The sequence below is a fragment of the Microbacterium sp. Leaf203 genome (assembly GCF_001421275.1).
Classification (GTDB): domain Bacteria; phylum Actinomycetota; class Actinomycetes; order Actinomycetales; family Microbacteriaceae; genus Microbacterium; species Microbacterium testaceum_A.
Map to the genome: position 1 here is coordinate 56,127 of NZ_LMKF01000001.1, position 52,149 is coordinate 108,275.

Sequence of the window (52,149 nt, forward strand, 5' to 3'; positions counted from 1 at the left end):
ACATGTGCCCTGCGCGCTCGCGGTCTCCGCGTCGAATTCCCCGGCGTCGTCGCGCTCGACGACGTCGACCTCGACATCCCCGACGCGGCCCTCACCGTGATCGTCGGCCCCAACGGCGCGGGGAAGTCGACGCTGCTCGAGGCGCTCGCCGGCGCCCGCCCGCCGGCATCCGGCTCACTCGAGGTCGATGGCCGATCGCGCGCCTTCGTGCCGCAGCGTGCCTCCGTCGCGGAACACCTCCCCCTCACCGTCCGCGACGTCGTCACCGTCGGAGCCTGGGGCCGCCTCGGCGCGTTTCGGCGCCTCACGCGCGCACACCGGGAGTCCGTGGATCACGCAATGCGAAGACTCGACGTGGCACCCCTCGCGCGGCATCCGTTCTCGTCCCTCTCGGGCGGGCAACGGCAGCGTGCGCTCCTCGCGCAGGGACTCGCCCGTGCAGCGGACATTCTTCTCCTCGACGAACCGACCACGGGTCTCGACGCGGCGAGCGCGGAGCTCAATCGCGCCGCGATCAGCAGCGAGATCTCACGCGGGGCAGCCGTGGTGTGCGTCAGTCACGACGAGCGGTTGATCGACGAGGCGGACCACGTGATCCGCATCGAGGCCGGTCGCCTCAGGCCCGCGAGCGAACGCGTTCGGTGATCCGGCGCAGCAGCGCCGCGGCGGCCTCCGCCACCTCGCGCGACTCCAGGCCCACCGCCGCCTCGACCTCGGTCGGGAACCGGCGCAGCGCGCTCCAGGGCTCGGCGTCGAGGTCGACCTCGAGGTAGATGTGGTTGACGCGGCGATCCGCGGCGTCGAGTTCGCGGCGCAGCAGCCCACGACCGATGAGCCGGTCGACGAGGGTCGTGACCCCTGCGGGGGTCACACCGAGGCGCGAGCGCAGATGCGAGGGTCGAATGCCGGGCTCGTCGCAAATGCAGCACAGAGCGGCCGCTTCGAGCTCGCTGACGCCGAGATCGGATCGCGCCTTCGCTGCCATCTCGTCACGCGCTCCGACGTACTCGTCCAGCGCCAGGGTCAACGCAGAGGACTGTGTCATTTCCGCCACCTCCTCCTCGCGGCCCGGCCGGCCACATCTCCACCATAGTGAACATCTCAAATATTTTGCGAAATTAATTAATTTCGTGAAATACGTGCTACCTTAGTGATCAGCCCGTCGACCCCAAGCGAAGGAGATCGCCATGGCCACGTTGTTCTACGGATCCGACACGGACCCCATTGTTCTGCCCGATCGCCTGATGGGGTACATCAAAGTCATCACCTCGACCAAACTGCGGCGTGGAGAATCCTTCACGCTGACCTGGACGGGAACCGCCGACGAGGCCGGCCGTTCCACCATCTGGCTGCAGCCGTCCATTCCCCTGCGGTTCGTCTTCGACGCAGTCGAGCCCGAGCAGCTCGCGGGCGACTACCTGCGCTCGCTCGCCGATCAGGCGAACGCCGCGTCGGGCCTGGTCATCGACGCCCGCACGTGGGAGGCCGCCGAAGGGGCGAGCCACGCCGCCGCGGCCCGCCCGGCCCGCACCGCCGGTCGCCCCGTCCGCGCCGCCTGATACCACCTTCCGCACGATCGATCCAGCCCCGCTCCGCACCCGTCATACTGTTCGGGCGCGTCACATTCGCGCGAATGGATCGGAGAGGCCCGTGCCGGTACGAACGCTGCTCGACAAGTCGCTGCTCGAAGCATGGCTCACCGAATTCCGTGAGCTCGGCTACCTCACCGGCAGCGACATCCGCGTCCTCGATCAAGAGGATGACGCCGACCCCGACACCGGGCTCATCGTCGTCGACCTCAGCGAGGCCAAAACCATCACCTACCTCCAGCCCATCACGGGCGGCGACGGCAGCTGGAAGGCGACGATGGAGGCGCGCGACGCCACCATCGAGCTCGGCGCGGTCGCCCTGGTCAACCTCGGCAACGAGGTCAACGTGCTCGGCGCGCTCGTCGCCTTCCTCGAGACGAAGTCGAAGGCGCTCCTGGCGAAGAGCTGACTCCGGCCCGCGCCGGGAACGAGAAAAGGGCACCCGATCCGGGTGCCCTTTCTTCGTGGTGGCGAGTGAGGGATTCGAACCCCCGAATGCAATGCAGTCTGATTTACAGTCAGATCCCTTTGGCCGCTTGGGTAACTCGCCAGGTGCGCACCCGTCCGGCTTGTTCAGTCGACCGGAGGCGCGATAGACCACTCTACTATCCCCCGGGGGATGCTCGAAACCATCGACGCCCTCACTCGGGCGTACGCAGCAGAGCACCCTCGTGGCGACAGGTCGCGGCAGCGACATCCATGGCGCGCGAGAGCACGGCATCCCACTCCTCCGCGTCCGCGGGGAGTCGGTCTCGGACGAGCGCGGCGGTGGTGGCGAGCACGGCGTCGCCGCCGCCCATCGTGTCGACGATGCGCCCGGGAAGATCGGAGATCCCTCGCGAGACGGTCGTCTCCCCCGCGTCGATCGCTGCCCCGCCGGCGCCGTAGGTCGCGAGCACGGCCCCCACGCCGAGGCCCCCGAGCTTCGTGCGGAGCTCGTCGAGCGGCGTCCCGTAGAGCAGCTGCGCGTCGTCCTCACCGACCTTCACGAGCAGGGCGCCGGACGCCGCTTTCTCGAACCCGCGCACGAACTCGGCCCGATCGCGGAGCATTCCGCTGCGCGGGTTCGGGTCGATCGCGAGCGGGGTCGAGGCGGATGCCGTGGCCTCGATGAGCATGTCGGTCTGCTGAGCGTCGTCGAAGGGGAAGCAGCTGACCACGACCATGGGGGCGTCGGCGATCGCCGCACGCTCGGCGTCACCGTAGGCGACGCGACGGTTCTGGGCGGCCTCGTTGAAGACATAGACGGGCTCACCCTGCGGCGAGCGCGTGCTCACGGCGCGCGACGACCCGTGCTCCGCGGGGCTGGCGAGCAGGTCGACGTCGTGCTCGTCGAGGAAGGCGCGGATCTGCTCCCCCGCGTCGTCGTCTCCGACCATGGCGATGAGGGATGCCGGCACCCCCAGCCGAGAGAGACCCACGGCCACATTCAGTCCCGCTCCTCCGACGAACTCGCGGACACCGGCCTCGTCGCGGATCTCGTCGATCAGCGCGTCGCCGATGACGACGACCCGACCGGTCACCGCGACACCTCGGCGGCGTCGAGCACGCGGGAGACGAAGTCTTCGGTGCGGCGCTTGGTGCCGTCGATCTTGCGGTCGACGCTCGCGCGGATCTCGCTCGGAGCGAGCGGGGCGGCCAGGCGCACCGTCTCGTGACACGACATGTCGGCGCAGATGTAAGTGCCCACGGTGTCGCCGTGCTCGCCCGCGGTGCCCGCTTTGCGGGCGGTGAACAACGACACCTGATCGCCCGGCTGCATCGTGTGGCAGAGGTTGCACATCGCCGACCGCGCGCGGGACTGCCCCTCGGCCGCGCGCAGCACGATCGCGGTGGGCTCGCCGTCCCGCTCGGTGACGATGTAGCCGCGGCCGCGGGTGCGCGGGTCACGCCACGCCAAGAAGTCGAGGTGGTCCCAGTCGGTCAGCAGGAAATCGTGCGGGAGCTCGACCACTCGCAGCTCCTCGGGGGCGGCGTTCACGAACGCCGCCCGCACCTCTTCATCGGTGAGTGCTCGCATGGCATCCGAGTCTACGAGCGCGCCGCTCCTGCGGGGCCGCCCGCGATCCTCGGGCGCTCCGGCGCATCCCCCGGTAGATTTGAACCATGGCTGATTCTTCGTTCGACATCGTCTCCAAGATCGACCGGCAGGAAGCCGACAACGCGCTCAACCAGGCGCACAAAGAGGTAGAGCAGCGCTACGACTTCAAGGGCACCGACGCGTCCATCGCTTGGAGCGGCGATTCGATCGTCATCAAGGCGAACTCCGAGGAGCGCGCCAACGCCGTGCTCGACGTCTTCCAGACCAAGTTGATCAAGCGCGGTATCTCGCTGAAGAGCCTCGAGACGGGCGAGCCCGTGCAGAGCGGCAAGGAGTACCGCATCACCTCCACCCTCAAAGAGGGCATCTCGCAGGAGAACGCCAAGAAGGTGAACAAGATCATCCGCGACGAGGGCCCCAAGGGCGTCAAGTCGCAGATCCAGGGCGACGAACTGCGCGTGCAGTCGAAGTCGCGCGACGACCTGCAGGAAGTGCAGCGCCTGCTCAAGGCGGCCGACCTCGACGTCGACCTGCAGTTCACGAACTACCGCTGACCCTCGGGTGGTCGTCTCTCCGCCTCAACGCTCCCCCATCTGCTTGCGCCATATGCTGTGGGGGGCCGGATTGTCGCTTGCGGGGGCAATGTTCGGTGCGGTGGGCCTCTGGGTCGGAGCGCAGTTCGCGTCCCAGCCGCAGATCGAAGGGTTGCCCGCGGTCAGCGCGTGGATGGTCGGGGTGATGTGCGCGGCGGCGGGAATAGTCGGTGCGGCTCTGACTCTGGGCTACTCCTCCCGTGTCACGGCTACACGACACCGTCGAGCACTCGCGCGGGCCGCGGCCGGTGTAGCACTTGGGGCGTCCGTCGCGGTTGTGCTCACCTACATCATCGCGCCTTTCCTCTGAGGGGCAGCCTGCGAGAGACTGCTCCCATGGCCGTCCGAGTCGATCTGAACATCTCGCTCGATTGCGTGGCGATGCCCGCCGACCCCACGCCCGAGAATCCCATGGGCGAGGACTGGGGCCGGCTCGTCGCCGACTACATGGCGACGAAGACCTTCCGCGAGCGCGTCTTCCGCGACACCTCCGGAGCGGGCACGACCGGCGTGGACGACCGGTACGCGGCCGCGTACTTCGAGGGCATCGGCGCCGAGGTGATGGGCGCGGCGATGTTCGGCCTGCACTCTTTTCCCGACGATCCGGACTGGCGCGGCTGGTGGGGTGACGAACCACCGTTCGAGGTGCCGGTGATCGTGCTCACGCACCGCGAGCGCGAACCCCTCTCCTTCGCGAACGGCACCCGGTTCGAGTTCTCGTCGGAGAGCATCGCGGATGCCGTGGCCCGGGCCACCGATCTCGCGAACGGCGCCGACGTGAGGGTCGGCGGTGGTCTGTCGACGGTGCGGTCCGCGCTGGCTGCGGGTCTCGTCGACCGTCTGCACGTCGCCGTCCGCCCCGTGATCCTCGGCCGCGGCGGCCGCCTCTGGGACGACCTGCGCAACCTCGACGAGGACTACACCGTCACCTCGGAGGTCGCCGAGTCCGGTGTCGTGCACGTCACCTTCGCGCGGTGAGCGCGGAGAGCCCGATGGAGCAGCCCCTCAGCCCCCTCACGTGCCCCACGTGCGACGATCCCCTGCGGTTCGAGATCCTCGACGACGAGCGGTTCCTCGTCGCGTGGTCGTGCGTGAACTGCGGGCTGATCCGCACGACCGAGCCGGTGTGAGCAGACCCCTCAGTTGATGATCTCGGCGTTCTCGTCGCGCATCTCGGTGAGGCGGTGCCGCCACCAAGCGAGGGTCTCCGGCGTCAGCCGGGTCCAGTCGTCGCGCTCGGCGATGATGCGCAGCGGAGCCGCGGAGCGGAACGAGCGCGTCGGGTTGCCGGGGAACTTCTTGTCGGTCACGTTCGGGTCGTCTTCGAACGGTCCCGTCGGCTCGACCTCGTAGACGCGCGGCGGGGCCTCGCCCGGAATGATCTCCGCGGCGAGACCCGCGCCGTCGAGGCGCGAGGTGAACTAGATGTGGTTCATCGTCACCCCGGGCCGGTAGTTCGACCGGAACCCGGGCATCAGCAGATCGCCCACCCGCAGGTCAGCCTTCGTGCCGTGGAAGAACGGTCCGTCGTCGAGCGGTTCAGCCATGCAGACGAGTGTGTCAGCCCTCGATGCCGTTGATCATCTGGGTGATCTCGCGCTCGGTCTCGCGACCGAGGTTGCGCTCCTCCATCAGCGAGGGCATGTCGCTGTCGTCATCGACGGAAGGGTTCTCGAACGGCTGCTTCTGATCCTTTTCCATGCATCGATGCTCACACGCGACGACGGTGGCCGCGAGGGGCTTGCGCGTCAGCGATCGCCCCGCAGCGCGGCATCCGTCCACTCGACGCAGTCGATCTCTCCGCGGAACACCGCCTCTTCGCGCTGGCGCAGCTCGACGCGGCGGATCTTGCCCGAGATCGTCTTGGGCAGCTCGAAGAACTCGACGCGGCGCACCCGCTGGAACGGGGCGAGCCGCTCGCGCGCGAAGCGCAGGATGTCGAGCGCGACCTCCTCGCCCGCCTCGTGTCCGCCGGCGAGCACGATGTAGGCCTTCGGCACCGCGAGGCGCAGCTCGTCGGGCGCGGGCACGACCGCGGCCTCCATGACCGCCGGATGCTCGATCAGCACGCTCTCGAGCTCGAACGGGCTGATCTTGTAGTCCGAGGCCTTGAAGACGTCGTCGGTACGGCCGATATAGGTGATGCTGCCCGTCTCATCGCGCCGCGCCACATCGCCGGTGTGGAAGAGCCCGTCGGCGAACGCCTCGGCGTTGCGCTCGGGGTCGCCCACGTACCCCGTCGTGAGGTTGACGGGCCGCTCGGTGAGGTCGATGCAGATCTCGCCCTCGTCGGCGCGCTCGCCCGTCACCGGGTCGACGAGCACGACCGGGCACCCGGGCAGGGGCCGCCCCATCGAGCCCGGAACGAGGTCGGCGCCCGGGGTGTTGGCGACGACCGCGGTCATCTCGGTCTGCCCGTACCCGTCGCGGATGTCGAGGCCCCACGCGCGCTGCACCGAGGCGATGACCTCGGGATTGAGCGGCTCACCCGCCGACACGACCTCGCGCAGCGACCCGCGGCGCCCGGTCAGATCGGCCTGGATGAGCATGCGCCACACCGTCGGCGGCGCGCAGAAGGTCGTCACGCGGTCGTTCTCGAGCTCGGTGAGCAGGCGCTCCGCCGAGAAGCGCGAATAGTTCAGGGCGAGCACTGTCGCCCCGGCGATCCACGGCGCGAAGAACAGGCTCCACGCGTGCTTGGCCCACCCGGGCGAGCTGATCGCGAGGTGCACGTCGCCGGGCTGCAGCCCCAGCCAGTACATCGTGCTGAGGTGACCGACCGGGTACGACGAGTGCGTGTGCTCGACGAGCTTGGGCTTCGAGGTCGTCCCCGAGGTGAAGTACAGCAGCAGGCGCTCGTCGGCAGTGGTCCCCGGATGCCGAGCGGGCTCCGCCTCGACGGCGAAGGCGTCCGAGTAGGTCGCCCACCCCGTGTGCTCGCCACCGACGACGATGCGACCGAGACCCTCGGGCAGGTCGTCGAACTTGGCGGCATCCGCCGCTCCGACGACGACGTGGCGGATCTCGGCGCGCTCGATGCGGTCGGCGAGGTCGACCGAGCCGAGCGCCGTGGTTGTCGGGGCGATGACGCCGCCGAGCTTCATGATGCCGAGCATGGCTTCCCACAGCTCCACCTGGTTGTCGAGCATGAGCAGCACAGTCTCGCCGCGGCGGACGCCCCGCGTCTCGAGCCACGCGGCGACCTGGTCGGAGCGCCGCGCGAGCTCGTCGAACGTGCGCTCGTGGTGCGTTCCGTCATCGTCGACGACGATCAGCGCCGTGCCGTCGTTGCCGCGGGCCATCGGATCGAACCAGTCGATCGCCCAGTTGAACGCCCCCTCGAAGCTCGGCCAGACGAAGTCCGCGGCGGCGGCGGGATCGGTGCGGACGGCGAGAAGGTGGTCACGGGCGGCGCGGTAGCGCTCGGTCGCGGCGGTGGGTGTCATGGAGCTCCTTCGAACGCGTTCTACGCTAGACCTCTCGCCCAGGCCGCGAGTGCGTCGAAAGCCCGAGCCCTGGCATCCGGGGCGGATAAGAACACGTCGTGCAGCGCCCCATCGATCCGGGCGATGGTGACGGTTCTCGCGATGCGGGTCGCCGAACGGGCGATGTCGTCGACCACGAGCACCGAGTCGGTCTCGCGCATCGCGTCGTTCCAGGTGAGTGCCGGCGTGGACCTCGCCGACAGCAGCACGAGCGCCGGGCAGCCCACGTCGACTCCGGATGCCACCCGCGCGTGCCCCGCGATGATCGCCGCGAGCCAGCCGGGGTGGGTGGGAAAACCCTGCGGCGGTCGCCAGCCCTCGGGGCTGTCGGGCAGAGTGCCCAGATCGCGTTGCGCCCGCGTGTAGAAGCCGAGGTCGACCACCGGATGCGTGCCGAGGGGGTCGAAGCGGGCGCGCGCGTTGACGATCGGCGCCAGGGCCTGACGTCCGAGCGGGCCGAGCTGCAGTTCGAGCCACGGGCTGTTCAGCACGAGGGCGTCGGCGACGCCGGGATGCCGCGCGGCCCAGAGCGTGAGGGTGAGTCCCCCCGTGCTGTGGCCGAGCAGAAGCAGGCATCGGTTCTCTCGTTTCGTGGCCATGGCGTCGAGGGCCGCCCCGATGTCGGCGTCGTAGACGTCGAGGGCTGCGATGTATCCCGGAGCCTGCCCGGGCCGCAGACTCCGGCCGTACTTGCGCAGGTCGAGGGCGTAGAAGCGCGCCCCGCGGTCGGTGAAGAAGCGCGCGAGGTCGGTCTGGAAGAAGTAGTCCGACCAGCCGTGCACGTAGAGGACGTCGGTGTCGCGCAGGTCGCCGAAGAGGCGCGCGCCGGGGTGCGGTCGGGACCGGACCAGCGTCGCGACGACCTCGCCCTCGGCATCCTCGCCAAGAGGCAGCGTCTGCTGCTCGAAACCGTCGCCGAGGACGTCCGGTCGCCACTCCCCCATCGCCCCAGCCTACGACGGGCGTTTTCGCGAAGAGCCGCCCGCGTCGCGATGACGGGGCGGCTCTTCAGCGGGGAGGGCTACTCGCCGCGCGAGATCTTGATCATCTCGTCGCGGGGCACGACCTTGATGCGCGCGCGCTCGTGCGGAGCGCCGAGCGCGACCTCGTGCTCGTCGAGGCGGTGCCAGCCGTCGAGGTCGGTCCAGCGCACGCCACGCTCCTCGAGCAGAGCCGGGATGGCCTCTTCCTCGGGGTGCTCGGGCCGCCACCACTCCGCCTGGTCATTGATGACGTGGCGCACCGTCTCCATGGCATCCGACTTGGTGTGTCCGATGAGGCCGACGGGACCGCGCTTGATCCAGCCGGTGGCGTAGACGCCGGGCAGTCGGGAGTTCGAGTCGGCCGAGAGCACCTGACCCTCGTGGTTGGGGATGACGCCGTGCTGCTCGTCGAAGGGGACGTCCTTCAGGGGCGAGCCGAAGTAGCCGACCGCGCGGTACAGCGCCTGGATGGGGACCTCGCGGATCTCGCCCGTGCCGACGACTCCGCCCTCGGCGTCGGGCTTCGTGCGCTCGTAGCGGAAGGCGGCCACCCGGCCCTCGTCGTCGGTGACGACCTCGACGGGCTTCGCCCAGAAGTGGAGGTGCAGGCGGCGCGACGCCTCGCCCCCGGCGTTGTTCACGCCCGGGCGGGTGCGCCACTGCTGCAGCACGCGGTCGATGACCTTGACCTGCTTGTTGGTCTCGATGGCGGTCTTCGAGGCCTCGTCGTAGTCGAAGTCCTCGTCGTAGACGACCATGTCGACGTCGCGCAGCTCGCCGAGCTCGCGGAGCTCCAGCGGGGTGAACTTCACCTGGGCGGGACCACGACGACCGAAAACGTGGACGTCGGTGACCGGAGAGGCCTTGAGCCCCTGGTACACGTTGTCGGGCACCTCGGTGGGCAGCAGGTCGTCGGCGTGCTTGGCCAGCATGCGGGTCACGTCGAGGGCGACGTTGCCGTTGCCGATCACGGCGACCGACTCGGCCTCGAGAGGCCACTCGCGCGGCACGTCGGGGTGACCGTCGAACCAGCTGACGAAGTCGGCGGCGCCGTAGGACCCCTTCGCGTCGATGCCGGGGATGTCGAGGTCGGCGTCGCGGATCGCGCCGGTCGAGAAGATGACGGCGTTGTAGTGCTTCTTCAGGTCGTCGAGGGTGATGTCCTCGCCGAAGCGCACGTTGCCGAAGATGCGGATGTCGCCGCGGTCGAGCACTTCGCGCAGCGCCGTGACGACGCCCTTGATGCGCGGGTGGTCGGGGGCGACGCCGTAGCGCACCAGGCCGTAGGGCGCAGGCAGCTGCTCGAACAGGTCGATGGAGACGTCGAACTGACGCTCGGACTTCAGCAGGATGTCGGCGGCGTAGATGCCGGCGGGGCCGGCTCCGACGATGGCGAGGCGCAGCTTCGTCATGGGTTCCTCTCGATCGCGATCGGGGGGGTGGGGAAAGGGTCAGGCCGAGCGGTCGGCCACGGCGCGGGCGAAGCGCGTCAACGCTTCGCGCACGGCGCCGTCGGGCAGCGGCGCGAGGGCGTCGATCGCCTCTTGCGACCACTGGTGCGCGAGGCGCAGGGTCTCGTGCGTGGTGTCGTGCTCGCGCAGTTCGGCGAGCGGTCCGTCGAGCACCGACGAGTCGGCGCCGGCGGCGATGCGCTGCTGACCTTCGTCGATGCGGGCGCGGAGATCGGCGGATGCCGCGTCGGAGCGGTGCCCGAGCAGCAGGTACGGCATGGTCGGGACACCGGCGCGCAGGTCGGTTCCGGGGACCTTGCCGGTCTCGGAGGGATCCGGCGACAGGTCGATCACGTCGTCGAGCAACTGGAAGGCGACTCCGGCCTTCTCTCCGAACACGACCATGGGCTGCTCGAACTCCTCGGGCGCACCCGAGTAGATGACACCCGACTGCGCGGCCGCGGCGATGAGCGAACCGGTCTTGTCGGCGAGCACTTTGAGGTAGAAGTCGACGGGCTCGTCGCCCTCTTGCGGGCCCACGGTCTCGTGCATCTGCCCGAGCACGAGGCGCTCGAAGGTGTCGGCCTGCAGCTGGATCGCGCGCTCACCGCGGCGGGCCATGAGCTGGCTCGCGCGGGCGAAAAGCAGGTCGCCGGTGAGGATGGCGATGTTGTTGCCCCACACCGTCTGCGCGCTCGGGACGCCGCGGCGCTTGTCGGCGCCGTCCATGACGTCGTCGTGGTACAACGAGCCGAGATGGGTCAGCTCGAGCGCCGTGGCGACCTCGACGACCTCTTTCGTGGTGCCCTGACCGAGCTGCGCGGTCAGGATGGCGAGCATAGGTCGCACACGCTTGCCGCCGGCCTCGTAGAGGTAGCGGGCGGTGACGTCGGCGAGCTTGTCGGCGCTGCGCACCTCGCCCTCGAGCTCGGTCTCGACGCGCGCGAGGCCCGCCTCGACGGTGGAGAGGAGGGTGCGCGAACGCAGGCCTGCGAAGATGCGGTCACTCAGGCCCAGCTTGCCCGACAGGCGGGTGCCGGCCGCGGGCGGTCTCGGGGTCACGGTTTCAGCCTATCCTGGCGCGCTGAGGGCCCGCCGACGGTATCTCGACGGTTGACAGGGGTTAAGAAGCGGGACGGATGCCGCGGTGCAGCGCGACGATGCCGAAGGTGAGGTTGCGGTAGGCCACGTCATCCCATCCGGCATCCCTCATCCATCCGGCGAGAGTGGGCTGGTCGGGCCAGTCGCGGATCGACTCGTTGAGGTAGTCGTAGGCCTCGGCGTTCGAGCTGACGGCCTTCGCGACGATCGGGAGGACCCGGTCGTTGTAGAAGCGGTAGAGACCGTTGAACGCGCGGGACGGCGGGTGCGAGAACTCGCACACCACGATGCGCCCGCCGGGGCGGGTCACGCGGCGGAGTTCGCGGAGGGCCCGACGCGGGTCGATGACGTTGCGCAGACCGAACGACATCGTCACGGCGTCGAACTCGCCATCGGCGAAAGGCAGGTCGGTGGCGTCGGCCTGCACGAACTCGAGGTTCGGCACGTCGCCGTGACGGCGGCGTCCCTCCTCGATCATGCCGCGCGAGAAGTCGGCGGCGACCACGTGGGCCCCGCTCGGCACGAACGCCATCGACGAGGTGCCGGTGCCGGCGGCCAGGTCGAGGATGCGCTCCCCGCGCTGCGGAGCGACCGCGCGCAGCGTCGCGACGCGCCAGAAGCGGTCGTTGCCGAGACTGAGCACGGTGTTCGTGCGGTCGTAGGCCGCGGCGACCTGGTCGAACATTCCGCTGACGCGCTTCGGGTCTTTGCCGAGATCGGCGCGGTTGGGGTCGCTGCTCACCCGTCGAGTCTAGGCGCGTGCCGCGGGGCGGTCGTCGGGGGTTGCCATCGACGCGAGGCGTTCGAGCCAGGGGCCGGTCACCGCATCCGAGAACGGCGCCTCGCGCGCGAGCACCCGCCGCTCGAGGTCGAGGGCCGTGGCCTCGAGGTGCTCGACGATCTCGGCCGGGTAGCCGTACTGCACGCGGTGCTCGTCCCACTCGTCGCGATCGTCGACCCAGGTGCCGCGCTCGTCGGTGCGCCGCACGACGTCGAGGTCCATGTCGATGCCGCGGGGCACGCCGTCGTCGTGCCAGCGGACGTCCCACGCCAGGTCGATGTACACCGCGACCGGGTGCGGTTCGGCGTTGTGGGTGAACGCCCAGTCCCCCGTCGCCGGCACGAGCGTCACGTTCGGCTGTCGGCAGACGAACTCGGCGCCCGGTCTCGCGCTGCGCCACCCCACCTGCTGGCCGAACCACTCGCCCCACTCGTCGGATCCGAGGTAGACGCTGTCCTGCACCCAGTGCGGGGAGCCGTCCCATTTGCGCCACTCGAACATCAGCCGGGTGCCGGGGGCGGGTCGAGGATCCATGTTCGGAGTCTAAAACGTGCTCGGCCACCCCCGTCTCGCTCGACGCCGAAGCATCCCGGTCACCCGTCCCGCCGCCCTGCCGCCCGCGGGTCTACGCTGAAAGACGTGCTCGAACCCGCGGAAGACGTCGTGCCGCGCCTGCGCGTGGTCACGCGCGAGCTGCCCCCGATGGACGATGTCCTCGCCTACACGACTCCGTACGACCCCCTGTTCTGGAGCCGCCGCGGAGAGTCGCTCGCGGCCTTCGGCGACCTGCTGACGCTGCGGTACGCCGGAGAGCAGCCGGGCGACGCCACCATCTCGGAGCGCTGGCGCGCGATCGCCGCCGCCGCCGAGATCGACGACCCCGTGCAGCTGCCGGGCACGGGCCTCGTGGCATTCGGGTCGTTCGTGTTCGATCCGCACTCGGAGCGCGAGAACGTGCTGCGCGTGCCCGGCATGATCGTCGGTCGCCACAGCGGCCGTGCGTGGGTCACCCGCCTCGCCTTCGACGACACCCCCGACGGGCCCGAACCCGAGCTCCCACCCCGCTCCCCCTTCGGTCCGCACTGGTCCGCGACGCTCGGCCCCGGTCGGCAGACGGCGGAGAAGTATCAGGATGCCGTCCGCCAGGCCATCGAGGCCATCGGCCGCCGCGAGGTGGGCAAGGTCGTCCTCGCCCGCGACATCACGGGCACCGTCCCCGCCGGGTCCGACCTGCGGCGCCTCGTCCGGTCCCTGCTCGAGGGGTACCCCGACTGCTGGGTCTTCGCGGTCGACGGACTCATCGGCGCGAGCCCCGAGACCCTCGTCACCGTCTCCGGCGGAACGGTGACCGCTCGCGTCCTCGCCGGTACCGTCGCGCGCGGCGGTGACGCCGACGCCGATGTCGCGGCATCCATCGGTCTCACCCGGAGCACGAAGGACCAGGACGAACACCGGTTCGCCGTGCAGAGCGTGCTCAAGGCCCTCGGGCCCCACACCTCGGCGCTCGCCGCGGCGGATGAGCCCTTCACCCTGAAGCTGCCGAACGTCTGGCACCTGGCCACCGACGTCGAGGGCGAGCTGAGCGAGGACGCGTCCTCGCTCGACCTGATCTCGGTGCTGCATCCGACGGCCGCGGTCGCGGGGACCCCCACCGCCGCGGCGATGGACGTCATCCGTCGTCTCGAGCCCTTCGACCGCGGGCGGTACGCCGGCGCGGTCGGGTGGACGGCCGCCTCGGGCGACGGCGAGTGGGCCATCGCCCTGCGGTGCGCGCAGATCGACCGTGCCGCCCCCTCGTCGCCGACCGCGCCGATCACCGCCTACGCCGGCGCGGGCATCGTCGCCGACAGCGTGCCGGAGTCCGAGCTGCTCGAGACGCGCGTGAAGTTCCGCCCGATCGTCGAGGCGCTGGCCTGACTCAGGAGTTCGCGAGCCGGTCCTTCTCGACCTCGACGTCGTAGTCGGCCGCGGGCCACCGCGGATCGATGTCTTCGAGGGCGTCGATGAGCAGCTGCTGCACGGCGAGGCGCGCGTACCACTTGCGGTCGGCCGGGACGACGTGCCACGGCGCGACGGGCGTCGAGGTGCGCTCGATCGCGACCTGGTACGCGTCCATGTAGGCGTCCCAGAGCTCGCGCTCGTCCACGTCGGAGGGGTTGTACTTCCAATGCTTGTCGGGTCGTTCGAGCCGCTCGCCGAGGCGTTCGCGCTGCTCGTCCTTCGAGATGTGCAGCATGACCTTCACCACGCGGATGCCCATCTCGGCGGCCTGCGCCTCGAACGAGACGATCGCGCCGTAGCGGCGCTCGATCTCATCGTGCGGCGCGAGCTCGCGCACCCGACCGATGAGGACGTCCTCGTAGTGCGAGCGATCGAAGACGCCGAGGCGCCCCGCGTCGGGCAGACGCTTCTCGATGCGCCAGAGGAAGTCGTGCTCGAGTTCCTCGGCGGTGGGTTTCTTGAACGAGGCGAGTTCGACGCCCTGGGGGTCGACGGCACCCACGACGTGCCGGACGATCCCGCCCTTGCCCGCGGTGTCCATCGCCTGCAGCACGAGCAGCACCGAGCCCGTGGCCGTGCCCGCGACGCTCTGCGCGAAGAGGCGTTCCTGCAACCCCTCCAACGGCGCTCGGCCCGCGTCGAGGTCGGCGCGACCGTCGGCCTTGTCGCCGTCGTAGCCGGGCGTGGATCGCGGATCGATGTCGGCGAGGCGGAATCCGGGCTCCACGCGCAGGGCGTCGGCGGCGGGCGTGGACCATCTGCTGCTCGTGCTCATCCCGACATCGTGCCGTGGCATCCGGAATCTCCGCCACCCGTTGACGACGATGCCGAGCCTCGGGAAGCGGATGCCGCTCGGTCAGCGCGGAAGGGGCACTTCGATCAGCTGCCGACCGCCGGTGGGAGCGGTGAGCACCTGGTCGAGGGCGACACGCGTGGTGCACCGGTGGTACTCCCACCCGAACGCGAGAGCGAGCTGCTCGAGCCGGGCCGTCTGCGGGGTGTACTGCACGCGCGACATCGCGTCGTCACCGGCGACCGTGGCGACCTCGAGACCGTCGAAAATCGTGCCCCCGCCGTCGTTTCCGACCACGACCTGCAAGCGGGGCTCGATCTCGCCGGGGGGAAGGAGCAACGCACCCATGTCGTGCAGGAACGCGAGATCGCCGAGGAGCAGACGCGTCACGCCGGGGCGTTCGTCGACCTGGCTGGCGAGTGCGACACCCGTGGCCGTGGCGATGGTTCCGTCGATGCCCGCAAGGCCGCGGTTCGAGTGCACGGCGACCTTCTTGCCGCCCAGAAGTTCGTCGGCGACGCGCACGATGCGCGAGGACCCGAAGACGAGCCGATCGTGGGGCCAGCTCGCGCGCCACAGCGCGTCGACGAGGGCGGCGCGATCCAGGGGTGCACGCATGACCTCGACCTCGGCGTTGATCGCGCCGAGCCGTTCGTGCGGCACGGCGGAGGCGAGTCCGTCTGCGTCGGGGGCCGGGGGCGAGAGGTCGACGGCGGCGGCGCGCGAGGCGCGCATCCAGTCTCCGAGCCACGCGCGGTCAGCGGCTCCCGAGCCGACTCGCACCGCGTCGACCGCCAGCGTCGAGCCGTTCAGGTTCACGGGCTCGCCCGGCCCGCGCACGGCGAGGACCTCGACGTCGTCGCGCATGAGCAGGCGCGTGACCTCGCGGCTGAGCGTCGGACGGCCGAACACGACGACGCGCTCGATGCGGCCGCCGAGCTCGGGGTCGCTCAGCAGGGCGCGGTAGCCGTGCACGATCTGGCGCCCGAAGCGCGCGCCGCTGACGATCTCGGCCACGAGGGGGAAGCCGCCGTCGTGGGCGAACTGCTCCGCCGCGTCCCCGCCGTCCGCGCCCGCGACGACCACCGTCCGCGGACCGGGGTCGACCACGTGCGCCGCCTCGGCGACAGGTGCCACATCGGCCTCGCCGATGCCCCCGCCGCCCTGGTAGAGCGCCCCGGAGCCGTCGCTGTTCTCTTCGGCGGGAACGGCACCGGATGCCGCCCGCTCCGCGAGCCACGCCGGCGCGGCGCCGGCGAGCGGCTCCCGGAACGGCACGTTCAGGTGCACGGGCCCTGCCGCGCGGGCCCCCTCGCCGAGGGCGGCCGCGAGCGCTGCGGCGGCCACCGCATCGAGCTCCGCGGTCTGCTCGCCGGTGGCGTCGTCATCGGTCGCCTCCGGAACCGCGAGGTCGGCTTCGAGCCGGACGGCGGACCGGAACAGCCCCGGCTGCCGGGTGGTCTGGTTGGCGCCCACCCCACGCAGCTCCGGGGGGCGATCGGCGGTGAGCAGCAGGAGGGGAACACCCGCGTGATGCGCCTCGAGGGCGGCCGGCACCAGGTTCGCGACGGCGGTGCCCGACGTGCAGACGACGGCCGCCGGCATCCCGGTCTCGCGTCCGATCCCGAGGGCCGTGAAGCCCGCGACGCGCTCGTCGATGCGCACGTGCAGATGGATGAGCCCCGCCCGTTCGAGCTCGGCGGCGACGAGGGCCAGCGCCTGGGAGCGTGATCCCGGGCTGACGACGATGTGCCGCACGCCGCGAGAGACGAGCCCGGCCAGCAGGGCCGCGGCCGCGTCGGTCGCGGGCGCGGCGGTACGCGCGGTGTCGACCACGGGTCAGCCGACGGCGCCGCGCTGGTCGCGGGTGTCGTCGTCGCCCTTGCCGGGGGTGTCGCCCGGATCGGTCGTCTTCTGAGGAAGCTGGGGATCTTCGGCCTCGGAGTCGAGCTGCGCCAGCTCTTCTTCGAGGCGACGGATCCGCTCGTCCTGGTCGGCGCGCGCCGAGGCGGTCATGCGGCCGAGGAACTCAGGGTCGTCGTCGGGAGCCCGTCGAACGACCGTCTGCGTGGCGCGCCCTCGGCCGATGGCGAACCACAGGATGCCGCCGAGCACGGGCAGGAGGATCACGATCGCCATCCACGCGGGCTTGTTGACGCCGCGGTGACGAGAGGGGCTCTGCACGGCGCAGTCCACGATCGTGTAGACCCAGAAGACGGTCGCCACGAGCGCCAGGATGAGAAGCAACCGTGCCATGACCTGATTCTACGTGCGTCGGCTGGACAGCGGCCCGGAGTGGGCGCACGGTCTTCCGCCGTCGAACGACCCGGATCGGGGCCGTGGGTGCCCGCCGTAGACTGGGGGCATGCGTGCACGTTCGGCCCTCGTCTACACGGTGCTGCGTCTGCTCGCCTTCCTCGTGCCCCTCGGCATCCTGCTGCTGTTCCCGGTTTTCCAGGAGCTGCCGTGGCTCGCAGCGATCTTCGCCGCCCTCATCGGGCTGAGCCTGTCGACGCTGTTCCTGCGCCGCCCGCTCGCCAAGGTCACCGGCGGTCTCGCCGAGCGTCGTGCGCAGCGCGCGACGACCGGTCGCCGGACGGGCGCCGAGACCGACGCCGACGCCGAGGATGCGGTGGTGGATGCCACGCGCACCGACGGTCCGGACGCGACGCCCGAGGCTCCGCGCGCCTGAGCCCGGGCGCCGATCGTGCGCGGGTCAGACCGCGAACGCCGCGAAGAGGACCGCGCCGTACGCCACCGAGGTGAAGCTCGTCACCTGGAGCGCGGTGATCAGCTCGCGCGGGGCGCGGTAGGTCCACACGATGAGGATCGCGGCGAGCCCGCCGAGCAGCGGGATCCCCTCGAGCCAGGCCAGCGGGTAGACCAGGGCGAGGAACGCGGCGATCGCGAAGGGTGCGAGCACGAAGACCGTGAACAGCACCTGGGTCGCGCGACGGCCGATGAGAACCGAGAGGGTGCGCTTTCCCGCGAGACGGTCCTGGTCGATGTCGCGCAGATTGTTCGCCAGCAGCACCGCGCAGGCGAGGAGCCCCGCGGCGACCGCCCCGAACCACGCCTCTTGCGGCAGAGACAGCACCTGCAGCCAGGTCGTGCCGAGGGTGGCGACCAGGCCGAAGAACACGAAGACGAAGATCTCGCCCATCGCGTTGTAGCCGTAGGGACGCTTGCCGCCGGTGTAGAACCAGGCCGCGACGATGCACACGGCGCCGACGAGGAGAAGCCACCACTGCCCCGTGCGGATCACCAGGGCGAGCCCGATCACCGCGGCGAGAGCGAAGAACGACAGCGCGACGATCAGCACGGTCCGCGGCTTCGCCTTCTTGCCGCCGGTGAGGCGCCCCGGGCCGACGCGCACGTCATCGGTGCCGCGGATGCCGTCGGAGTAGTCGTTGGCGTAGTTGACGCCGATCTGCAGCGCGAAGGCGACGGCGAGACACGCGAGGGCGATCACCCCGTGCACCTGGTCGTCGACGAGGGTCGCAGCCCCCGTACCGATGAGTACGGGGGTGATGGCGAGCGGCAGCGTGCGCAGGCGCGCGGCGGCGATCCAGTCCCGCGCGGTGGCGGGCGTGACCGCCTGCGGCGCACCGCTCTTCGCCTTCTGCGGGTTGCCGCCCTGATGACGCTTCTTGGCGGTGTTCGGACGCTTGCGAGACTGTGCTGCCACGAGGGGTCAGTCTAATCCCGCGGGTCCGGCGAGCCCTCGCCGACGAGTCGACGCAGCGTCGCCCGATCGGGTTTGCCCGAGCGCAGGGTGGGCACCTCGGCGATCGCGATCACGCGGGCCGGTCGTGCCGGGGCCCCGACCGCCGCACCGACGACCTCGCGCACCGCGGCGAGCACCTCGCGCTCTCGGGACGGTTCGATTCCGGGCACCACCACGGCGGACCCCTGGCCCCAGTCCGTGTCCGGGATCGGCACGACGACGGCGGATTCCAAGCCCGGGATGCCGCGCACGGCCGCTTCGACCCGGTCGAGCGAGACGTTCACCCCTCCCGAGACGATGACGTTGTCGAGGCGACCGGTGACGTTGAGCACGCCGCCGACAATCTCTCCCCCGTCACCCGTGCGGTACCACCGAGTGCCGGCCGCATCGGAGGGGAAGACGGATGCCGTGCGCTCGGGGTCGCCGAGGTAGCCCTCGGCGAGCGTCGGTCCCGACAGGCGCACCTCGCCGTCGACGATCGCGACGCCCACGCCGTCGAGCGGGACGCCGTCGTAGACGCACCCGCCGCTGGTCTCGCTCGAGCCGTAGGTGCGCACGATCCGTGCTCCCGCCGCCTCCGCTCGCTCTCGCACCGACGGGGCCAGCGCTTGCCCTCCGATCAGGATGGCCTCGAACGAACGCAGGGCCTGCGCCACGGTGGCGTCGTTATCGGCGGCATCCAGAAGTCTCTGCAGCTGCGCGGGGACGAGCGAGGTGTAGCTCGGGACGCGGGCACCGTCGACGTGCGACGCCATGCCGAGGGCCGCAGCGGCGAACGGCTCGGCGCGGAACGGGCCCGCGACGACGGCGGGTTCTCGATCGGCCAGGAGTGCCCGCACGATCACCTGCACCCCGGCGACGTAGGTGGCGGGGACCGCGAGCAGCCACGCGCCCTGGCCGATGCGCGCCGCCGTGGCGTACGCACTCGCGATGAGGGCGTTGCGACTGATCACGACCGACTTGGGCACACCCGTCGACCCCGAAGTCGTGACCACCGCCGCCGTTCCCGGGGGGACCTCACCGGCGAGGTCCGAGCCGCCGAGCGCCACGGCGGGACCGGCGCCGAGGACGGCCGCACGCAGAGCGCGCAGCACGTCGCGCGGATCGTCGGATGCCGCCGGCTCGAGCTTCACGCGCGCGACCCGGTGCTCAGTAGTGCCACGGGACGTCGGACCAGTCGGGGTCGCGCTTCTCGAGGAACGAGTCGCGCCCCTCGGCCGCTTCGTCGGTGCCGTAGGCGAGGCGCGTCGCCTCGCCGGCGAACAACTGCTGGCCGACGAGACCGTCGTCGACGGCGTTGAAGGCGTACTTGAGCATGCGGATCGCGGTCGGCGATTTCGTCAGGATGGTGCGCGCCATCGAGAGGGCCTCGCGCTCGAGCTCGGCGTGCGGCACGACGCGGTTGACCGCGCCCATCTCGTACGCGCGCTCGGCGGAGTACTCCTCGGCGAGGAAGAAGATCTCGCGCGCGAACTTCTGGCCGATCTGGCGCGCGAAGTACGCGGAACCGTACCCGGCGTCGAACGAGCCCACGTCGGCATCCGTCTGCTTGAAACGACCGTGTTCGGCGCTCGCGATGGAGAGATCGCACACGACGTTGAGCGAGTGCCCGCCACCCGCCGCCCACCCCGGGACGACCGCGATGACGACCTTCGGCATGAACCGGATGAGCCGCTGCACCTCGAGGATGTGCAGGCGCCCCGCGCGACCGGGATCGTGCACGGTCGACTCGTCTTCGGAGTACTTGTAGCCGTCGCGGCCGCGGATGCGCTGGTCGCCACCGGAGCAGAACGCCCAGCCGCCGTCCTTGGGGCTCGGGCCGTTGCCGGTGAGCAGGACGACGCCGATGCGGTGATCCTGGCGCGCGATGTCGAGGGCGCGGTACAGCTCGTCGACCGTGTGCGGGCGGAACGCGTTTCGCACCTCGGGACGATCGAAGGCGATACGCGCGACCCGACCGTCGTGCGTGACGTGGGCGGTGATGTCGGTGTAGTCCTCGGCGCCGGGCGCCAGGGTCCATTCCGCGGGGTCGAAGAGCTCGGAGACGGTCACCCGTTCAGCCTACGCGTGGGGGTCGCCGCGAGAGCAGGCATGAAGGCGGTGGACGACCGCCGCCATGCCCCGTAGCCTGGACGACCCCGACGATCGGAGTCAGCATGACGAAGAAAGTGTCGATCCTGGGCCGCATCCGCGAGTACTTCCTCGGGGCGCCCGCACACGACCAGTCCGAGGACGCGCGGCGGTCGATGAACCACCAGAGCGAGACCGCGTTCTACAACGGCGAGGCCGCGAAGACCTGGACGGGCACGTCCGGCGGCGCGCAGTTCAAGCCGTGACAGCGGGCGGCGCCCCGAGATCCTCGGGGCGCCGCCCCGTTCACGCGTTCTTGCTGTCGCGCCACCGCAGCCAGCGCTCGACGAGCGAGTAGTCCCACTCGGGACCTGAGAAGCCGAGCGTGAAAAGGCGGGTTCCGGCGTCGAACAGGGCGTCGGCCACGTCTTCGTCTCGGTCCTTGAGCTCGTTCGAGACGACGAGGCCCGACAGGTCGCGCTGCTCTGCCTCGGCCCACTTCTCGATCACACCAAACTTGTGCGGCAGTTCGTCGGGGGTGACGAAGCTGTGCCAGATGTCGGCGTGACGAGCGACGATGCGCAGGGTCTTCTGCTCCCCCTTGCCGCCGATCATGACGGGGATCTTGCGGGTGGGCGCCGGGTTGAGCTTGCCCCAGCGCGCGACGACCCGGTCGAGATCGGTCGCCAGAGCGTTGAGCCGCGAACCGGCGGTGCCGAAGTCGTAGCCGTACTCGTCGTAATCGCGCTGGAACCATCCCGATCCCGTGCCGAAGATGAAGCGACCCGTGTCGCCGCCCTTCTTGCTGATGTGGTCGACGGTGCGGGCCATGTCCGCCTGCAGGTCGGGATTGCGGTAGCTGTTGCAGTTGACGAGGGCGCCGAACTCGACGCGCTCGGTCTGCTCGGCCCAGGCGGAGAGCATGGTCCACGACTCGAAGTGCTCACCCTCGGGGTCACCGTAGAGGGGATAGAAGTGGTCCCAGTTGAACAGGACGTCGACGCCCATCTCTTCGAGACGGAGGACGGCGTCGCGGATGTCGGAGTACTGCACGTGCTGCGGCTGGATCTGCACGCCGAGCCGGACGGGGGTATCGAAGAGCATGGCGTCAGCCTATGCCCGCCCTCCGACACCCGGGCGGGTGGATTCTCCGCTCGGTGCCGCGTAGCGTGGGAAGGCCCCGACGATCGGAGTCAGCATGACGAAGAAGATGTCGAAGCTCGCGCGACTGCGCGATTACCTGTTCGGCCCGCGACGCACCCACGAACAGTCCGAGGCGGCGAAGGAGTCGCTCGAGTCCACCCCCGACCTCTCCTCCTACACCGTCGAACGTCAGACGTTCTGGCTCGGCGGGTTCGGCGGCGGCGGGCCGCGCTGAGCGGCAGGATGAGGGCATGAGCCCCGTCGCCCTCCCCTCGCTCGCCGAGATCCTCGACTCGGCGCGCGTCGTCTCCCTCCCGCTCGCCGCCCGCTTCCGGGGGATCGAGACACGAGAGGCGCTCGTGTTCGAGGGCCCCGAGGGGTGGACGGAGTTTTCGCCGTTCGTCGAGTACGCCGATGCGGAAGCCGCGACCTGGCTCGCCGGGGCCATCGACTTCGGGTGGCGTCCGTCACCGCCGGCCGTGCGCGACCGCGTCGCCGTGAATGCGACGATGCCCGCGGTCGCGGCATCCGAAGTGCCGAGGATCCTCGCCCGGTATGACGGATGCCGCACGGTCAAGGTCAAGGTCGCCGAGGCGGGCCAGACGCTCGCCGCGGACGTGGCGCGCGTCCGAGCGGTCCGCGAGGCGATGGGGCCCGAGGGACGGGTGCGCGTCGACGCGAACGGTGCGTGGAACGTCGACGAGGCCGAGCGAGCGGTCCACGCCCTCGCCGAGTTCGACCTCGAGTACGTCGAGCAGCCCTGCGCCGAGATCGACGAGCTCGCCGAGCTGCGCGAGCGGATCGACTATCTCGACATCCCGATCGCGGCCGACGAGAGCGTCCGCAAGGCCGCCGACCCCCTGCGTGTGGCGCGTGCGGGTGCCGCCGATCTGCTCGTCATCAAGGCTCAGCCCCTCGGCGGCGTCCACGCGGCGCGAGAGATCGTCGCGCAGGCGGGACTGCCCGCCGTCGTCTCCAGCGCCCTGGACACCTCGATCGGCCTGTCGATGGGGGTGGCGCTGGCGGCGGCGCTGCCCGACCTCGACTACGACTGCGGACTCGGCACCGCCTCGCTGTTCACGGTCGATGTCGTGGGATCCCCCCTCGTGGCCCGCGGCGGAATGCTGCCGCTCGAGCGCCCCCGCCCCTCGGTGTCCGACCTCGATCGGGTGGCGGCGACGGACGATCGACGGGAGTGGTGGCTGGACCGGCTGCGGCGGTGCTACGCCGCTCTCGAGATCACTCGAGGATGAGTCGCACGATCTGAGCGAGCCGCTCGCCCAGCTGACCGCGCGCGTCGGAGGGTGACGTTCCCGTCATGACGGCGGTCTCGGATGCCGAGATCCAGGCGGACAGCAGAAGCTCCGTCGCGGCGTCCGCGGGCAGTCGCAGAGTCAGCCCCCGCGCGTCGGCGATGTCGCGCACGAGCTGCGTGACGCTGTCGCACAGGGCGCCGTTCGATGAGAGGTAGGCCGCCGCGAACTCGGGGTTGCGCAGGGCCTGCACGCGGGTCTCGGCGCCGAGGAGGACGTCGAGGCGGTCCTCGCCCGCGACCTCGAGTACTTCTTGGACGAGATGGAGGACTTCGCCCGTGGCATCCAGTCCGCGGTCCTCGATCGAGGTGACCCGGTCGCGGACAGCGGCGATCGTGGTCTCGGCGGAGCGGGCGCAGAGGGCGAGGAAGAGTTCTTCCTTCGAGCCGAAGTTCGAGTAGAACGCGCCGCGCGTGAACCCGGCGCGGTCGCAGATCGCCTCGACCGAGGCCGCGTCGATGCCGACCTCGGCGAACATCTCCGCGGCGGCGTCCATGAGGCGCGTCCGGGTGTTCTCGCGCCGTCGTGAGGGGGCGGGTGCGGTGTCGGTCATCCGCGTCTCCTGTTCTGGGTGGACGTCCAGCTTCAGTCGCACCCTCGAGGTCTACGATACATTGATGTATCCGATACGGTGATGTATCGACTCGTTCACCGATCGTGGGAGCAGCCGTGTCGACATTCCTCTACACCCTGGGTCGCTGGTCGTTCCGCCACCCCTGGCGCGTTCTGACCGGCTGGCTCCTCATCCTCGTGATCGCCGGCGGCGGAGTCGCGGTGTTCGCGAAGGGGACGGACAACACCTTCTCGATCCCGGGCACCGAGTCGCAGGCCGGCCTCGAGATGCTCGGGCGCACCTTCCCCCAGGTGAGTGGAGCGAGCGCCGAGATCATCGTCGTCTCCGCGGACGGGTCGAGCGTTCGCGACCAGAGCTACCAGGACGCCATCCAGAAGACGACCGGCGACATCGGCACGCTCGACTTCGTCGAGGCCGTCACCGACCCCTACGACACCCGCGTGTCCGGCGGCATCTCCGACGACGGGCGCGCGGCGATCGTGCGCATCCAGTTCGCCGGGGAGTCGACGGCGGTGCCCGCCGACACCAAGGACGCCCTCCGCGACGCCACCACGGCGCTCAGCACCGCCCTGCCCTCCGGATCCCAGGCGATCCTGGGCGGACAGCTCTTCGCCACCGAGATCCCCGGCGCCTCGCTCACCGAGGCGCTCGGCGTCCTCATCGCCGCGCTCGTGCTCATGGTGACGTTCCGTTCGTTCCTCGTGGCCGGGATGCCGCTGGCCACCGCGATCCTCGGCGTCGCCCTCTCGATCGGGCTCATCTTCATCGCGACGGGCTTCGCGACCGTGTCGTCGACCACTCCCCTGCTGGCGGTGATGCTGGGTCTGGCGGTCGGCATCGACTACGCCCTCTTCATCGTGTCGCGACATCAAGACCAGACGCGCGCGGGAATGGACCCCGAGGAATCGACCGCCCGCGCTGTCGGTACCGCTGGATCCGCCGTCGTGTTCGCCGGCATCACGGTGCTCATCGCCCTCATCGGCCTGAGCTTCGCCGGCATCCCGTTCCTGACGACCATGGGCATCGCCGCCTCCGTCGCCGTGGCGATCGCGGTCTGCGTGGGGCTCACGCTCACCCCCGCGTTCCTGGGATTCGCGGGGCACCGCGTCGTCGGCTGGGGATACAAGAAGCAGAAGAAGCGCTCCCGCACGGCCACCGCCGAAGACGACGCCGCGGCCGCGGAAGAAGCTGCCGCCGAAGGCGTGCGCCGCGCCTCCACCGCGGCCGTCCGCGCCCAGCGCAACGGGCCCGCCAAGCGCTGGGTCGGTCTTGTCACCCGGCATCCGGTCATCACCTCCGTCGCCGTGATCGGCCTGCTGGGCGTGACCGCGATCCCGGCCGCGTCCCTCGCGCTCACCCTTCCGAACGCCGGGCAACTCCCCCCGGGCGACGAGGCGCGCGTCGCCTACGAGCTGACCGACGAGTACTTCGGCCCCGGCGCCAACGGACCCCTCATCATGACGGGCACGATCGTCACCTCGAACGACCCGCTGAACCTCATGACGAGCATCGGCGACGAGATCGCGAAGATCCCGGGGGTCGCGAAGGTCGCCCTCGCGACGCCGAACGCCACCGCCGACACCGGCATCGTGCAGATCGTGCCCGAGACCGCGCCCGACGACCCGCGCACCGCCGACCTCGTGCGCGAGCTCCGCGCGGCCGAGCCCCGCCTCTACGACCAGTTCGGCGTGCACCTGCTCGTCACCGGCTACACCGCCGTCACGATCGACATCTCCGACCAGCTCGGCGCCGCCCTGCTGCCGTTCGGCCTGTTCGTGGTGGGCCTCTCGCTCGTGCTGCTGATGATCGTGTTCCGCTCGATCTGGGTGCCGCTGACCGCCGCCGGCGGGTACCTGCTGTCGGTCGCGGCCTCGTTCGGCGTCGTCGCCGCGGTGTTCGAGTGGGGCTGGTTCGCCGACGCCCTACACGTGGCCAAGGTCGGCCCCATCATCAGCTTCATGCCCATCGTCGTGATGGGCGTGCTCTTCGGCCTCGCCATGGACTACCAGGTGTTCCTCGTCTCGCGCATGCGCGAAGACTTCGTGCACGCCGAACGCGAGGGTCGCACGCCCCGCGAGGTGGCGCTCGGCGCCGTCCGCAGCGGCTTCTCGGCATCCGCCCGCGTTGTCGTCGCCGCCGCCGTCATCATGTTCGCGGTCTTCGTCGCGTTCGTGCCCGAGGGCGACTCGAGCCTCAAGCCCATCGCGCTGGGACTGGCCGTCGGCGTCGCGGTCGACGCGTTCCTCGTGCGCATGACCCTGGTGCCCGCGATCCTCGCGCTGCTGGGCGCGAAGGCCTGGTGGATGCCGCGCTGGCTCGACCGGATCCTCCCCAAGCTCGACGTCGAGGGCGAGGCCGTCGAACGTGAGGTGCGCCTCGCCGACTGGCCGACCGAGTCCGGGATCGCGATCGCCGCCGACGATCTGCGCACGGTGGGAGCAACGGATGCCGAGGAGCCCGTGTTCTCGGAGGTGTCGCTGCGCCTCGGGTACGGGGGGACGCTGCTCGTGACCGGCGAGACCCGCACGACGCGCACCCTGCTGCTCGCCCTGTCGGGCCGCCTGTCGCAGATCGAGGGGCGCCTGCGCGTGGACGGGCTGCTCGTCCCCGAGCGCGCCGGAGCGGTGCGCGCCCGTGTCGGCGTCGCCCTCCTCGACGACCCTGCCGAGGCCGCCGCCGACGTCGCCCGCGCCGCATCGCGCGGCACCCGGGTCGTGTTCGTGTCGGACATCGACCGCCTCGACGACGACACCAGCGACGACGTGGCCCAGGTGCTCCGCCGGGCCGCCACCGAGGCGCGCGAGCGCAGCGACGATGATTCGTCGCCGTTCACCCTGATCGTGTCCGCCCGCGACGAACGCCGCGCGCTGGCCCTTCTGGCCGACGCTCAACGTCCGGACGTGTCGTCCCTCTCGCTGCCGACCCCGCGCCGGCATCGTCCCGAACCCGAAACCTTCGCCGATCTCTCCGAGGTGTTCGCATGACTCTCCCCGTCGAGCGCTCCCGCTCGCGCCGCCCCGTCACCTGGCTCACGCTCGTCGGCGTCCTCCTGCTCCCGGCGGTGATCGGCGGCATCCTGGTCGGTGCGCTCTACAAGCCCACCGATCGACTCGAGAACATCACCGCCGCGATCGTGAACGACGACAAGGCCGTGGAGCTCAACGGCCAGCTCGTCCCCCTCGGGCGACAGCTCACCGGCGGCCTCGTGAAAGGCGCCGACGACCAGCCGAGCAACATCGACTGGGTCATCTCCAACGACGAGGACGCCGCCGCCGGTCTCAAGGACGGCACCTACACCGCGGTCGTGACGATCCCCGAGAATTTCACCGCAGCCTCGCTCTCGACCCGACCGGGCGAGACTCCCGAGAAGGCGACGATCGGTGTGCAGACGGCGCCCAACGCCCGCGTCGTCGACGGCGCGATCACCGGGGCACTGGCATCCACCGCCTCCCAGGTCTACGGCAGCACCCTGTCGTCGCAGTACCTGAAGAACGTCTTCCTCGGTTTCACGACCCTGAGCGACCAGCTCGGCAGCGCCGCGAGCGGGGCTCACCAGCTCGCCGACGGGGCATCGCAGGCGTCCACCGGAGCGGCCGGGCTGCGCGACGGCCTCGGGCAGCTCTCGTCCGGAGCCACGGCCCTGGCCGACGGCGCGTCGAAGCTCGCCGCCGGCGCCGGTCCGCTCGCCAGCGGCGCCGACCAGCTTTCGAGTGGCGCGGGAGCACTCGCCGGCGGAACCCGCTCGGCGGCGGCCGGCGTCACCAAGCTCGCCGACGGCAACGCCGAACTGGCGAAGCAGATCAACGCCCTCGCCGCGCAGATCCCGCCGAACTTCGCCCAGGACGCACAAGCGCTGTCGGACGCGGCACCGCAGATCAACACCGCACTGACCGACGCTGCAGCCGCCCTGCAGAAAGCGGCCGACGAGTGCACGGGCACGCCCGAGCAGTGCGCCGCTCTGCGCACGGCATCCGACAACGCCAACGCGGCCCTGCCGAAGGCGAAAGAGACCGTGACGCAGATCGGCGGCCTCTCGGCCGAGGCCACCAAGCTTCCCGCGGGGGTCAGTGCCATCGCCGAGGCGAACCAGAAGCTCGCCGACGGCGGGTACGACGCGGCGAAGGGCATCACCACCATCGCCGGCGGCATGGACGGCATCGCCGGCGGAGCCACGAAGCTCGCCGACGGCGCGCGGCAGTTCGGCACGGGCGCCTCGGCTCTCGCCTCGGGCGCCGAGCAGGTGGCATCCGGAGCTTCCGGCGCCGAGACCGGAGCCGGCCAGCTCGCGGACGGCGTCAGCCAGGTCGCGACCGGCACCACCTCCCTCGCCGATGGCCTGGACACCGCGGTGTCGAAGCTCCCCACCTACACCGATGCCCAGGCCACGAACCTCGCCGACGTCGTCGCAGACCCCGTCTCGGCGACGGGCGGCACCGACTCGCTCTTCGGCGGCGCCGCGGTCCCGCTGCTGGCCATGGCGGTGCTGTGGTTCGGCGCCCTCGCCTCGTTCGTCGTGTTCCAGGCCGTGTCGGCCCGCTCGCTGACCAGCCGCCGTCCCTCGGGCCTCGTCGCCCTGCGCGGCTTCGCGCCGGCGGCGATCGTCGGCGCCGTGCAGGGACTGCTGGTCGCGAGCGTGGTGCAGGTGGCATCCGACTACGCCTGGGGCGACTGGGCCGTGTTCGCGATGATCTGCCTTCTCGCCGGGGTCGCCTTCGCCGCCGTGAACCAGGCGCTCGTCGCGCTCCTTGGGGGCGCCGGACGATGGGTCTCCGCGATCATCGGGGCCCTCGCGCTCGCGACGAGCATCGTCTCGACGGTGCCGCCGGTCCTCGCGGCCTTCGCGTCGCTGCTTCCGACCTCGCCCGCCTATTCGGCGATGCTCGGCGCTCTGTCCGCGGCCGGCGGAGTGGGTGCGGGAGCCGCGGGCCTCGTGGTGTGGGCGGTGCTGTCGATCCTCGTGACGACGCTGGTCGTGGTGCGTCGCCGGACCGTCTCGGCCCGCGCCGCGGCGATCGCCGCCTGACTCCCGCGCCCGGGCGCGGAGCCGCGCGGCGGCCTTCGCGCCCGGGCGCTCTCGCCCGCCCGAGCCCGGTCGCGAACGTCCACGTCCCGTGTCAGGGAACGGAGGCGCGCCGGTCCGTGACGTCTCCTCGGGCCCCGAGCACGCGGCATCCCGTCGCCCTCCTCCCACCCGCGCACAACGGCGGGCGCTTTTGGCGACACGCCACGAGCACGACCGCAGCACCCGGCGTTTCGCGAAGCGCCCCGCCGTAGCGCACGTCCCACCCCGCAACGACCCCGCGCGCATGACGTATCCGCCCGCGCCCCGCGGCGTCCGCTCGCCACCGAGCACCGAAGCCCGCGCCCGACGGCGCCTCCTCGACATCGAGCACCGAAGCCCACGCCCCGCGGCGACCCCACGACGCCGGTCACCCGCCGCCCACGCCCCGGCATCCCGACCCCCCAACAGGAAAGGGCCCGCCCGGCTCACGCCGAACGGACCCTCCTCTGCGGCCTCTGTCAGGTGGTCAAGCCGCTGTAGGCGTGCAGCCCCTTGAAGAAGACGTTGACGATCGTGAAGTTGAACAGCACCGCGGTGAAGCCGATGATCGACAACCATGCCGAGCGGGTGCCGCGCCAGCCGCGGGTCGCGCGGGCGTGGATGTATCCGGCGTAGAGCACCCAGATGACGAAGGTCCAGACTTCCTTGGTGTCGAAGCCCCAGAAGCGGCCCCACGCGTCGTTCGCCCAGATGGAACCGGCGATGAGGGTGAAGGTCCAGAAGATGAACCCGACGATCGCGAAGCGGTAGGCGAGCGACTCGAGCGCGTCGGCGTTCGGCACCGTACGGAGGAAGCTCCGCGTGGTCGCGGCGTCCGCGGGAGCCTCAGCGAGCTTGCGCTCGCGGCGCGTCTGGATGAGCTGAACGACCGACAACCCGAAGGCCAGAGCGAACAAGGCCGTCGCCAGGCTCGCGACGAACACGTGCACGACCAGCCACACCGACTTCAGCGGGTCGGCGAGCGGCACGACCTCGACGTGGAAGGCGAGCGTGGCCCCGCCGAGCAGCAGCACGGCCAGGCCGGTCATCAGAGAGCCGAGGAAGCGCAGATCGAAACGCGTCAGCACGACGAGGTAGACCGCGATGATCAGCAGCAGACCGGTCAGCGCGAACTCGTACATGTTCGACCAGGGCACGCGCCCCGCGGCGACGCCGCGCAGGACCGTGGCGACCAGGTGGAACACGAAGCCCAGCGCGGTGAGCACCGTGCCGAGGCGGGCCCAGAGGTAACGCGGCTGGGCGGAAGCGGTTCCGGATGCCGACGACCCTGCGGATCCGCCGATCACTCCCCCGCCGCCCGCGGTGACGAGCTCGCGCGCGACGACCTCGTCTTTCGCCTTCAGGGCGAGGTCGGAGCGTCGCGCGAGGTCGATGGCGTAGGCGAAGAACGCCAGCACGTAGATGGCGACCGCCGTCCACACCAGGAGGAGGGAGATCTCGTCGAGGAGAAGCGGGTCGGTTCCGGGCATGGTGTCAGTCTACTTTTCCGGTGTCGGGGTGGCTCTGGGTGGGAAGGGTCGCGCTGTGCTTGTCGACGAGCTGGTCGACGGCCGCCGCGAGGGTCGGATCCTCGCCTCGGGCGAGGCCGGCGTACTCGATCTCGACGGCGCCGGTCCGCGGCGTCGCCTTGACCCACATGCGGCGACGGGGGACGAAGAGCGCGGCGAGCAGACCGAACAGGGCGAGGAGGGCGAAGCCCAGCACCCAGGGGCCGGCGAGGTCGCGGTGGATCGACAGCGAGGCGAAACGCTTGACGGACTGCTCGTAGCCGACGGCACCGGCCGGGGCCTCGTTCTCGAAGGTGATCGTGCCGAGACCGTTCGGCAGGTTCTCGGTCTGACCGGGCATCAACTGCAGAGCCGGGGTGCCGCTGTCGCCGCCGGCGATCTGGGTCATGCCCGAGGGATCGAGCGTGTACACCGAGCGCGGGGTTCCGTCGTCGATGCCGAGGTCTCCCTCGTACACGCGAAGGGTGAGCGTGGGGTACTCGAGAGCGCCGTAGGTGGAGGTGAGGGCGCCCGAGTCGAGCACGTCCATCGTCGGGTAGAAGAAGCCGAGGAGCCCGAGCTGCTGCGGCAGCCCGTCGGCGACCTTGATGACGCCGAGCGAGGTCATGTTGGCATCCTGCGGCAGGAAGGCGACCGAGTCGTGGAACACCTCGTTGCCCTGGGCATCGCGGATCGTCACGGTCGGGGCGTATCCGTTGCCGAGAAGGTAGACGCGGTCGCCCTGGACGTCGAGGGGGTGGTTCACCCGCACCTCGCCGTCCTGCGGGTCGGCGCCCGGGGCCTGGGTGGTCACGTGCGCGACGAAGTTGCCGGCCTGCCCCGAGCCGGGTTGTCCCGGCGGCACGTACGTGACGTCGAAGGTGTCGAGGGTCATCGAGTACGGCGTGAGGGTGTCGCCGCCCACGAAGCGGCCGGGGTTGAACGACGAGTAGTCGAGCAGGCTGTTGCTGAAGGCCTGTCCTTCGACGAGGACCCGCTGGCCGGTGTAGGTGAAGCCGCCACCGACGCCGACGGCGATCAGAACGCCGACGAGCGCCCCGTGGAAGAGCAGGTTGCCGGTCTCGCGGAGGTAGCCGCGCTCCGCCGAGACCGAGAAGGCGCCGCGCGAGTCGTAGCGCGCGACGCGGTAACCGCTCTTGCGCAGTTGGGCGGCGGCGCTCTCGACGGCCGCGGCGGCCACGGCATCCGCATCGCCGTCCACCTCGATGGTGCGGGTGCGGTGGTCGTCCAGCCGCGACAGTCGGGCGGGCGTGCGCGGGGGCTGCGAGCGCAGGGCCTTCCAGTGGTGCTTGGTCCGCGGGAGGACGCACCCGATGAGCGAGATGAACAGCAGGAGGTAGATGGCCGAGAACCACGGCGAGCTGTAGACGTCGAACAGGCTGAGCTTGTCGAGGACCGGCGCGAGGTCGGGGTTGTCGGTGAAGTACTGCGTGACGCCGTTGGGGTCGGCGGTGCGCTGGGGCACGAGCGAGCCGGGGACGGCGGCGATCGCGAGGAGCAGCAGGAGCACCAGCGCGGTGCGCATGCTGGTCAGCTGCCGCCAGCCCCATCGCAACCAGCCGACCACCCCGAGGCGCGGCTGCGTGATGTCGTCCGCCGTGGAGTCGGCGTGGTCGGAGGGGCGCAGCGGGTCGGTCACGGTGTTACCTCGGTCGGAACGATCAGAGCGGGAGCTGGACATTGCCGATCACCCCCTGCAGGGTCGACATCCACTGGCCCCAGAACCCGGTCACCATCAGCAGGCCGAGCACGATCAGAAGCGCTCCGCCGATGAGGTTCACGACGCGGATGTGCGTGCGCACGAACGCGACGGACTTGGTCGCCCACCCGAAGCCGAGGGCGAGGAGCAGGAACGGGATGCCGAGACCCAGCGAGTACGCCAGGCCCAGGAGCGCGGCCCGGCCCGGGTCGCCCAGGTTGTAGGACACCGAGATGATCGCGGTCAGCGTGGGGCCGATGCACGGCGTCCACCCGATGCCGAGGGCGATGCCCAGCAGCGGGGCCCCGATGAGGCCGAGGTTGCCCCGCGACTGCATCCGCACCGAACGCTGAGCGAGACCGAAGAGACCGATGAAGACCAGTCCCATGATGATGATGACGACGCCCATGACGCGGGTGATGAGGTCGGCGTACTCGATGAAGAAACGGCCGAGCGCTCCTCCGAGGACGTTGATCGCCATGAACACGAGGGTGAACCCGGCGATGAACAACAGGGTCCCGCCGAGCAGGCGGCCCTTGCCGGAGGCGGATGCCGAACCCCCGCGCGGCGCCACGGCACCGCCGATGTAGCCGAGGTACCCCGGCACGAGCGGAAGCACGCACGGCGACAGGAACGAGATGAGGCCGGCGGCCAGGGCGATGGGAACGGCGATCCACAGCGCCCCGTCGAAGACGAGGGCGCCCGGGTTCACGCGTTCTCCGCGACCAGCGTGCGCACGATCGACTCGAGGATCGACGCCTCGGGAAGCTCACCGACGATGCGAGCGGCGACGCGCCCCTGCTTGTCGAGCACGAGGGTCGTGGGGGTCGCGTTCAAGGGCGCCGCATCGGTGAACGCGAGCTTGAGCTGGGCGTCCCCGACCGCCATGGCGCTGGAGTACGACACCCCGTGGTCGCGCGCGAACGACAGGGCCGTGGCCGGCTGGTCGTACGTGTTGATGCCGAGGAAGGCCACGTCCTGCCCCTGGAAGGTCTGGTAGGCCTGCTCGAGGCGCGGGGCCTCGATGATGCACGGGCCGCACGTGGCGTACCAGAAGTTCACGACCAGCACCTTGCCCGCGAAGTCGGCGCTCGACACCGGGGAGCCGTTGTCGAGGGTGCCCGCGAAGTCGACGGGCTCCTTGCGGTTCTCGGGGGCGATCTCGTCGGTCTGGAATCCGTTGGCGGCGATGTAGCCCTTGTTGTCGCCGGCCCGGTACTGGTCGGCGAGGGGGTCGGCGGTGCAGGCCGACAGCCCGGCGACCAAGGTCGCCGCGGCGAGGATCGACCCCGCGGCGGTGAGGATTCTGCGCATCAGACGGCTCCTACATCGACGGCTCCGGCGGTGCTCGCCGGCTCGGCGTACGCCACCTCGACCCAGCGCGCCGAGCCGTCGGCGCCGTCTCGCCGTTCGAAGCTCGTCACGCTCGACAGCGCGCAACGGCGCTTGCGGGGGTCGTGGCGGGTGGGTTGCTGGGACAGGGCGAGGTGAGTCACCCAGATGGGGAGTTGGTGCGAGACGACGACCACGTCGCCCGAGGGGACGCGGTCCCAGGCATCGGTCATCGCGGCCGTCATGCGGGCGACGATCCGCTCGTAGGGCTCGCCCCAGCTGGGAACGGCCGGCCGGCTCAGGTGACGCCAGTTGAGCGGGTTCGCCAGAGCCTGCTTCATGCGCCGCCCCTCGAAGACGTTGGTCGGCTCGATGACGCGGTCGTCGATGAACGGCTCGGCGCCGAACATCTCCACGAACGGCTCCGCCGATTCGCGCGTGCGCTGCAGCGGCGAGACCACCAGGGCCGAGACCGGACGATCGAGACCCTTCACGTGCTCGGCCGCCTGACGCGCCATGCGGCGACCGTCGACGCTCAGGCCGAATCCGGGGAGCCGACCGTAGAGCACGCGACGGGGGTTGTGGACCTCTCCGTGGCGCACGAGATGAAGGCGGTCGGCGGGCACGACGCCAGTCTACGGGCGGGTTCTGTGGTCTGACTGAGTCCGGATGCCGGTTGCCTCGACGTGGAGATAACCGACCGAGCGACGCTCAGGCGTCGTGCTGAGCGGCGGGAGCGTCGTCGCGATCGCCGGCGCGCTTGGAGGCGAGCAGCGATCGGACGCGCGAGTACAGGAACCACGCGAGGCCGATCGCGACCGCGGCGATGACCACGTACTGCAGGATCGACGCGTACTCCTCGACGATGTGCCAGTTCTCGCCCAGCAGGAAGCCCGACAGCACGAAGATCGTGTTCCAGATGAGGCTTCCCGCACCGGTGAGCAGACCGAAGCGCCACATCGGCATCTTCGACACCCCCGCGGGGATCGAGATGAGACTGCGGAAGATGGGGATCATCCGCCCGAAGAACACGGCCTTGCCGCCGTGGCGCTCGAACCACGCAACCGTCCGGTCGACGTCTTCGGGGTGCAGCAGCGGCATCTTCGCGGCGAACGAGCGCAGCCGCGCCGCTCCGAGCCAGCGGCCGAGACCATAGAGCATGAAAGCGCCGACGACGGAGCCGATCGTCGTCCACAGCAGCGCCTCGAACAACGTGAAGGAGCCGCGACTGGCGGTGAGCCCGGCCATCGGCAGAACGACCTCGCTGGGAAGCGGGGGGAAGAGGTTCTCGAGGGCGATCGCGACACCGGCCCCGACGGGCCCGATGATCTCCATGAGCGAAACGGTCCAGTCCGCGAGCGACGTCAGCCAGGACTGTCCCTCCCCGGAGCCGGAGGTCGACCGCAACGGGGCGAGAGAGAGGGTGGTGTCGGTCATCGGGTGCCTTCGCGCTCGGTGATCGGCCGCCCGGTGCGGACGCCCGCTCTCAGGGTAGGTTGCGAACCCGCGCCCTACCTGGGGGTTGCCCCCGAGCGGATCAGGATGCCGAGACCCCCGCGCCGACGAGCGCGGCCGCGACGAACCACACGGCGGCGATCGTCACGACGGTCACGAGCGGAACCCAGAAGGCGAGGCGGTGACGAACGAGACGCACGATGGAGATGACGACACCGATGATCAGCACGACCCAGGGCGAGACGACCGCGGTCCAGAAGCCGATGTTCATCAGTCCCGTGTCGCAGGTGACCGACCCGCACGCGTCCGCGGCGTAGACGAGGAACACCCCGGCGTAGGACGCGGCGAGCGCCAGCAGGGGGAGCAGGACCAGCAGCACGATGGTGAGGGCGACATCCCATCCGCGGGCCCTGCGCGCCGTCGGTTCCGGCCGCAGGGTCCGGAACGACTCGGGCGGCATCGAGAAGGTCACGCCCCCATCGTAGGTTCGCGCCCGGTTCGGTGCGGACCACGCACGTAGACTGGTCGATCGTGAGCGAACGCGTCCTGGTCAACCAGCTGAAGTCCCTGCCCGCCGGCCCCGTCGAGGTGTCGGGATGGGTCGAAACCGTGCGCGACCAGAAGAAGGTGCAGTTCGTCGTCCTCCGCGACGAGACCGGCGCCGTTCAGCTCGTGAACCCGGCGACCCGCCCCTCCGAAGAAACGGAGCAGGATGCCGCCGCCCTCGCCCTCACCGAGACGATCGGCGCCCTCGCGACCGGCACGTTCCTCACCGTGCGCGGCGAGCTCAAGCACGATGAGCGTGTGAAGCTCGGCGGGGTCGAGATCAAGGTCGGCGAGCTCGAGATCGCGGCCGCGGCCAACCCCGAGACCCCCATCGCCGCCGACAGCAGCCCCGACAAGCGCATGGACTGGCGCTTCATCGACCTTCGCCAGCGTCGAAACAACCTCATCTTCCGCGTGCAGACCACGCTCGAGCACGCCATGCGCACCTACTGGGTCGAGCGCGACTACATCGAGGTGCACTCCCCGAAGCTGATGGCATCCCCCTCGGAGTCCAACGCGGAGCTGTTCGAGGTGCCCTACTTCGAGGACAAGACGGCCTACCTCGCGCAGAGCCCGCAGTTCTTCAAGCAGATGGCTCAGGTCGCCGGCTTCGGCAAGATCTTCGAGATCGCCCCGGCCTTCCGCGCCGACCCCTCCTTCACCAGTCGTCACGCCACCGAGTTCACCTCGATCGACGCCGAGATCAGCTGGATCGATTCGCACGAAGACGTGGCGCGCATGCAGGAGGAGCTGCTGCACACCGCGTTCCAGGCGGTCGCCGACAAGCACGGCGACGAGATCCGCGAGCTCTTCGGCGTCGAGGTCGAGGTGCCCGCGATTCCGTTCCCGCGCATTCCGCTGGCCGAGGCCCGCGAGATCGTCGCCGCCCGCGGGTACGACATCCCCCGTACCGACGGCGACCTCGACCCCGAGGGCGAGCGTCAGATCGCCGCGCACGTGCGCGAGACCTTCGGCCACCCCTTCGTCTTCATCACGGACTACCACCCCGAGATCCGCGCTTTCTACCACATGCGCGACGAAGAGACCGGGCTCACCAAGTCGTACGACCTGCTCTTCAACGGCGTCGAGATCACCACGGGTGCGCAGCGCGAGCACCGCGTGGACGTGCTGATCGAACAGGCCAAAGAGAAGGGTCTCGACCCCGAGCACCTCGACTTCTACCTCGACTTCTTCCGCTTCGGCGCTCCGCCGCACGGCGGCTTCGGTATGGGGCTCGCGCGCATCCTGATGCTGATGCTCGGCGAGTCGTCGATCCGCGAGGTTACGTTCCTCTTCCGCGGTCCCACCCGCCTCGCCCCGTAAAAGGTTCGAGTGAGCGACGCCCGGGGTTCACCCCCCGGGCGTTCGTGCGTCATGCGTCCTTCCTACCGTGGGCGAATGGTCGCCGTCATCCCCGTGGATCCCCCACCCGCCGGGGAGCGACCGCGCGCGGGCTGGTCCATCACCCTCCACCACGTCACGCGCGAGCGCGCCGGGGTGCCGATCCTCCGCGACATCGATCTCGAGGTGGCTCCGGGCACCATCGTCGCCCTCGTCGGCCCGTCGGGCTGCGGAGCGTCGACCCTGCTGCGCGTGGTGAGCGGTTCGGAACGACCGGATGCCGGCACCGTCCTCGTCGAAGGACGCTCGGGCGCCGCGGCACCCCGCATTCCGGAGGTCCGCGACCGCACCCCTGTGGCGCGGTTCGGACGCGTCCGGGCGGCGATCGTCGCGGCCTCGCGGCACGCCGGCGACGTCGACCCCGACGGCGAGACCGATCGACTGCTGGACCTCGTGGGACTCGGCACCGCGGACAAGAGCGTGCACCGGCTGTCGCACGGCGATCGGCAACGGTGGGCTCTCGCTCGCGCGCTCGCCTCTCACCCGCGGGCTCTCGTCCTCGACGACGCCCTCGCGGCCCTTCACACGACGGCTCGCTCCGAGACGCGAGACCGACTCGTCCGGGAGCTCCGCGAGCGCGGCGTCACGACACTCTGGGCGACGCGCGACACGGCCGAGGCCGCGGCGGTCGCCGATCACCTCGTCGTCATGGACCAGGGTCGCATCGTCGCCGCGGGCTGCCCGGACGAGGTGTACTCCCGGATCGCGGACACCGCCGTCGCCGAGGTCCTCGGACCGGTGAGCGCCGTACCCGGGATCGTCGAGGGCCTCACCGTCGAGGTGTGGGGTCAGGAACTCCCGCTCGCGGAGTCCGCGCACGACGGTCACTGCGAGGTCGTCGTGCGCCCCGAGAACGTCCTCCTCGTCGGACCCGACTCCCCCGGCGTCGACGGAGTGGTCGAGGAGTCGACCTTCCTCGGCAGCGTCCGTCGTTCGACGGTGCTCACGAGCGACGGCAGTCGCGTCGTCGTCGAGCATGCGCCCGAGCAGCGTCTCGGCGACCGTGACCCCGTGCGTCTCGCTCTCGCGATCGTGCCGGCGACGGTGCGGCCGATCGCCTGACGGGGCGAGCGGGCGTCAGAACGGGTAGTCGACCGAGGAGCGCTCCGCCACGACGGAGCGGACGAACGCCGCGACCTCCTGGTGAGCGGGGTGCACTTGGTAGCGCTCGAGCGCATCGACGTCGGCGAACTCGCTGACCAGAGCGACGTCCCAGTTCGACTGCGGGTTCACGATGTTGCGCCCCACCTCGATGTGCTGGATCTCGTCGATCACGGGGGCGAGGGCGAGCAGGCGCTCGGCGATCTGCTCGGCGTGCAGGGCACGCGTGTCGGCGTCGTCAGCCGACAGCTTCCACAGAACGATGTGACGGATGCTCACGCGGAGGCTCCTTGGGTGTCTGCCGCGAGGAGAGCGGCGCGAAGTCGGTCGGCGGACACGCGCCAGTGGGCGTGCAATTCGCCGTCGATGAGGACGACCGGGATCTTCTCCCACCACTTCTCGTAGAGGGCGGCGTCGTCGGCGATCGAGGCCTGTTCGATGGTGACGCGGTCAGCGGCACCCTCGGGGAGCTCGGCGACGACGGTCTCCACGATCTGCTCCGCCACGTCGCAGAGGTGGCAGTCGGGCTTACCGATCAGCGTGAGGGTCGTCACCCTCCCCATCCTAGGAGGCGGGGGAACGACGGGCCGCGGCGTGCGCCGCGTGTGTCCGCGGACCGATCAGGACTCGACGTCGTATCCCGCGGCGATCCAGTCGCCCGTGCCGCCCTCGACGTTCGTGGCGTCGTGGCCGCGTGCCGAGAGCGCCTCGACGACCCTCGCCGAGCGGCCGCCGGCCTGGCAGATGACGTCGAAGGGCTCGCCCGGAAGCTCGTCGAGGTGCTCGCCGATCGTGGACATCGGCAGGTTCACCGCGCCGGGAACGTGTCCCGCGGCGAACTCGTGCTCCTCGCGCACGTCGATCAGGGGACGCTGGCGCCCCGCGTGCAGATCGTGGACCGAGATGGACTGCATGCTTTCCTCCGAGGAAGACGGTCGAGACGGTTCGGCGGCGCGAGATCGTCGCGCCGGATACACGAAGCGCCCGTCACGAATCGGACAGGCGCTCGGTGTGGTGGCCGCTTACTTCTTGTTGCGGCGCTGGTGACGAGTCTTGCGAAGCAGCTTGCGGTGCTTCTTCTTCGCCATGCGCTTACGGCGCTTCTTGATGACAGAACCCACGGAAAACCTCACTAAGTCGGGGTCTGGGTGCCGATTTCGGCCCCCGGGAACAGCAGGCGTTGGAAAAAAGCCTCGGATCAGTCTAGCCGACGTCGGACACCGGTCGTTGCACGGCTTCGGCGACCGCCGATTCCGGCACCCGGTAGCTGCGTCCGAAGCGCACCGCCGGCAATTCTCCCGCGTGCACGAGACGGTAGACCGTCATCTTCGACACGCGCATGAGCTCTGCGACCTCGGCGACCGTCAGAAACCGCACGTCCGGCAGCTCGGCCATCGCTCACCCCTCGTTCCGGGTGAACTCACCCTCCTGATGCTGTGCACACTCTAGGGTCTGGCCGGGACGGCTGTAAACCTATGGGCCCACTGTGACGAATGTGATTCATGGATGCCGGAAATCCGCGGCATCCATCGTCGTCATCGCCCCGGGAGCTTGCGGAACGCGGTCGAGAAGGAGTGCTTCACCGATGCGGCGGCGCGCCCCACCACCTCGGCGGCGTGCATCGCGGATTCGGGGAGCGCGGGTTCGTTGTCGTCGTCGATCGAGAAGAAGGGCACGAGCCAATCGTCGACCTCGTCGAGGGGCGCGACCGCGAGGCTGTAGTAGCGGTGCTGGCCCTCTTCGCGGACCGAGACGAGCTCGGCCTCGCGCAGCACCTTGAGGTGCTTGGACACCGTGGGTTGACTCACCCCGAGTGCCGCGACGATCTGCGACACGCTCGTTCCGCGTTCGCCACCGGTCGCCCGGTCGAGGAGCAGCTGAAGGATGTCGCGACGCGTTCCGTCAGCGATCACGTCGAAGATGTCCGCCATGGCATCAGATTAGCGGCGCCCCGGCCCGAGTACCATGATTCGGGTTCGGGCACCGAAGGGAGCGGCGCATGGCGGCGACGCCGAACGAGGCTCGACTGGCCGTGCGACTGCGTCGCATCGCCTACGAGGCATGGGATCGTCTGCGCAACCTGACGACCGCCTCACCCGCGCGATTCGCGGTGCTCGTGTTCGTCACGCTCATCGCGCTGTTCACCGCGCTCTTCTCGCTGCCCGCGGCGTCTGCGACGGGCGAACGGATCGCCTTCGCCGACGCTCTGTTCACCGCGGTGTCCACGATCTGCGTGACGGGCCTGTCGACGCTGAACATGTACTCCGACTTCTCGCCCCTGGGGCGCGTCATCACCTACATCGGCGTCAACGTCGGCGCCCTGGGTGTCCTGACCCTCGCCTCGATCCTCGGCCTGGTCATCTCGAAACGCCTCGGGCTGCGCGCCAAGCTGATCGCCGCGGGCGACAGCAACCCCCTGCGGGTCCACGGCGGGCCGGTGAACGAGGGCCAGACCGTCCGGCTCGGCGAGGTCGGCCAGCTGCTGCGGACGGTGGCCCTGTCCACCCTGGTCATCGAGGCGGGCTTGACCGTCCTCATCTACCCCTCGCTCATCATCGGCGGGATCAATCCGCTCGTGGCCCTGTGGGAGGCGCCGTACTACGCGGCGATGGCGTTCACGAACACCGGCTTCGTCCCCAACGCCGACGGCCTCACGCCCTTCGCGCAGGACTACTACCTGCTCACCGTGCTGATGGCCGGGGTCTTCCTCGGCTCGATCGGATTCCCGGTCATCTTCACGCTGTGGCGCCACTATTGGCGGTTCCGCCTGTGGTCGCTGCACGCGAAGCTCACGATCATCACCACGGTCGTGCTGTTCTTCGCCGGTGCCGGCGTCATTCTGCTGCTGGAATACGACAACCCCCTCACATTCGGCAGCATGGATGCGTGGGACACCACGTTCCAGGCCTTCTTCCTCTCGGCGATGACACGGTCGGGCGGATTCAGCGTCATCAACATCGGCGATCTGAACGGCGCCACCCTCATCGTCGGTTCGATGCTCATGTTCGTCGGCGGCGGTTCGGCCTCCACCGCGGGCGGTATCAAGGTCACGACGCTGGCGGTCCTCGCCCTCGCCGTGTTCTCGGAGGCGAAGGGGCGCCCGTCGGTGCAGGCGTTCGGCCGCCGCATCCCGAGCGACGTGCAGCGCGTCGCGCTCTCCGTCGTCGCGTGGGGGGCCACGATCGTCGCGATCTCGACCGTGACCATCAGCCGGATCACCGACGCTCCGATCGAACACGTGCTCTTCGACGTCGTCTCGGCCTTCGCCACGGTGGGCCTGTCGACGGGGCTCACCGCCGAGCTTCCCGAGGCCGCCAAGTACGTCATGGCCGCCACGATGTTCATGGGGCGCATTGGTACAGTGACACTCGCTGCGGCAGTGGCTGCGTCCTCCCGGTCGCAGCTGTACGCGCTCCCCGTGGAAAGGCCCATCGTTGGTTGAACGCATCCGCAGTGACGCCCCCGTCCTGGTGATCGGCCTCGGGCGCTTCGGCGCCGCGTGCGCGGGTGAACTGGACCGCCTCGACCGCGAGGTGCTCGCCGTCGACGGCAACCTCGAGCTCGTCCAGAAGTGGTCGGAGCGCGTCACGCACGCCGTGCAGGCCGACGCCCGTAACATCGACGCCCTGCGCCAGATCGGCGCCCAGGACTTCCAGGTCGCCGTCGTCGCGGTCGGCTCGCTCATCGAGGCGTCGGTGCTCATCACGGCCAACCTCGTCGACCTCAAGGTGCCGCAGATCTGGGCGAAGGCCGTGTCGCAGTCGCACGGCAAGATCCTCGCCCGCGTCGGTGCGAACCACGTGATCTACCCCGAAGCCGAAGCCGGAGAACGCGTCGCCCACCTCGTGAGCGGCCGCATGCTCGACTTCATCCGCTTCGACGACGACTTCGTCCTGGCCAAGATGTACCCGCCCAAGCTCGTCCGCGGGGTGGGGCTGAACGAGTCGGGCGTCCGCTCGAAGTACAACGTCACGGTGGTCGGGGTGAAGAGCCCGGGCCGTCCGTTCCGCTACGCCGAGGCGAACACCGTCGTCACCAACCACGACCTCATCATCGTGTCGGGCACGAACTCCGACATCGAGCGCTTCGCCTCGCTCGACCGCTGAGTCGACGCGCTCAGGCGTCGATGTCCAGGGTCAGCTCGACCTCGTCGTCGACGCCGAGGCCCTCGGCATCCTGCAGTGCTTTCTTCACCGGCACCACGTACCCGCCGTCCTTCGGCCAGAGCGAGGTGGTCACGGTGGTGCGGCCGATCGTGACGGATGCGGGGATCATCCCCCACCCGTAGGTGACGACCGGGGCGACCTCGGCGATCATCGCCGCCTCCGCCGGGGGCACCGAGACGAAATGGAACGGCGCGGGGCCGCGCCAGTACCAGATCGTCCCGGAGAACCGCAGGCGCATGGTCAGTTGCCCGCGGCCAGTTCTTTCGCCCGGGCGAGGGCCGCTTCGGCGGCGGTGGTGAAGGTGTCGTCGAGACGAGCGTCCTGCAAGACGGTGACGGCGCGCTCGGTGGTGCCCTTCGGGCTGGTCACGCGGCGGCGGAGCTCGGCGGGATCCACCTCTGCGGATGCCATGAGCGCGGTCGCTCCGATGAAGGTCTGCTCCGCGAGCAGACGCGCCTGATCGTCGTCGAACCCCATCCGCACGGCGGCCTTGGTGAACTCCTCGACGAGCAGGAAGACATAGGCGGGACCGGAGCCCGAGATGGTCGAGAGGGCGTCGATCTGCGACTCGGGGACTTCGAGCACCGAACCCACGGTCTCGAAGAGGGCTCGGACCACCGCGACGTCGTCGGCGGACGCCGCGGACCCGGCGGCGAGCCCCGTCACGCCCTGGCCGACGAGGGAGGGGGTGTTCGGCATCGAGCGCAGGGTGGAGACGCCCTCGCCGAGGTGAGCGGCGAACGTGTCGAGGGTGACTCCCGCCGCCAGACTCACCACGATCGCGCCGGGTCGCAGGTGCGGGGCGATCTCGTCGAGCAGGTCGGGCACCATCGCGGGCTTCACGCCCACCAGCACGATGTCGGCGGCGGACGCGGCGTCGGTATTGCCCGCGGGATTGACCTCGAGCGCGACACTGGTCACCCCGTCGAGCTCGGCGAGCTCGGCCGCCTTGGCGACGGAGCGGTTGGTGGCCGTCACCCCGCCCTCGGTCAGGCCCGCGGCGACGAGGCCGCGGAGGATCGCTCCTCCCATGGAACCGGCTCCGAGGATCGCGATCGGGGGCAGCGAGGTCGTGGCATCCGTCATACGGCACAGTTTACGAATCCGTCGCCGATGGCGGGGGCAAGCCTGAGTGCGACCGATAGGGGCGCGCGTTAGAGTCGGAAAACGGTGTGCCGGAGCACCGGCGAGCGACACGGAGGACTAGCGATGACTCTCTTCGACGGCATCACCGCGCGCCTGGTCGAGACCGACCGGCTGGGTGTGAACGTGCTCGAGCGCGTCGGTGACGACCCCTCCACCTCCCCCGAGCACACGGTGGTCTTCGTGCACGGCAACGTCGCCTCCTCGCTGTTCTGGCAGGAGATCATGCAGGACCTGCCGAGCGAGCTGCGGGTGATCGCGGTCGACCTGCGCGGCTTCGGTCGTACCGAGCACAGCCCGATCGATGCCACGCGCGGCGTCCGCGATTTCAGCGACGACCTGCACGCGACGCTCGAGGCTCTCGGCATCTCCACCGCCCACCTCGTCGGCTGGTCGATGGGCGGAGCCGTCGTGCTGCAGTACGCGCTCGATCACCCCGTCCTGTCACTGACCCTGCAGTCGCCGATCTCGCCGTACGGGTTCGGCGGCACACGTCGCGACGGCTCCCGTCTGAGCGACGAAGACGCGGGCGCGGGCGCGGGCGCGGCGAACCCCGACTTCATCCAACGCCTCATCGACCACGACACCACCGACGGGGCCCCCACCTCTCCCCGCTCCGTGTTCCGCAGCAGCTACGTCGCCGACGGCTACCGGAGCGAGCACGAGGACGTCTGGGTCGAAGCGATGCTGTCGACGTCCACGGCCACCGGCAACTACCCGGGAGATTCGGTCATCACCTCGACCTGGCCGGGCTTCGCCCCCGGGACGACGGGAGTGCTGAACGCCCTCGCGCCGAAGTACTTCGACGTCTCGGGCATCGTGGACCTCGCCGCGAAGCCGCCGATCCTGTGGATCTACGGCACCGCCGATGCGATCGTCTCGGACACCTCGTTCTCGGACGTCAACCACCTCGGCGCGCTCGGCGTGGTCCCCGACTGGCCCGGCGTCGATGTCGCGCCCGCGCAGCCGATGGTCTCGCAGACGCGCGATGTGCTCTCGTCCTATGCGGAGAAGGGCGGCGAGGTCGCCGAGGTGCCCGTCGAGGGCGCCGGACACTCCGTGCACCTCGAACGCCCCGCGGTGTTCCGTCAGGCTCTGCTGACCCACATCGGCTACGTCGGTCGCCCCGCCGACCCGGCACCCCCGACCGAGGCGATCATCCTGCGCTCGGCCGACTGACCCATCCCCGACCCGCCCCGGAGGTCCCCGTGGAGTACTGCCTGTTCACCGAGCCCCAGCAGGGCTTCTCCTACGATGACCAGCTCGCTTTCGCGCGCTCCGCCGAAGAGCACGGTCTCGACGGGTTCTTCCGGTCGGACCACTACCTGCGCATGGGCGAGGGAGATGCGCGCCCCGGCCCCACCGACGCGTGGACGACGCTCGCCGGCCTCGCCCGCGAGACCTCGCGGATCCGCCTGGGCACCCTCGTGTCGTCCGTGACCTACCGGGTCCCGGCGATCCTCGCGATCCAGGTCGCCCAGGTCGACGCGATGTCGGGCGGCCGCGTCGAGCTGGGGCTCGGAACGGGGTGGTTCGAGCGCGAGCACCGCGCCTACGGCATCCCGTTCCCGCCCAAGCGCTTCGATCTGCTCGAAGAGCAGCTCCAGGTCGTGACGGGTCTCTGGTCGACCCCGGATGCCGACACCTTCACGTTCCACGGCGAGCACTACGACCTCGACGAGGCGCCGGCGCTCCCGAAACCGGTGCAATCCCCGGTTCCGGTGATCGTGGGCGGGGGCGGCCCGAAGCGCACCCCCGCACTGGCCGCGAGGTACGCCACCGAGTTCAACATCGGGTTCGTCTCGGAGGACGTCGTGGCCGAGAAGTTCGCCGTCGTGCGCGCCGCGTGCGAAGCGATCGGGCGGGACCCGGGCACGCTGAAGCTCTCGGTGGCACTTCCGACCGTCGTCGGGGCGGACGACGCCGAGATCGACCGCCGCCTCGACGCGATCGGCCGCACCCGCGACCAGTTCGACGACGGGGCGAACATCGTCGGCACTCCCTCACAGGTCGCCGAGAAGGTCGAGCGGCTTCGCGGGCTGGGCGCCGAACGGGTCTACTTCCAGCTGATGGACCTCCGCGACCTCGATCACGCCGACCAGATCGGCGCGGAGGTGCTTCCGCTCCTCCCCCGCTGAGTCGTCAGCGGCGGCCCTCGAAGAACGCGCGCAGCCGGTCCGAGGCCCCTTCCTCCTCGACCCCGCCGACGACCTCGACGCGATGCGGAAGCCGCCGGTCGCGCAGAACGTCGTACAGGGAGCCGGCGGCTCCGGCCTTGGCATCCCACGATCCGAAGACGACCCGCTCGATGCGCGCCTGGAGGATCGCACCGGCGCACATGACACACGGCTCAAGGGTGACGACCAGGGTGCAGTCGGCCAAGTGCCACGTGCCCAGGCGGCGGGCGGCTTCGCGCAGGGCGACGACCTCGGCGTGAGCCGTCGGGTCCCCCGTGACCTCGCGCAAGTTGCGGCCTTCGCCGATGACCTCGCCCGCGGCATCCACGACCACGGCGCCCACCGGGACGTCGCCGTCGGCCGCCGCGGCATCGGCGAGGGCGAGGGCGCGCCGCATCGCGGTGAGGTCGCGGGCGGTGGGCGTCACGGGGTCTCCGGTGAAAGACGGGCGGTGGTCTGCGGGTGGAGCGGTTAGCCTTGAGCCTATGCGTGTCCACGTCGCCGACCACCCGCTCATCACCCACAAGCTCACGGTGCTGCGTGACGTGCAGACGTCGTCGCCGGTGTTCCGCCAGCTCACCGAGGAGCTCGTGACGCTCCTGGCCTACGAGGCGACCCGCAACGTGCGCGTCGACCCGATCGAGATCCAGACTCCGGTCACCACGACCATGGGCGTCAAGATCAGCGAGCCCCGTCCGATCGTCGTCCCGATTCTTCGCGCCGGGCTCGGCATGCTCGAGGGCATGGTGAAGCTTCTCCCCACCGCCGAGGTCGGCTTCCTCGGCATGGTGCGCGACGAAGAGACCTTCGAGCCGACGACCTACGCCGAGCGCCTTCCCGACGACCTCAGCGACCGCCAGTGCTTCGTGCTCGACCCGATGCTCGCCACCGGCGGCTCGCTCGGCGCGGCCATCAACTTCCTCTTCGCGCGCGGCGCGCAGGACGTCACCGCGATTTGCCTGCTCGGCGCCCCCGAGGGTGTCGCGGCGATCGAGAAGCAGGTCGAGGGGCACGACGTGACCCTCGTGCTCGGCGCCGTCGACGAGCGCCTCAACGAGAAGGGCTACATCGTGCCCGGCCTCGGCGACGCGGGCGACCGCCTTTACGGCACGGCCTGAGCGCCCACCAACCGTGCGAAGCCGCTGAGCCGCGCGACCCCCTCGGGGGTCCGCGGAAGGTCGTCGAGCAAAGCGGGTGAGTACACCACGTAGGCGGCCTGCATCGCTCGCGAGATCGCGACGTTGATGCGGTTGCGCAGCAGGAGGAACTCGAGCCCGCGGGGGGCCTCCCGCCCCGATGAGGCGGCGAGCGTCAGGATCGCCACGACCGCCTCCTTTCCCTGGAACCGATCGACCGTGCCGACCGGGACGTCGGCGAAGCCGGCCGCGGCCAGCGCCTCCTCGACGGCGACCTGCTGGGCGTTGTACGGGGTGATGACGATGATGTCGTCGGACCGGAGCGCACGAGGTTCGTGCACGGTGGCGGAATCGCCCGCCCCTCCCTCGGCTCCGGTCCATTCACGTCCGACGAGCTCGGCGACCAATCGGGCGACCTCGGCGGCCTCTTCGCTCGAGAACATCGCATTTCCGCTGTGGCGCACCGGGACCACGTGCACCCCCGGTTCGACGCCGTCGAGGCGGCGCAGAGCGGTGGAGGGGTGCGCGGCGAGGCGACCCTCGTACGACAGGCGTGACACCGGCTCGGCGACGGCGGGGTGCATGCGGCGCGTGCGGGCGAGGAAGTAGCCGAACTCCTCGGGCACCACCTCGGCTCCGTCGATGATCCACCCGAGCGCCGAGGTGTCGACGGGCTCGGGGTGCGTGCCCTGACTGACCTGCGGCAGCTGCTGGGGGTCGCCCAGCAGAAGAAGGCGCCGCGCCGCGAGCGACACCGCGATCGTGGACGCGAGCGAGAACTGCCCCGCTTCGTCGATCACCAGCAGATCGAGACTTCCGCGGGGGATCCGGGTCTCGTGGCTGAAGTCCCACGCGGTCCCGCCGACGACGAAACCGGTCGCTGCGTTCTCGCCGGTGAACGCCGCGATCCCGTTCTTCGGCAGAACGGTGAAGGAGTGCGAGACGCCCGGGTCCTTCGGCGCTTTCCCAACTCGGGATGCCGGCACCCCCGCCGCGATGACCTGATCGAGCATGTGCTCGACGGTCGCGTGCGACTGCGCCACGACCCCGACGCGGTACCCGCGATCGGCGACGAGGCGGGCGATGACGTGGGAGCCGACGTAGGTCTTGCCCGTGCCGGGAGGGCCCTGCACGGCCAGGTAGCTGTGGTCCAGGTCGGCCACGCTCCGAGCGATCGCCGCCACGTCGTCGTCGCCGCCTCGGCCGTCGATGCTGGTGACCGGGGCGAGAGCGCCCGAGAGCGTCCGCGGTGGGACCCGGCGGAGGATGTCGGCCGCGGCTCCCTGCGGGATCGCCGGGGCCGCCGCGAGGACGGCGTCGGCCCACGCGTCGATCGCCTTCTGCTGATTGCCGGCGCGGGGCGGCGCGGGTGGGGTGAGGGCGAGTGGCAGGTCGTCCCAGGTCACTCCGTCGGCGGCGATCTCCTCGACGATCGCCCCGTCGTCGAGGACCTCGCGAACGGTCGTGCGGCGCGCACCGTGGATCCACCGCGGCCGTGTCTCGAGCGGGAACGGAGCGGGCAGATCGTAGACCGCGAAAGGTTCGGCGTCCGCGCTCAGGCGCGTCCCGGGGGCGACCTCACCGCGAAGCTCGACGAGTCGGCGCTGCGAGCCCCGGCCCGACTCGGGGACATGCCAGTCGGCGACCACCCGCGAACGTGCCGCATCGATCACCACGACGTCACGCGTGTCCTCCCACACCGACAGCGGCTCGCGCAGGCGCAGGAAGTGCGTGGCCCAATAGGTCTTCTCTTCGCGCGGGTAGTAGTCGATGGCGGCAGCGGCGAGACGGAGCGCCGTCGCATCGGGCTCGGCGGCGTCGGCCGCCCACCTCTGCAGGGCTGTGGCGCGCGGCGAAGGCTCATACGCCTGTTCGTCGGGCTCGGCGCCTCGCGCCGGGACGGCGCCCGACTCGCGGGCACGCTCGACCAGCCAATCGCGTAGTCGCCGGGTCGACACGCAGTCGTAGCGGTTGTAGTCGGCGAGATCGTCGAGCACGCGTTGCGCGGCGGTCGTGTCGCCGTCGGCGGCGAGCGCGCGGGCCTCGACGTACTTCACAATGGAGTCGTCTCCGCGCTGGACGTCGCTGGTGCGCACCTCATCGCCCATGTAGAGGGGCTCGAGCTTCTTGATCGAATACGAGCGCGAGCCGACCCGCAGGGCTCGCCGGACGACCGGGTACAGGTCGACGAAGACGCCGTCGCGCAGGAGCCGATCGACGTCCGCCTCTCGAACTCCGTAGCGAGCCGCCATCGTGAGCAGATGGGTCGGTTCGTAGGGGGCGTAGTGGTAGATGTGCATGCCCGGGTACTGCTGACGGCGTAGCGCCACCATGTCGAGGAAGCGCTCGAGGGCCGCTCGCTCCTCGTCGAAGGTGTGCGCCCACAGGGCCCCGTAGGTTTCGCGAGAGTCGACCCAGCCGAAGAGGTAGTCGATGCCCCAGTGCTCACCGACCCCCTCGGTGTAGAGCGGGTCGCCCTCGAAGTCGAAGAACAGGTCGCCGTGGTCGGGCCGGGGAAGCACCCCGAGCGACTTCGGCGCGACGACCTCGAACGTCGGCACGGCGGAGGCGGGGGCATCGCCGCCCGGGACCCCCGCCGGACTCTCGAGCTGCAGACGCGCCTGCGTACGGAGTGACGCGAAGGTGTCGGCACTCATCGCGGCGGGAGCGGTCGGAGCAGACGCCAGCTGGTCGATGGTCTCGATGCCGCCGGCACGGAGCCGATCGCGCTGGACGGGGCGCATGCCGGCGACCAGAAGCAGGTCGCGGTGCGCGACGACCTCGAGCTCGCACGTCGCGCACCGGCCGCATGCGATGACCCCGAGATCGCCCCGCGCATCGCCCCAGGCGATCGCCGGCCCGGCGACGCCGAGCTCGACCCTCCGGTCGGCGATCAGCGCGCGCAGGCGCTCCCGGCGCAGACCGAAGACCGGGAGGAGGTCGTCGACGCGGTGCGTGCTCGTCGAGCCGTCGCCGAGCAGCAACTGCACCTCGTCCGCGCGCGGGACGCCGAGACGATCGAGCTGATCCACGTAGGCGGCGAGCTGCATGAGTGCGGTCACCCGGGCCCGACGCGCGAGCTTCGTGTCCTGCACGATCCACCGACGCGTTCCCTCGGGCGACGCGTCGGACTCGCGGACGAGGAAGTCGGCGAACCCCACGAACTCATCGGTGGCGAAAGCGGCCTGGTACACCACCTCGACGGACGGGTCGGCCAGAGCCTCGTCGGTGAGGCGCACGGCTTCGGCGAGGGCCTGGGCGTCGGACGATCGGGCCGCCGGGATCTCGCGCACCGCCGCGCCGAAGCGGGCGCGGTCATCGTCGAGCACCCGCAGCTCGTGCGCCGTGCCCAGGCGGGCCGCGCGTTCGAGGGTGGCGTCCTCGGGGTCGTCGACGGGCGCGACGCGACCGATCTTCGCGTCGATGGCGCGCAGCCACGCGAACTCGCACTCCGCCGCCGCCTTGAGGTCGCTGGCGCTCCAGACGATCCGCGCCTCCTGCTCGATGTACCGCATGGTCCTCAACGCTAATCGGGGCCACCGACATCGGGTTCCGCCATCCACAGGCCGGCCTCCTCTCGCAATCCGACCGCCCGGTGTCGGACCGTGCTGACAGACTGAGGGGGTGATCACCGACCTGCCGTTCGAGAACGTGTACCGGCACGGGTTCGCGCGCGTCGCGGCGTGCACGATTCCCGTCGCGGTCGCCGACCCCGCCGCCAATGCCGACGCCGTGCTCGACTCCGCGCGCGCGTGCGACGCTGAGGGCGTCGCCGTCGCCGTCTTCCCCGAGCTGTGCCTCACCGGCTACGCGATCGACGACCTCGTCATGCAGGATCCCCTCCTCGATGCCGTTGAAACCGCTCTCGAGCGCCTGGTGCTGGCATCCGCCGATCTTCTTCCGGTGCTCCTCGTCGGCGCGCCGCTGCGCCACGGCAACCGCCTGTTCAACTGCGCGGTCGTGATCCACCGCGGTCGGGTGCTCGGCGTGGCTCCCAAGGCGTACCTGCCCACCTATCGCGAGTTCTACGAGCACCGCTGGTACGCGCGCGGAGACGACCAGGTCGGTCAGCACATCCGCGTCGCCGGCGAGACGGTGCCGTTCGGACCCGACCTGCTGTTCGAGGCGGCCGACGTACCCGGTCTCACCCTGCACGCCGAGGTGTGCGAAGACGTCTGGGTGCCGATCCCGCCGTCCTCGGGGGCGGCGCTCGCCGGGGCGACGGTGCTCGCCAACCTATCGGGCAGTCCCATCACGATCGGGCGTGCCGACGATCGGAACCTGCTGTCGCAGTCGCAGTCCATGCGGTGCCTCGCGGCCTACGTCTACGCGGCCGCGGGTCAGGGCGAATCGACCAACGACGTCTCATGGGACGGCCAGACCATGATCTACGAGGGCGGGCACCTGCTCGCCACGACCGAGCGCTTCCCCGACGGACCACGGCGCAGCGTCGCCGACGTCGACCTGGACCGTCTGCGACAGGATCGCCTGCGGCAGGGCACATTCGACGACAACCGCCGCACGACCGGCCCCGCGTTCCGGACGGTGTCGTTCGAGCTCGCCCCGCCCGCGACCGACCTCGGTCTGCGCCGCGCGGTCGATCGCTTCCCCTTCGTCCCCGACGATCCGGCTCGCCTCGCACAGGACTGCTACGAGGCGTTCAACATCCAGGTGTCGGGCCTCGTGCAGCGGCTCCGGGCCATCGGCGACCCGCGTCCGGTTCTCGGTGTGAGCGGCGGACTCGACTCCACGCACGCGCTGCTCGTGATCGCCCGCGCCATGGACCGGATGGGGCGTCCGCGCAGCGACATCCTCACCTATACGCTGCCCGGGTTCGCCACGAGCGAGAAGACCAAGCGCAACGCGATCGCCCTCGCCGAAGCCGTCGGCGCCTCGATCGAAGAGATCGACATCCGCCCGGCGGCGACCGAGATGCTCTCGCGCATGGGACACCCCTTCGCGGCGGGGCAGCCCGTCCACGACGTCACGTTCGAGAACGTCCAGGCGGGGCTCCGCACCGACTACCTGTTCCGTCTGGCGAACCAGAACAACGGGATCGTCGTCGGCACCGGCGACCTGTCCGAGATCGCCCTCGGGTGGTCCACGTACGGCGTGGGCGACCAGATGAGCCACTACTCGGTGAACCCCGGCGTCCCCAAGACGCTCATCCAGCACCTCATCCGCTGGGTGATCTCCTCAGGCGAGCTCAGCGATGAGACCGTCGACGTGCTCCAGTCCGTGCTCGACACCGAGATCAGTCCCGAGCTGGTGCCCGCCGGCCAGGACGGCCGGATGCAGTCCACCGAGGACCGTATCGGCCCGTACAACCTGCACGATTTCACGCTTTACCACGTGCTGCGCTTCGGCTTCCGACCGTCCAAGATCGCCTTCCTCGCGGCTCACGCCTGGAGCGATCGGGATGCCGGCGCCTGGCCCCCCGGCTACCCCGAGGCAGGGCGACCGGTGTACGACCTCGTCACCGTGGCGAAGTGGCTCGAGGTGTTCCTGAAGCGGTTCTTCGGCTTCGCGCAGTTCAAGCGCACCGCGATTCCGAACGGACCCAAGGTGTCGCCCGCGGGCTCGCTGTCGCCGCGCGGCGACTGGCGTGCACCCTCCGACGGCAACGCCCGCGTGTGGCTGGCCGACCTGCACGCGGCCGTGCCGGAGGCGTTCCGGAGCGAGTGAGCCCGCGGTCCGCGCGCGACCCCACCCGCTGACGGGCCCTACCAGCCCATCGACCCCGGAACGCCCTTGAACGGGCCCGCGAGGTCGCTCGTC

Annotated in this window: 56 protein-coding genes, 1 tRNA gene and 1 pseudogene (1 of these 58 cut by a window edge); 21 read left to right on the forward strand and 37 right to left on the reverse strand. The window is 70.4% G+C overall.

All coding sequences use genetic code 11. The features are described from left to right. Positions 1-645 carry the 3' portion of a zinc ABC transporter ATP-binding protein AztA gene (gene aztA / locus ASE56_RS00280; RefSeq protein ID WP_082450256.1) on the forward strand. It extends 6 nt beyond the left edge of the window, so only the last 645 of its 651 coding nucleotides appear in the window; its start codon lies beyond the left edge, outside the window; the stop codon is at positions 643-645. On the opposite strand, the gene ASE56_RS00285 is transcribed toward aztA, so the two are convergent. Further along, complete coding sequence (locus ASE56_RS00285) at positions 617-1,045, reverse strand: MarR family winged helix-turn-helix transcriptional regulator (RefSeq protein ID WP_082450257.1); 429 nt, start codon at positions 1,043-1,045, stop codon at positions 617-619. The two genes, aztA and ASE56_RS00285, sit on opposite strands and share 29 nt — an antisense overlap. Before the next feature lie 142 nt (positions 1,046-1,187). On the opposite strand from ASE56_RS00285, the gene ASE56_RS00290 reads away from it, so the two are divergent. Continuing rightward, on the forward strand, positions 1,188-1,559 hold the full coding sequence (locus ASE56_RS00290) for a hypothetical protein (protein WP_056223925.1): 372 nt from the start codon (positions 1,188-1,190) through the stop codon (positions 1,557-1,559). A 91-nt stretch (positions 1,560-1,650) separates the two neighbouring features. Continuing rightward, positions 1,651-1,998 carry a hypothetical protein gene (locus ASE56_RS00295; protein ID WP_056223927.1) on the forward strand — a complete coding sequence of 116 codons (348 nt, stop codon included), beginning with the start codon at positions 1,651-1,653 and terminating at the stop codon, positions 1,996-1,998. 56 nt (positions 1,999-2,054) lie between these two features. Here ASE56_RS00295 and ASE56_RS00300 read toward each other — a convergent pair. The 3 genes from ASE56_RS00300 to ASE56_RS00310 all read right to left on the reverse strand — a co-directional run bounded on the left by ASE56_RS00300 (position 2,055) and on the right by ASE56_RS00310 (position 3,609). Then, positions 2,055-2,139 (reverse strand) — tRNA-Tyr (locus ASE56_RS00300). Between the two features lie 91 nt (positions 2,140-2,230). Beyond that, positions 2,231-3,112 (reverse strand): PfkB family carbohydrate kinase, encoded by an 882-nt coding sequence (locus ASE56_RS00305; RefSeq protein ID WP_056223930.1) that lies wholly within the window; start codon positions 3,110-3,112, stop codon positions 2,231-2,233. Beyond that, positions 3,109-3,609 carry an FBP domain-containing protein gene (locus ASE56_RS00310; RefSeq protein ID WP_056223932.1) on the reverse strand — a complete coding sequence of 167 codons (501 nt, stop codon included), beginning with the start codon at positions 3,607-3,609 and terminating at the stop codon, positions 3,109-3,111. Before ASE56_RS00310 ends, ASE56_RS00305 begins: the two co-directional genes overlap by 4 nt. 86 nt (positions 3,610-3,695) lie before the next feature. Here ASE56_RS00310 and ASE56_RS00315 point away from each other — a divergent pair, with 86 nt between their 5' ends. From ASE56_RS00315 to ASE56_RS17290, 3 genes are all read left to right on the forward strand, one after another. Then, positions 3,696-4,184, forward strand: a complete 489-nt coding sequence (locus ASE56_RS00315) for a YajQ family cyclic di-GMP-binding protein (protein ID WP_056223933.1) — start codon at positions 3,696-3,698, stop codon at positions 4,182-4,184. A 375-nt stretch (positions 4,185-4,559) separates the two neighbouring features. Then, positions 4,560-5,201, forward strand: a complete 642-nt coding sequence (locus tag ASE56_RS00325) for a dihydrofolate reductase family protein (RefSeq protein WP_056223938.1) — start codon at positions 4,560-4,562, stop codon at positions 5,199-5,201. Between the two features lie 14 nt (positions 5,202-5,215). Next, positions 5,216-5,353 (forward strand): hypothetical protein, encoded by a 138-nt coding sequence (locus ASE56_RS17290; RefSeq protein WP_164481583.1) that lies wholly within the window; start codon positions 5,216-5,218, stop codon positions 5,351-5,353. Positions 5,354-5,362: 9 nt separating this feature from the next. Here ASE56_RS17290 and arr read toward each other — a convergent pair. The 8 genes and pseudogenes from arr to ASE56_RS00360 all read right to left on the reverse strand — a co-directional run bounded on the left by arr (position 5,363) and on the right by ASE56_RS00360 (position 12,558). Next, a pseudogene (gene arr / locus ASE56_RS00330) lies at positions 5,363-5,770 on the reverse strand (NAD(+)--rifampin ADP-ribosyltransferase). Positions 5,771-5,783: 13 nt separating this feature from the next. After that, on the reverse strand, positions 5,784-5,924 hold the full coding sequence (locus ASE56_RS16745; RefSeq protein WP_156371547.1) for a hypothetical protein: 141 nt from the start codon (positions 5,922-5,924) through the stop codon (positions 5,784-5,786). Positions 5,925-5,971: 47 nt separating this feature from the next. Continuing rightward, a complete protein-coding gene (locus ASE56_RS00335) occupies positions 5,972-7,669 on the reverse strand; it encodes an AMP-binding protein (RefSeq protein WP_056223939.1) in 1,698 nt (565 codons plus the stop codon). A gap of 20 nt (positions 7,670-7,689) precedes the next feature. Further along, the gene (locus ASE56_RS00340) at positions 7,690-8,652 is read right to left on the reverse strand and encodes an alpha/beta hydrolase (protein WP_056223941.1); all 963 of its coding nucleotides are present in this window, start codon (positions 8,650-8,652) and stop codon (positions 7,690-7,692) included. A 77-nt stretch (positions 8,653-8,729) separates the two neighbouring features. After that, positions 8,730-10,103 carry an FAD-dependent oxidoreductase gene (locus ASE56_RS00345; protein ID WP_056223943.1) on the reverse strand — a complete coding sequence of 458 codons (1,374 nt, stop codon included), beginning with the start codon at positions 10,101-10,103 and terminating at the stop codon, positions 8,730-8,732. Positions 10,104-10,142: 39 nt separating this feature from the next. Beyond that, the gene (locus ASE56_RS00350) at positions 10,143-11,204 is read right to left on the reverse strand and encodes a polyprenyl synthetase family protein (RefSeq protein ID WP_056223945.1); all 1,062 of its coding nucleotides are present in this window, start codon (positions 11,202-11,204) and stop codon (positions 10,143-10,145) included. Positions 11,205-11,265: 61 nt separating this feature from the next. Continuing rightward, positions 11,266-11,985: a demethylmenaquinone methyltransferase gene (locus ASE56_RS00355; RefSeq protein ID WP_056223946.1), complete on the reverse strand. Its 720-nt coding sequence runs from the start codon at positions 11,983-11,985 to the stop codon at positions 11,266-11,268. 9 nt (positions 11,986-11,994) lie between these two features. Next, the gene (locus tag ASE56_RS00360; RefSeq protein ID WP_056223949.1) at positions 11,995-12,558 is read right to left on the reverse strand and encodes a DUF402 domain-containing protein; all 564 of its coding nucleotides are present in this window, start codon (positions 12,556-12,558) and stop codon (positions 11,995-11,997) included. Positions 12,559-12,726: 168 nt separating this feature from the next. On the opposite strand from ASE56_RS00360, the gene ASE56_RS00365 reads away from it, so the two are divergent. Beyond that, positions 12,727-13,941 (forward strand): isochorismate synthase MenF, encoded by a 1,215-nt coding sequence (locus ASE56_RS00365; RefSeq protein WP_056224213.1) that lies wholly within the window; start codon positions 12,727-12,729, stop codon positions 13,939-13,941. Between the two features lies 1 nt (position 13,942). Here the strand turns inward: ASE56_RS00365 and ASE56_RS00370 are convergent, their stop codons facing one another. The 3 genes from ASE56_RS00370 to ASE56_RS00380 all read right to left on the reverse strand — a co-directional run bounded on the left by ASE56_RS00370 (position 13,943) and on the right by ASE56_RS00380 (position 17,074). Beyond that, positions 13,943-14,800, reverse strand: coding sequence for a polyphosphate kinase 2 family protein (locus tag ASE56_RS00370; protein WP_056223951.1), 858 nt, complete (start codon positions 14,798-14,800; stop codon positions 13,943-13,945). Positions 14,801-14,881: 81 nt separating this feature from the next. After that, positions 14,882-16,654: a 2-succinyl-5-enolpyruvyl-6-hydroxy-3-cyclohexene-1-carboxylic-acid synthase gene (gene menD, locus ASE56_RS00375; protein WP_056223953.1), complete on the reverse strand. Its 1,773-nt coding sequence runs from the start codon at positions 16,652-16,654 to the stop codon at positions 14,882-14,884. A 3-nt stretch (positions 16,655-16,657) separates the two neighbouring features. Beyond that, positions 16,658-17,074, reverse strand: a complete 417-nt coding sequence (locus ASE56_RS00380) for a PLDc N-terminal domain-containing protein (protein ID WP_056223954.1) — start codon at positions 17,072-17,074, stop codon at positions 16,658-16,660. A gap of 109 nt (positions 17,075-17,183) precedes the next feature. Here ASE56_RS00380 and ASE56_RS00385 point away from each other — a divergent pair, with 109 nt between their 5' ends. Further along, the gene (locus ASE56_RS00385) at positions 17,184-17,510 is read left to right on the forward strand and encodes a DUF4229 domain-containing protein (RefSeq protein ID WP_056223956.1); all 327 of its coding nucleotides are present in this window, start codon (positions 17,184-17,186) and stop codon (positions 17,508-17,510) included. Positions 17,511-17,534: 24 nt separating this feature from the next. Here the strand turns inward: ASE56_RS00385 and ASE56_RS00390 are convergent, their stop codons facing one another. From ASE56_RS00390 to ASE56_RS00400, 3 genes are read right to left on the reverse strand one after another with little or no spacing between them, the layout of a single operon-like run. Beyond that, the gene (locus tag ASE56_RS00390) at positions 17,535-18,506 is read right to left on the reverse strand and encodes a 1,4-dihydroxy-2-naphthoate polyprenyltransferase (protein ID WP_056223959.1); all 972 of its coding nucleotides are present in this window, start codon (positions 18,504-18,506) and stop codon (positions 17,535-17,537) included. 11 nt (positions 18,507-18,517) lie between these two features. Beyond that, positions 18,518-19,678, reverse strand: a complete 1,161-nt coding sequence (locus ASE56_RS00395) for an AMP-binding protein (protein ID WP_056223961.1) — start codon at positions 19,676-19,678, stop codon at positions 18,518-18,520. Between the two features lie 16 nt (positions 19,679-19,694). Beyond that, positions 19,695-20,597: a 1,4-dihydroxy-2-naphthoyl-CoA synthase gene (locus ASE56_RS00400; protein WP_056223963.1), complete on the reverse strand. Its 903-nt coding sequence runs from the start codon at positions 20,595-20,597 to the stop codon at positions 19,695-19,697. A gap of 104 nt (positions 20,598-20,701) precedes the next feature. On the opposite strand from ASE56_RS00400, the gene ASE56_RS00405 reads away from it, so the two are divergent. After that, a complete protein-coding gene (locus ASE56_RS00405; RefSeq protein WP_056223965.1) occupies positions 20,702-20,881 on the forward strand; it encodes a hypothetical protein in 180 nt (59 codons plus the stop codon). A gap of 40 nt (positions 20,882-20,921) precedes the next feature. Here the strand turns inward: ASE56_RS00405 and ASE56_RS00410 are convergent, their stop codons facing one another. Continuing rightward, positions 20,922-21,719, reverse strand: a complete 798-nt coding sequence (locus ASE56_RS00410) for an LLM class F420-dependent oxidoreductase (protein WP_056223968.1) — start codon at positions 21,717-21,719, stop codon at positions 20,922-20,924. A gap of 94 nt (positions 21,720-21,813) precedes the next feature. Between ASE56_RS00410 and ASE56_RS00415 the strand changes: the two genes are divergently transcribed. Together ASE56_RS00415 and ASE56_RS00420 are read left to right on the forward strand one after the other, a co-directional pair. Continuing rightward, the gene (locus ASE56_RS00415; RefSeq protein WP_056223970.1) at positions 21,814-21,993 is read left to right on the forward strand and encodes a hypothetical protein; all 180 of its coding nucleotides are present in this window, start codon (positions 21,814-21,816) and stop codon (positions 21,991-21,993) included. 16 nt (positions 21,994-22,009) lie between these two features. Then, entirely contained in the window at positions 22,010-23,011 is a 1,002-nt protein-coding gene (locus ASE56_RS00420; protein WP_056223972.1) for an o-succinylbenzoate synthase, read from the forward strand. Here the strand turns inward: ASE56_RS00420 and ASE56_RS00425 are convergent. Then, positions 22,998-23,624, reverse strand: a complete 627-nt coding sequence (locus ASE56_RS00425; protein ID WP_056223974.1) for a TetR/AcrR family transcriptional regulator — start codon at positions 23,622-23,624, stop codon at positions 22,998-23,000. The two genes, ASE56_RS00420 and ASE56_RS00425, sit on opposite strands and share 14 nt — an antisense overlap. 116 nt (positions 23,625-23,740) lie before the next feature. Here ASE56_RS00425 and ASE56_RS00430 point away from each other — a divergent pair, with 116 nt between their 5' ends. Both ASE56_RS00430 and ASE56_RS00435 read left to right on the forward strand, forming a co-directional pair. Continuing rightward, positions 23,741-26,629: an MMPL family transporter gene (locus ASE56_RS00430; RefSeq protein WP_056223976.1), complete on the forward strand. Its 2,889-nt coding sequence runs from the start codon at positions 23,741-23,743 to the stop codon at positions 26,627-26,629. Beyond that, positions 26,626-28,668, forward strand: coding sequence for a YhgE/Pip domain-containing protein (locus tag ASE56_RS00435; RefSeq protein WP_056223979.1), 2,043 nt, complete (start codon positions 26,626-26,628; stop codon positions 28,666-28,668). Before ASE56_RS00430 ends, ASE56_RS00435 begins: the two co-directional genes overlap by 4 nt. A gap of 497 nt (positions 28,669-29,165) precedes the next feature. Here ASE56_RS00435 and ccsB read toward each other — a convergent pair whose 3' ends face one another. The 7 genes from ccsB to ASE56_RS00470 form a co-directional block, all read right to left on the reverse strand. Further along, the gene (gene ccsB / locus ASE56_RS00440) at positions 29,166-30,176 is read right to left on the reverse strand and encodes a c-type cytochrome biogenesis protein CcsB (protein ID WP_056223981.1); all 1,011 of its coding nucleotides are present in this window, start codon (positions 30,174-30,176) and stop codon (positions 29,166-29,168) included. Between the two features lie 4 nt (positions 30,177-30,180). Further along, positions 30,181-31,896 carry a cytochrome c biogenesis protein ResB gene (locus ASE56_RS00445; RefSeq protein WP_056223983.1) on the reverse strand — a complete coding sequence of 572 codons (1,716 nt, stop codon included), beginning with the start codon at positions 31,894-31,896 and terminating at the stop codon, positions 30,181-30,183. Next, on the reverse strand, positions 31,877-32,626 hold the full coding sequence (locus ASE56_RS00450; RefSeq protein WP_056223985.1) for a cytochrome c biogenesis CcdA family protein: 750 nt from the start codon (positions 32,624-32,626) through the stop codon (positions 31,877-31,879). The genes ASE56_RS00445 and ASE56_RS00450 overlap by 20 nt, the downstream gene beginning before the upstream one ends. Continuing rightward, a complete protein-coding gene (locus ASE56_RS00455; protein WP_056223987.1) occupies positions 32,623-33,228 on the reverse strand; it encodes a TlpA disulfide reductase family protein in 606 nt (201 codons plus the stop codon). The genes ASE56_RS00450 and ASE56_RS00455 overlap by 4 nt, the downstream gene beginning before the upstream one ends. Then, positions 33,228-33,872, reverse strand: a complete 645-nt coding sequence (locus ASE56_RS00460; RefSeq protein ID WP_056223989.1) for a histidine phosphatase family protein — start codon at positions 33,870-33,872, stop codon at positions 33,228-33,230. The genes ASE56_RS00455 and ASE56_RS00460 overlap by 1 nt, the downstream gene beginning before the upstream one ends. A gap of 85 nt (positions 33,873-33,957) precedes the next feature. Continuing rightward, positions 33,958-34,683, reverse strand: coding sequence for a DedA family protein (locus ASE56_RS00465; protein ID WP_056223991.1), 726 nt, complete (start codon positions 34,681-34,683; stop codon positions 33,958-33,960). A 100-nt stretch (positions 34,684-34,783) separates the two neighbouring features. Further along, positions 34,784-35,173 (reverse strand): DUF6264 family protein, encoded by a 390-nt coding sequence (locus tag ASE56_RS00470; protein ID WP_056223993.1) that lies wholly within the window; start codon positions 35,171-35,173, stop codon positions 34,784-34,786. Positions 35,174-35,232: 59 nt separating this feature from the next. Between ASE56_RS00470 and aspS the strand changes: the two genes are divergently transcribed. Together aspS and ASE56_RS00480 are read left to right on the forward strand one after the other, a co-directional pair. Then, complete coding sequence (gene aspS, locus ASE56_RS00475) at positions 35,233-36,570, forward strand: aspartate--tRNA(Asn) ligase (protein WP_056224215.1); 1,338 nt, start codon at positions 35,233-35,235, stop codon at positions 36,568-36,570. 75 nt (positions 36,571-36,645) lie between these two features. After that, a complete protein-coding gene (locus ASE56_RS00480; protein WP_056223995.1) occupies positions 36,646-37,710 on the forward strand; it encodes an ABC transporter ATP-binding protein in 1,065 nt (354 codons plus the stop codon). Between the two features lie 15 nt (positions 37,711-37,725). Here ASE56_RS00480 and ASE56_RS00485 read toward each other — a convergent pair whose 3' ends face one another. The 6 genes from ASE56_RS00485 to ASE56_RS00505 form a co-directional block, all read right to left on the reverse strand. Further along, entirely contained in the window at positions 37,726-38,028 is a 303-nt protein-coding gene (locus tag ASE56_RS00485) for a Dabb family protein (RefSeq protein ID WP_056223997.1), read from the reverse strand. Further along, positions 38,025-38,303, reverse strand: a complete 279-nt coding sequence (locus tag ASE56_RS00490; RefSeq protein ID WP_081349772.1) for a glutaredoxin family protein — start codon at positions 38,301-38,303, stop codon at positions 38,025-38,027. Before ASE56_RS00490 ends, ASE56_RS00485 begins: the two co-directional genes overlap by 4 nt. Before the next feature lie 66 nt (positions 38,304-38,369). After that, the gene (locus ASE56_RS00495; RefSeq protein WP_056224001.1) at positions 38,370-38,663 is read right to left on the reverse strand and encodes a rhodanese-like domain-containing protein; all 294 of its coding nucleotides are present in this window, start codon (positions 38,661-38,663) and stop codon (positions 38,370-38,372) included. 108 nt (positions 38,664-38,771) lie between these two features. After that, complete coding sequence (locus ASE56_RS16350) at positions 38,772-38,870, reverse strand: AURKAIP1/COX24 domain-containing protein (protein WP_003792170.1); 99 nt, start codon at positions 38,868-38,870, stop codon at positions 38,772-38,774. A gap of 82 nt (positions 38,871-38,952) precedes the next feature. Then, positions 38,953-39,144 (reverse strand): helix-turn-helix domain-containing protein, encoded by a 192-nt coding sequence (locus ASE56_RS00500; protein WP_056224003.1) that lies wholly within the window; start codon positions 39,142-39,144, stop codon positions 38,953-38,955. 140 nt (positions 39,145-39,284) lie between these two features. After that, positions 39,285-39,680 carry a helix-turn-helix transcriptional regulator gene (locus tag ASE56_RS00505; RefSeq protein WP_056224005.1) on the reverse strand — a complete coding sequence of 132 codons (396 nt, stop codon included), beginning with the start codon at positions 39,678-39,680 and terminating at the stop codon, positions 39,285-39,287. Positions 39,681-39,748: 68 nt separating this feature from the next. Here ASE56_RS00505 and ASE56_RS00510 point away from each other — a divergent pair, with 68 nt between their 5' ends. Continuing rightward, the gene (locus tag ASE56_RS00510; RefSeq protein WP_056224007.1) at positions 39,749-41,191 is read left to right on the forward strand and encodes a TrkH family potassium uptake protein; all 1,443 of its coding nucleotides are present in this window, start codon (positions 39,749-39,751) and stop codon (positions 41,189-41,191) included. After that, positions 41,184-41,855: a TrkA family potassium uptake protein gene (locus ASE56_RS00515; RefSeq protein WP_056224009.1), complete on the forward strand. Its 672-nt coding sequence runs from the start codon at positions 41,184-41,186 to the stop codon at positions 41,853-41,855. The genes ASE56_RS00510 and ASE56_RS00515 overlap by 8 nt, the downstream gene beginning before the upstream one ends. A gap of 10 nt (positions 41,856-41,865) precedes the next feature. On the opposite strand, the gene ASE56_RS00520 is transcribed toward ASE56_RS00515, so the two are convergent. Together ASE56_RS00520 and proC are read right to left on the reverse strand one after the other, a co-directional pair. After that, positions 41,866-42,153 (reverse strand): DUF1905 domain-containing protein, encoded by a 288-nt coding sequence (locus ASE56_RS00520; RefSeq protein ID WP_056224010.1) that lies wholly within the window; start codon positions 42,151-42,153, stop codon positions 41,866-41,868. A gap of 2 nt (positions 42,154-42,155) precedes the next feature. After that, positions 42,156-43,001, reverse strand: coding sequence for a pyrroline-5-carboxylate reductase (gene proC, locus ASE56_RS00525; RefSeq protein ID WP_056224013.1), 846 nt, complete (start codon positions 42,999-43,001; stop codon positions 42,156-42,158). Positions 43,002-43,124: 123 nt separating this feature from the next. Here proC and ASE56_RS00530 point away from each other — a divergent pair, with 123 nt between their 5' ends. Then, positions 43,125-44,237, forward strand: coding sequence for an alpha/beta hydrolase (locus ASE56_RS00530; RefSeq protein ID WP_056224015.1), 1,113 nt, complete (start codon positions 43,125-43,127; stop codon positions 44,235-44,237). A 29-nt stretch (positions 44,238-44,266) separates the two neighbouring features. Continuing rightward, entirely contained in the window at positions 44,267-45,196 is a 930-nt protein-coding gene (locus ASE56_RS00535) for an LLM class F420-dependent oxidoreductase (protein ID WP_056224018.1), read from the forward strand. A gap of 4 nt (positions 45,197-45,200) precedes the next feature. Here the strand turns inward: ASE56_RS00535 and tadA are convergent, their stop codons facing one another. Continuing rightward, complete coding sequence (gene tadA / locus ASE56_RS00540) at positions 45,201-45,632, reverse strand: tRNA adenosine(34) deaminase TadA (protein ID WP_056224217.1); 432 nt, start codon at positions 45,630-45,632, stop codon at positions 45,201-45,203. A gap of 88 nt (positions 45,633-45,720) precedes the next feature. Here tadA and upp point away from each other — a divergent pair, with 88 nt between their 5' ends. Then, on the forward strand, positions 45,721-46,353 hold the full coding sequence (gene upp, locus ASE56_RS00545) for a uracil phosphoribosyltransferase (protein ID WP_056224019.1): 633 nt from the start codon (positions 45,721-45,723) through the stop codon (positions 46,351-46,353). Here the strand turns inward: upp and ASE56_RS00550 are convergent. After that, positions 46,338-49,886: a bifunctional RecB family nuclease/DEAD/DEAH box helicase gene (locus ASE56_RS00550; RefSeq protein ID WP_056224021.1), complete on the reverse strand. Its 3,549-nt coding sequence runs from the start codon at positions 49,884-49,886 to the stop codon at positions 46,338-46,340. The two genes, upp and ASE56_RS00550, sit on opposite strands and share 16 nt — an antisense overlap. A gap of 109 nt (positions 49,887-49,995) precedes the next feature. Between ASE56_RS00550 and ASE56_RS00555 the strand changes: the two genes are divergently transcribed. Then, entirely contained in the window at positions 49,996-52,056 is a 2,061-nt protein-coding gene (locus ASE56_RS00555; RefSeq protein ID WP_056224024.1) for an NAD(+) synthase, read from the forward strand. Positions 52,057-52,149: the final 93 nt, after the last annotated feature.

Excerpts from the sequence above, each read along its gene's own strand:
- ASE56_RS00315 (WP_056223933.1), top strand. The coding sequence starts at position 3,696 with ATGGCTGATTCTTCGTTCGACATCGTCTCCAAGATCGACCGGCAGGAA.
- ASE56_RS00530 (WP_056224015.1), top strand. The coding sequence starts at position 43,125 with ATGACTCTCTTCGACGGCATCACCGCGCGCCTGGTCGAGACCGACCGG.
- ASE56_RS00380 (WP_056223954.1), bottom strand. The coding sequence starts at position 17,074 with ATGGCACGGTTGCTTCTCATCCTGGCGCTCGTGGCGACCGTCTTCTGG.
- ASE56_RS00495 (WP_056224001.1), bottom strand. The coding sequence starts at position 38,663 with ATGCAGTCCATCTCGGTCCACGATCTGCACGCGGGGCGCCAGCGTCCC.
- ASE56_RS00410 (WP_056223968.1), bottom strand. The coding sequence starts at position 21,719 with ATGCTCTTCGATACCCCCGTCCGGCTCGGCGTGCAGATCCAGCCGCAG.
- ASE56_RS00480 (WP_056223995.1), top strand. The coding sequence starts at position 36,646 with ATGGTCGCCGTCATCCCCGTGGATCCCCCACCCGCCGGGGAGCGACCG.
- ASE56_RS00360 (WP_056223949.1), bottom strand. The coding sequence starts at position 12,558 with ATGGATCCTCGACCCGCCCCCGGCACCCGGCTGATGTTCGAGTGGCGC.
- ASE56_RS00370 (WP_056223951.1), bottom strand. The coding sequence starts at position 14,800 with ATGAGCACGAGCAGCAGATGGTCCACGCCCGCCGCCGACGCCCTGCGC.
- ASE56_RS17290 (WP_164481583.1), top strand. The coding sequence starts at position 5,216 with ATGGAGCAGCCCCTCAGCCCCCTCACGTGCCCCACGTGCGACGATCCC.
- upp (WP_056224019.1), top strand. The coding sequence starts at position 45,721 with ATGCGTGTCCACGTCGCCGACCACCCGCTCATCACCCACAAGCTCACG.
- ASE56_RS00500 (WP_056224003.1), bottom strand. The coding sequence starts at position 39,144 with ATGGCCGAGCTGCCGGACGTGCGGTTTCTGACGGTCGCCGAGGTCGCA.
- ASE56_RS00505 (WP_056224005.1), bottom strand. The coding sequence starts at position 39,680 with ATGGCGGACATCTTCGACGTGATCGCTGACGGAACGCGTCGCGACATC.
- ASE56_RS00420 (WP_056223972.1), top strand. The coding sequence starts at position 22,010 with ATGAGCCCCGTCGCCCTCCCCTCGCTCGCCGAGATCCTCGACTCGGCG.
- ASE56_RS00455 (WP_056223987.1), bottom strand. The coding sequence starts at position 33,228 with ATGCGCAGAATCCTCACCGCCGCGGGGTCGATCCTCGCCGCGGCGACC.
- ASE56_RS00435 (WP_056223979.1), top strand. The coding sequence starts at position 26,626 with ATGACTCTCCCCGTCGAGCGCTCCCGCTCGCGCCGCCCCGTCACCTGG.
- ASE56_RS00385 (WP_056223956.1), top strand. The coding sequence starts at position 17,184 with ATGCGTGCACGTTCGGCCCTCGTCTACACGGTGCTGCGTCTGCTCGCC.
- ccsB (WP_056223981.1), bottom strand. The coding sequence starts at position 30,176 with ATGCCCGGAACCGACCCGCTTCTCCTCGACGAGATCTCCCTCCTCCTG.
- ASE56_RS16745 (WP_156371547.1), bottom strand. The coding sequence starts at position 5,924 with ATGGAAAAGGATCAGAAGCAGCCGTTCGAGAACCCTTCCGTCGATGAC.
- proC (WP_056224013.1), bottom strand. The coding sequence starts at position 43,001 with ATGACGGATGCCACGACCTCGCTGCCCCCGATCGCGATCCTCGGAGCC.
- ASE56_RS00310 (WP_056223932.1), bottom strand. The coding sequence starts at position 3,609 with ATGCGAGCACTCACCGATGAAGAGGTGCGGGCGGCGTTCGTGAACGCC.
- ASE56_RS00465 (WP_056223991.1), bottom strand. The coding sequence starts at position 34,683 with ATGACCGACACCACCCTCTCTCTCGCCCCGTTGCGGTCGACCTCCGGC.
- ASE56_RS00520 (WP_056224010.1), bottom strand. The coding sequence starts at position 42,153 with ATGCGCCTGCGGTTCTCCGGGACGATCTGGTACTGGCGCGGCCCCGCG.
- ASE56_RS00345 (WP_056223943.1), bottom strand. The coding sequence starts at position 10,103 with ATGACGAAGCTGCGCCTCGCCATCGTCGGAGCCGGCCCCGCCGGCATC.
- ASE56_RS00365 (WP_056224213.1), top strand. The coding sequence starts at position 12,727 with ATGGACGATGTCCTCGCCTACACGACTCCGTACGACCCCCTGTTCTGG.
- ASE56_RS00405 (WP_056223965.1), top strand. The coding sequence starts at position 20,702 with ATGACGAAGAAAGTGTCGATCCTGGGCCGCATCCGCGAGTACTTCCTC.
- ASE56_RS00415 (WP_056223970.1), top strand. The coding sequence starts at position 21,814 with ATGACGAAGAAGATGTCGAAGCTCGCGCGACTGCGCGATTACCTGTTC.
- ASE56_RS00340 (WP_056223941.1), bottom strand. The coding sequence starts at position 8,652 with ATGGGGGAGTGGCGACCGGACGTCCTCGGCGACGGTTTCGAGCAGCAG.
- ASE56_RS00290 (WP_056223925.1), top strand. The coding sequence starts at position 1,188 with ATGGCCACGTTGTTCTACGGATCCGACACGGACCCCATTGTTCTGCCC.
- ASE56_RS00550 (WP_056224021.1), bottom strand. The coding sequence starts at position 49,886 with ATGCGGTACATCGAGCAGGAGGCGCGGATCGTCTGGAGCGCCAGCGAC.
- ASE56_RS00285 (WP_082450257.1), bottom strand. The coding sequence starts at position 1,045 with ATGACACAGTCCTCTGCGTTGACCCTGGCGCTGGACGAGTACGTCGGA.
- ASE56_RS00325 (WP_056223938.1), top strand. The coding sequence starts at position 4,560 with ATGGCCGTCCGAGTCGATCTGAACATCTCGCTCGATTGCGTGGCGATG.
- ASE56_RS00425 (WP_056223974.1), bottom strand. The coding sequence starts at position 23,624 with ATGACCGACACCGCACCCGCCCCCTCACGACGGCGCGAGAACACCCGG.
- tadA (WP_056224217.1), bottom strand. The coding sequence starts at position 45,632 with ATGCGGCGCGCCCTCGCCCTCGCCGATGCCGCGGCGGCCGACGGCGAC.
- ASE56_RS00510 (WP_056224007.1), top strand. The coding sequence starts at position 39,749 with ATGGCGGCGACGCCGAACGAGGCTCGACTGGCCGTGCGACTGCGTCGC.
- ASE56_RS00445 (WP_056223983.1), bottom strand. The coding sequence starts at position 31,896 with ATGTCCAGCTCCCGCTCTGATCGTTCCGACCGAGGTAACACCGTGACC.
- ASE56_RS00335 (WP_056223939.1), bottom strand. The coding sequence starts at position 7,669 with ATGACACCCACCGCCGCGACCGAGCGCTACCGCGCCGCCCGTGACCAC.